The organism is Stenotrophomonas sp. 05L414_2, assembly GCF_056397905.1.
The window spans coordinates 56,210-112,136 of record NZ_JBFTOJ010000001.1 but is presented as its reverse complement, the minus strand read 5'-3'; the positions used below and the strand labels follow the sequence as shown (position 1 = coordinate 112,136).

The following is a 55,927-nucleotide window of genomic DNA, read 5'->3' as shown; positions in this document are numbered from 1 at the left end:
GATCGCGTAGTCGATCCCGGAGGCGGTGATCGCCTCCATCACTTCGCCCGAGCATGGCGCACAGCACGAGTGCAGCAACAGGCGCTGGCCGTTGTCGGGAAGGGTCAGGGTGGGGCGTTGGAGCTCGGTCATCGTCGGGTGCATCTGGGCGTGGRCAGCGGGTCTGGACGGAAACCGTGAACAGGACGCGCGCGGCCACATCGCCTGCACGCGCAGGACGACGACGGCCCCGGCAACCTCCCCGCGGAGATTCCAGGTCGAGTCAGGGGACTGTCGTGTCCCCCGGCCGGGGCCGGTATTCGGGCTGATGGACACGGGCCGGCTGGCCCACCTACTACCTGCCGCTTCCCAGGCGCGAGCCCAGTGCTGTTGGCAGGATTCGTTTCCATTCACCGCTGCGGGGCAGCTCCGGAATGGGCGCGTGAGGCGCCTTCACCGGATTCCCGTTTAAATCCCTGCCGCCATCGAAGCCACGGCAGGGATACCTTCGGCGTGCCCACGGTGGACGCGTTGGCGGCAATGGTCAAGGGCCGATGAAAACGCAGGGCTGTGGCGCGTTTCTCAGGCTGTGAGAGTGCCTCTTGCCATACTGGGCACCGACAGACGGGAGGTGGCTCGTGGCGGCGAAGTACTGCGATCTGGTCATGAAAGGCGGCATCACCAGCGGCATCGTGTATCCCAACGCGGTGCTCGCACTGGCCCGCGAATACCGTTTCAAGAGCATCGGCGGCACCTCGGCCGGTGCGATCGCCGCTGCCGTGGCCGCCGCTGCGGCATACGGCGACCGCCACCAGCAACGGGGCGAACAGCTGCCTGGCGACGCAGGCTATGGCGGCCTGTCGGCGGTGTCGGCGCAGCTGTCGCGGCGCGGATTCATCTACAGCCTGTTCCAGCCCGCCGCCGGCGCGCGCGCTGCGTATCGGCTGCTGGTGGTGCTGACCGGCAACGCCGGCTGGCCACGCAAGCTGCTGTGCCTGGCCATCGCGGTGTTCCAGATCGCGCCGCTGGAAGTGCTGGTGTCGCTGGCACTGCTGCTCGGCCTGGGCTGGTGGGGCGGTGGCTGGAGCGGCGTGGCGGCGACCCTGCTGCCGTCGCTGCTGTGTGCCTACGGCGCAGGCGTGGCCGCCGCTGCGCTAAGGGTGGCCCGGGTGGCGCGGCGCAACCTGCTGGGCCTATGCAGCGGGCTTAGCCGCAGTGCAGGCAAGCCGGCGCTGACTGAATGGCTGCATGAAAGCCTGCAGCAGCTGTCAGGCAAGCCGATGGATGCACCGCTGACCTTCGCCGATCTGCACGACGCGCCGCGCTATGCAGGCGAACCGGACAGCCCGCATGCGATCAGCCTGCAGATGATCACCACCTGCGTATCGCACAACGAACCGCGCACGCTGCCGTTGGGTGGGGCGCAGTTCTGGTTCCTGCGCGAGGAGTTCGAGCAGCTGTTCCCGGCCAGTGTGGTGCAGTGGATGGTCGACCGCGCCGGTCCACCGCGCGAGGTTGAAGGCCGCAACTACTACCATCTGCCGCAGGGCGCGTCGCTGCCGGTACTGGTGGCCACGCGCATGAGCCTCAGCTTCCCGCTGCTGATCAGCGCGGTGCCGCTGCATGAGCCCTCGCGTCGCGAACGTCGCTGCGAGCCGACGTCGACGGCTGCAGGAGAGGCCGGGCACAACGTGGCCGACAGCATGGAAGGGCTGACCAGCGCGGGCCAGGCCTGTGGTCCGGTGATCACCGCGTTCCGGGTGTGCTGGTTCTCCGATGGCGGCATCAGCAGCAACTTCCCGATCCACCTGTTCGATGCCGCACTGCCGCGCTGGCCGACCTTCGCCATCAACCTGGTCTATCCGCAACGCCCCGAGCCGGTGGTGCGCGAGAGCGACAACCGCGAGGCGCTGGAACGCGCGGTGTTCCTTCCCACCGAAAACCGGCATGGATGGCAGCGGCATTACCAGTCCATCGCCACGCCGCTGGCGGCCGGTGAGCTGGGCCGCTTCCTGTTCGCGGTGGTGGCCACCATGCAGAACTGGCGCGACCTGCTGCAGGCGCGTGCGCCGGGGTATCGCGACCGCATCGTGCATGTGAGCCTGCAGGGCGACGAGGGTGGCATGAACCTGGACATGCCACAGGAGGTGCTGACCCGCATCGCCGACAAGGGCAGCCTGGCCGGTGCGCGCTTCTGTTCGTTCTCGTTCGAGAACCATTACTGGATTCGTTGGCGCAACCTGGCCTCGGCTTACCAGCGCTACACGCTGGAGATATCGCGCACCGATGATCCGGCGCAGCAGGTGCTGGCCTATCGCGCGGCCTATGCGATGGTGGCCACCGGMACRCCGCCACCGCCSTCGTACAAGCTGGGTTCGGAAGACAAGCGGCTGGCGTCGCAGCAGCTGTGGGGGYTGATGGTGGAACAGGGCCGCAGCTGGGATGACCTTGGCCCGGACCTCACCGACGGCTCGCCGCGGCCGTTGCCACAGATGAAGGTGACGCCGATCTATTGATCGCGGTGTGCCGCTGCGCTCGCCGGGTATGGCGCGGCGCTACCGTTGGCTATCGCCACGCCTCGACCACCGCATCGCCGCGCAATGGCGCATACAACGGCAAGGCCAATTCCTGCTTCACCCATCCCGGGTTGAGCGCGCGCAATCCCGCCAGGTATTCGCGGGCCAATGCGGTTTCATCGTGCGATATCGCCAGCCGCGCCGCGCGTGCCCATGTCCGGTCCCAACCATGCGCCAGCGCCAGCGAGGTGGCCAGCGACGCATGTGCGCCGGCCACGTCGCCCTGTTCCCACTGCTGCTCGGCGCGGATGATCGCTTCATTTGAAAGCCGCATGTCGTACAGCTCGCGCAGGCGCGCCACGGCACGCGGATCGGCATCCACGCGCAGGTCGGTGTCCTGCCAGTCGCCGCCAGGCGTGCGCACCAGCAATGCCGCCGACCATTGCCCGCTGCGTTGTCCACCCGCCGCTTGTCCCGCTTCCAGCGCTGCCAGCAGGCGCGCGGCAAGCGCACCGTGGGTGGTCGTAAACGCGCGTTGCATCGCCGCCAGCACGTCCGGCCCGGCCAGTCCGTTGCCTTGCACGCTCACCTTGCCCTCGCCAACGGCACCTGCCCAATCGGCCCGCTGCGCGGTCGCGCCGGTGTACTGCGCGTTGCCGCCTCGCGCACTGACCAGCCCGACCTGGCGCTCGGCGATGGTGGTGCCATCGAAGTCGCCATCCTCGTCCAGCAACTGCTTGAGCACCTGCGCCGGCGTGCGACCTTCGGCCAGCAGCGCCAGCCCCTTCGAGCCGTAGGTCGGGTTGGTTTCGAACTGGCTGGCGACCGCGCCGACCTTCGCCTGCGCCCACGGCACGCCGACACCGCCGACGGCGAGATTGTGCGTGGCGACAGCCACCCCGCAGTCGCCGGCTTCGTTGCAGGCGGCAATGGAAAAGGTCGCCCATGCCGGCGCAGCGACAGCAGCGAGCAGCAAGGCCAGGCAGGGGCGCAGCATGAACATGGTCGTCTCCGGTGAAGGCGTTGAACTGGGATGCAACGGACGCGCGGAAGGTTTAGTAGATCCACGCCATGCGCGGATGAATCCCCATCGAAATCGAATATTTCGACAATTCGTCGAAGAGCCTCCACGCATGGCGTGGATCTACCGTTTCGACCAAGGTCGACACCCACCAACAGCAGGCCATGCCARGTATAGCCAGCTTTTGACGTTGACGTTGACGTTGCCTCCGCAGGTGCAGGGCGCAGCCCTGCCGGACCGCCCCCTACCGCCCCGGCAACTGGGTAAACGCGCGCTGCATGCAGTCCTCGCGCGGGCACACCCGGCAGCCCGGCCCGATCGACACCGAATTGCCTGGGCTCTGCACGTCCAGCCCCAGCGAATACACCAGCCGATCGGCATGCTGCAGGTCACACCCCAGTGCCACCGCGAAGGTCTTGCGTGGCTGGCCGTGTCCCACCGGGCCGCTGCTGACCTGCCGTGCCAGCCAGAAATGGCGGCGGCCATCGGGCATGCGCGCGGTCTGGGTGAGGATGCGTCCGGGCTGGTTGAACGCCTCATAGACGATCCACAAAGGGCAGGAACCGCCCACCTGCGAGAAGTGGAAGTCGGTGGCCGAGTGGCGCTTGGACACGTTGCCGGCGCGGTCCACGCGGATGAAGAAGAACGGCAGCCCCGGCGCACTGCGGCGTGCCAGCGTACTCAACCGATGGCAGACCGCCTCGAATCCCACACCGAACTGATGCGCCAGCAGCTCGATGYCATAACCGCTGGCCTCGGCCGCGCGCAGGAAACGCATGTATGGCATCACCAGCGCACCGGCGAAATAGTTGGACAGGCCGATGCGCGCCTGTGCGATGCGGGCCTCGTCGGTGAAGCCGGTGCGCGCGATCACCGCATCGATCTGCGGCAGGTAGCCGCGCAGCGCCAGCTCGACCGCCATCTGGAACGCCTGCTGGCCCGGCTCCAGGTAGTCGGGCAGCCACAGCGTACGGCTGCCGGCATCGTACTGGCGCTTCTCGCGCCCGGCCTGCAGCGCGGCCACTTCCACCAGCACCCCATGGCGGTCGGCCAGCAGCTGGCGCAGCCGTGGCGCCACGTGCCCCGGCGCCAGCCCCCATTCGGCGAACAGCTGCTCGGCCAGTTCGTCCAGCTCGGGGATGTGGTTGTGCATGCGGTTGAAGAACTCGCGCACCTGGTCGCCGGCCGGCAACGTGCTGCCCGCGCCCGGCTCGCCCAGTTGGAACTCCAGCGCGGCGGCATGCTCGCGCAATGCCAGGTGGCGGCGATGCAGGTCCAGCAGCGCGCGGCTGACCTGCGGCAGGTTGCCGGCCAGCGCGCGCAGTTCGGTGGCGCTGACGTCGGCCAGGCCCAGATCGCGCAGCGTCTCGCCCAGCGACTCCTGCAGCGCGGCGGGCTCATCGTCGTCGAACAGGGTGGAAACATCGCCCAACACCTCGCCCAGCTTCTTCTGCACCGCAGGCGTCAGCGGGCGCTTGTTGCGCTCGATCTGGTTCAGGTAGCTGGCCGACAGCCCCAGGGCGCGGGCAAGCTCGGCCTGGCTGTAGCCGCGCTGCTCGCGCAGGCGCAGCAGACGCAGGCCGAGCTGGCGCTGGGGGGCTGAATGATTCACAGGATTAACAGGAATCGTGGCGGGCATTGGCCAGATTAAGCGGATTCAGGCCGGAAATCGAGGCGTGGCCTGTGAATAATGCCAAGAATCTTTCGCACCCCGTGGATTGTCGTCATGACTGTTGCAGCGCCCCGTATCCGCATGCTGATCGATGGCCAGTTCGTTGAATCGGCCACCTCCCACTGGCAGGACGTGATCAACCCGGCCACCCAGGACGTGCTGGCCCAGGTGCCGTTCGCCACCACGGGTGAAGTCGATGCCGCCGTGGCTGCCGCCAAGGAAGCCTTCAAGACCTGGCGCAAGACCCCGATCGGTACCCGCGCGCGCATCTTCCTGAAGTACCAGCAGCTGATCCGCGAAAACATGAGCGAGCTGGCGCACATCCTCACCGCCGAACAGGGCAAGACCCTGCCGGACGCCGAAGGCGATGTGTTCCGCGGCCTGGAAGTGGTCGAGCACGCGGCCGCCATCGGCAACCTGCAGCTGGGCGAACTGGCCAACAACGTGGCCAACGGCGTGGACACCTACTCGATCATGCAGCCGCTGGGCGTGTGCGCAGGCATCACCCCGTTCAACTTCCCGGCGATGATTCCGCTGTGGATGTTCCCGATGGCCATTGCCACCGGCAACACCTTCATCCTCAAGCCGTCCGAGCAGGACCCGATGGTCACCATGCGCCTGGTCGAACTGGCGCTGGAAGCGGGCATTCCCAAGGGCGTGCTGAACGTGGTCCACGGTGGCGAAGAAGTGGTCAACGCCATCTGCGACCACCCGGACATCAAGGCGGTGTCGTTCGTCGGTTCCACCCGCGTCGGTACCCACGTGTACAACCGCGCCTCGCTGGCCGGCAAGCGCGTGCAGTGCATGATGGGCGCCAAGAACCACGCCGTGGTGCTGCCGGACGCCAACAAGGAGCAGACCCTCAATGCGATGGTCGGCGCGGCCTTCGGTGCGGCGGGACAGCGCTGCATGGCCGCCTCCACCCTGGTGCTGGTCGGTGAAGCACGCGGTTGGGTGCAGGACCTGGTCGAAAAGGCCAAGACCCTGAAGGTCAGCGGTGGCACGGTCGCCGGCACCGACGTGGGCCCGGTCATTTCCTGCAGCGCCCGTGATCGCGTTGAGGGCCTGATCGCGTCGGGCGTGGAGCAGGGCGCCAAGCTGGTGCTCGATGGCCGCAAGCCGCAGGTCGATGGTTTCGAGAAGGGCAATTTCGTTGGCCCGACCATCTTTGCCGGTGTCACCACCGACATGCGCATCTACCAGGAAGAAATCTTCGGGCCGGTGCTGGTCATCCTCGAAGCGGAAACGCTGGATGAGGCCATCGCCATGGTCAACAGCAACCCGAACGGCAACGGCACCGCGCTGTTCACCCAGTCCGGCGCCGCAGCACGCCGGTTCCAGGAAGACATCGACGTCGGCCAGGTCGGCATCAACGTGCCGATCCCGGTGCCGGTGCCGCTGTTCTCGTTCACCGGTTCGCGCGCTTCCAAGCTGGGCGACCTGGGTCCGTACGGCAAGCAGGTGGTGCTGTTCTACACGCAGACCAAGACCGTCACCGCGCGCTGGTTCGACGACGAGACGCTGAGCCACGGCGTCAACACCACGATCAGCCTGAAGTAACCGCAGGGAGCAGCCATGAGCCACTCGATGACGACGGAACAGGAAGAAGCGCAGCAGGCGTACCGCGAAGCGGCGCGTGACTTCGCACAGGCCGAACTGGCGCCGCACGCCGCGCGATGGGATGCGGAGGGCATCTTTCCGCGCGAGGCGATCGCCAAGGCCGGTGAACTGGGCTTCTGCGGTCTGTACATGGACCCGGAAGTGGGCGGCAGCGGCCTGAGCCGACTGGACGCCGCCGTCGTCATCGAGGAGCTCGCCAACGTCGACCCGTCGACCGCGGCCTATATCAGCATCCACAACATGGCCTCGTGGATGGTGTCCAAGTGGGGCCAGCCGGCGCTGCGCGACGCGTGGGGCAATGACCTGTCTTCTGGCAGCAAACTGGCCTCGTACTGCTTGACCGAGCCGGGCGCCGGTTCGGACGCGGCCTCGCTGAAGACCACCGCCGTGCGCGATGGCGATTTCTACGTGTTGAATGGCTCCAAGGCCTTCATCTCCGGCGCCGGTGCCACCGAGCTGCTGGTGGTGATGGCACGTACCGGCGGTGCCGGTGCAGGCGGGGTCAGCGCGATCGCGGTGCCGGCCGACCTGCCGGGCATCAGCTATGGCCGCAAGGAAGAGAAGATGGGCTGGAACAGCCAGCCCACCCGCGGCATCACCTTCGAAAACGTCCGCGTACCGGTCAGCCACCTTCTGGGAGAGGAAGGCGGCGGCTTCAAGCTGGCGATGAAGGGGCTCGATGGTGGCCGCATCAATATCGCCGCGTGCTCGCTGGGTGCTGCGCAGGGCGCGCTGGATGCCGCACGCCGCTACATGGGCGAGCGCCGCCAGTTCGGCAAGGCGTTGTCCGAATTCCAGGCGCTGCAGTTCAAGCTGGCCGACATGGCCATCGAGCTGGTTGCCGCGCGGCAGATGGTGCATACCGCTGCGCGCAAGCTCGATGCCGGTGCCAGCGATGCCAACGTGTGGTGCGCGATGGCCAAGCGTTTCGCCACCGATGCCGGCTTCACCATCTGCAACGAAGCCCTGCAGATCCACGGGGGCTACGGCTACATCCGCGAATATCCGATCGAACGCCTGCTGCGCGACAGCCGCGTGCACCAGATCCTGGAAGGCACCAACGAGATCATGCGGGTGATCGTTGCCCGTCACCTGCTCAACACCGAAGAGGAACTGCGATGAAGGATTGGCGTACCCAGGAGCACGTGGGCCTGAAGGTCGAGGCCGATGGCCACACCGCCGTGGTCACCCTGAACAACCCGCCGGCGCATACCTGGACCGTGCACAGCCTGTCGGCGCTGCGCGACCTGGTGGGCGCACTCAATGCAGACCGCGACATCTACGCGCTGGTGATCACCGGTGATGGCGAGAAGTTCTTTTCCGCGGGGGCCGACCTCAACCAGTTCGCTTCCGGCGACAAGGCTGCCGCACGCGAAGCGGCACGCCGTTTCGGCGAAGCCTTCGAGGCGCTGTCCGGGTTCCGTGGGGTGTCGATCGCTGCGATCAACGGCTACGCCATGGGCGGCGGCCTGGAGTGCGCGCTGGCCTGCGACCTGCGCATCATCGAAGACCATGCCCAGGTTGCGCTGCCGGAGGCCACCGTCGGCCTGCTGCCGTGCGCCGGTGGCACCCAGAACCTGCCGCGCCTTGTCGGCGAGGGTTGGGCCAAGCGCATGATCCTGCTCGGCGAGCGCATCAACGCGGAAACCGCCGTGCGGATTGGTCTTGCCGAAGAAAAGGTCGGCAAGGGCGAAGCCAAGGCGCTGGCACTGGAATGGGCGAAGAAGGCCGGCAAGCAGAGCCCGACCAGCATTGCCGCCTGCAAGACGTTGGTGCAGTCCACCCGCACCGGCACCCATGCGTCGGCGCTGGTGGCCGAGCGCGAGGCCTTCGTCGATCTGTTCGACACCGCTGACCAGGTCGAGGGCGTGAGTGCCTTCCTTGAAAAGCGCGCCGCGCAGTGGAAGAACGCATGACCACCGACACCGTTGCCGAGCAAGCACCGGTGCTGTTCGAAGAGCGCGTGGCCGGCAACGGCACGCGCATCGGCATCGCCACGCTGAACGCACCGCGCACGCTCAATGGTTTCTCGCTGCCGATGGCGCACCTGTTGTTGCAGCAGTTGAATGCCTGGGCCGACAACGATGCCATCGCCATGGTGGTGCTGCAGGGCGCCGGTGAGAAGGCGTTCTGCGCCGGCGGTGACCTGCACAGCCTGTACCAGAGCATGCGTGCCTACCGCGACGCCGGCCAGAACGATATCCGCGGGAACGACTACGCCGCCGAGTTCTTCGACGTCGAGTACCGCGTCGACTACCTGATCCATACCTACGCCAAGCCGATCCTGTGCTGGGGTCACGGCATCGTGATGGGCGGGGGCATCGGCCTGATGTCCGGCGCCAGCCATCGCGTTGTCAGCGAGCGTTCCAAGCTGGCCTTCCCGGAAATCACCGTGGGCCTGTTCCCTGACGTGGGTGGCAGCTGGCTGCTGCCGCGCGTGCCGGGCAACGGTGGCCTGTTCCTTGCCCTGACCGGTGCGCTGCTCAACCCGGGCGATGCGATCTATGCCGGCCTGGCCGACGTGCATGTGGCCGAGGAACGCCGCAGTGCGGTGTTCGACGCGCTGCTGCAGGTCGCGTGGTCGACCGATGCCGCACGCAACCACGAGCGCCTGTCACAGCTGCTGCTGTCGTTTGCCAGCGATGCGGCTACCGGCCCGCTGCTGGCCAACGCTACGCAGGTCGATGCGCTGTGCGCAGGCGATGACCTGGCCGCCGTCGTCGAACGCATCAGCACCCTGCAGACCGATGACGCGTGGCTGCAGGCCGCACAGAAGACCCTTGCCGCCGGTGCGCCGGGTTCGGCACGGTTGGCCTTCGAACTGCAGCGCCGCAGCGCCGGCCAGGATCTGGCCAGCGTGTACCGGCTGGAATACATCACCGCCCTGCATTGCGCCGCGCATGGTGATTTTGCTGAAGGCATCCGCGCGCTGCTGATCGACAAGGACCGCAATCCCTCGTGGAACCCGGCCACGCTGGCCGATGCCGACCGCGCATGGGCCGATACGTTCTTCGCTTCTCCCTGGGCCGATGCCGCGCATCCGCTGGCCGACCTGGGCACCCCTGTCGCTGAAAGGAGCCTTGCATGAGCCGCGTTGCATTCATTGGGTTGGGCAACATGGGTGGCCCGATGGCCGCCAATCTGGTCAAGAACGGCCACACCGTACGTGTGTTCGATCTGGTGCCTGCCGCGGTGCAGGCGGCGGTCGACGCGGGTGCCAGCGCAGCGGCATCGGCACGCGAGACCCTGGCCGAGGCCGAGGTGGTGATCTCGATGCTGCCGGCCAGCCGCCATGTTGAAGGCGTGTACCTGGGTGATGACGGCATCCTTGCCGCGATTCCCGCCGGTGCGCTGGTCATCGACTGCAGCACGATTGCCCCGGCCAGCGCGCGCAAGGTATCCGAAGCGGCCGCCGCACGTGGCCTGCAGATGATCGACGCGCCGGTGTCCGGTGGCACTGCCGGCGCACAGGCCGGCACGCTGACCTTCATCGTCGGTGGCGAAGAGGACGCGCTTGAACGCGCCCGCCCGGTGCTGCAGGCGATGGGCAGGAACATCTTCCATGTGGGCGCCAGTGGCGCCGGCCAGGTCGCCAAGCTGTGCAACAACATGGCGCTGGGCGTGATCATGGCCGTCACCGGCGAAGCCATCGCCCTGGGCGTGGCACACGGGCTGGACCCGAAGGTGCTGTCGCAGATGATGGCGGTCAGCACCGGCCGCAGCTGGGCGACCGAAGTGTGCAACCCGTGGCCGGGTGTGCTGGAAAACGCGCCGGCGTCGCGCGGTTACAGCGGCGGCTTCGGCAGCGATCTGATGCTGAAGGACATGGGCCTGGCGGTGGAGGCGGCGATGAGCGTCGGCGCCTCGATCCCGCTGGGCGAAGTGGCCCGCAACCTGTACTCGATGAACCACCAGGCCGGCCGCGGCAAGCTGGATTTCTCCAGCGTCGTGCAGCTCATTACGAGCGAGAAGTGACCTGGTAGTGCCGGCCGCTGGCCGGCAACCTCATGCCCCCTTGCGGGACAACGAAGCTGGGATGGGCGGATGCCCGGTTTCGACCGGTATCCGCCCATTTTTTTGCCCAGCCGCTTGGTACTGCCGGCCGCTGGCCGGCATCACCGCATCAGGCAACGATCAGCGCCACGTCGATGTTGCCGCGGGTCGCGTTGGAGTACGGGCAGACGATGTGTGCCTTCTGCACCAGCTCTTCCACCTGCTCGCGCGGCACGCCCGGCACATTGATGGTCAGCTCGGCTTCGATGCCGAAACCGGTCGGGATCTGGCCGATGCCGACCTTGCCGGTCACGGTGGTGTCGGCCGGCAGCGCGACCTTGGCCTGGCTGGCGACGAACTTCAGTGCGCCCAGGAAGCAGGCCGAATAGCCGGCAGCAAACAGCTGTTCCGGGTTGGTGCCCGGGCCGCCAGCGCCGCCCAGCTCGCGCGGGGTCGACAGCTGGATGTCCAGCACGTTGTCGGACGAGACGGAACGGCCTTCACGGCCGCCGGTGGAGGTGGCCTGGGCGGTGTACAGAACCTTTTCGATGGACATCGGGATGCTCCTGGTCAGTGGGTGGGTAGTGCGTTGGAGCTTACTTTGCCCGGATTCTGCACACCTTTGGTTGCAATAAATCCGAAAAATTTGATTGAACGTCCTGCCGGCCTAGATCGTCCATTCCCGGTCGGTGGTGAACATGATGGTCAGCCAGCGGTCCGGCGACGATTCGCCCAGCGCATCGCCGATCTCGTCACGCAGGTGATCCCACTCCAGCAGGGGCCGCGGCGGATCGTCCTCACGCACCACGAAGAACAGCTCGATCTGCTCGCCACGGCCCACCTGCGCCACGTAACTGCGGTGCTCGACGAAACCGTGCTTTGCAACAATCGCCCGCGCCACCGCATCCACATGCGCCTGCAGTTCGGGCGGGGTAACCAGCAGGATGCCGGCCAGCGCGCGCCGCACCGTGCCCAATGGCGCGATCATCACCAGCACGCAGACGAAGGCGAGGATGGCCGGATCGATGTACGGCCCGACCCACGCCAGCGACGTGCCACGCACCAGCACGCCACCGAGGAAGGCCAGCAGATAGCAGGCCGACATGCTCGCGGCGATCACCCAGTTCTTCGCATCCAGTGCGATGAACTCCGAACCGATGCGCTGGTTCGCACGCAGCACGAACCAGGCCAGCGCGCTTTCAGCCACGATCGACAGTGCCGCGAAGATGATTGCGGGGCCAAGCGCGATCTGTCGCCCACCCGACATCAGCGCATCGACCGCATTGACCAGTGCGTACAACGCCGCACCGATCATCAGCGTGCCACTGACTCCCAGCACGATCGGTTCCAGATGCCAGAAGCCCATGGTGAAGCGCTGGTTCAAACGCGACTGCACTGCGTCGGTCTGGGTGGACAGCGCGATCAGCCGCGCGACCAGCAGCGACAGCCACGTCATCACCACGTCGATCAGGCCGTAGATGCCATCGAAGATGATCAGCGACGAATTGGCCAGCAGGCCGAATACCACTGCGGCGGCGGCCAGCAGCAGCGAGGCGGCGATGGACAGCCGCAGCACACCCTGCTCGGAGCGTGGATCGAGGAAACGTTCGGAACGGGAAGACATGCAGAAATCCGGCTGGGAAAGCGCCGCGGAAGCGGTGCCGCACCATTCTATCCAGACCACCGCTCGCCTCTGTGACTGCACCGGCGCAGGGCCCGGAAAAGTCACCAGACTGGTGACGGTTTACGGATTGACGGGTGCACACCTCAGGCGTATCTTTTCAACCACGATGACATACAAGCCTCTGGCGACCGCCGGGGGCTTTTTGCGTTTATGCCGCCCGTCGGCACCTTGTCATCGTATTTGCGGCCCTGCCAGTCCTGGTGGGCCGTTTCTGTTTCCGCCCCGACCCTGCCCTTTTCGCACCGTCCTTGATGACAGCGTGCGGCGTAGCCGCGTGCGCAGGGTCGGGGCATCCAACATCCATCAACGAAGGAGGATTCGATGCCCCTGCTGACACTTGAGCAGTGCCGCATGCACTGCCGTATCGACGGCGACTACGACGACGCCATTCTGGACGACCTGCTGGCCGCGGCGACCGACGCGGCGTCGGCCTACCTGCGGCGGGCGCTGTTTGCCGACCAGGCGGCACTGGATCTGGCGCTGGACCAGTTGCCGCAGGACATGGCGGCGGCGGTGACCGGGCATGAAGCCGCGGTCGCCGCCGCCAATGCCGAGACCAACGCGGCCAAGGCCAAGGCCATGCGTGACGTCGCTGATCGTCGCCTGGCCGTGGCCACTGAACGCAGCGCGCAGCTGCTGCAGGGCCTGCCGGCCAACGACAGCATCCGCGCTGCGGTGCGCCTGCTATTGGGCCATCTGTATGCGCATCGGGAAGCGGTGGTGGTTTCCACGCACGCCTTGGATGTACCGGTCGGTGCTGCCGCCATCGCGATGGAGCTGCCGTTTGGCGTCGCCGCACTGCTCGATCCCTACCGACTGGCAGCGACCCCATGAACGCCGGTCACTTCAACCGTCGCATCCGCATCGAGCGCCAGGATGGGCGCGTCGATGCCTGGGGCCAACCTCTGGATGCGTGGGTGAGCGTTGCCGATCTGTGGGCGGCAATTCCTCTTGAACGTGCTGACACGGTGCAGCGGGTGAAGCTGGACAGCGGGCTGTCCGCAGCGATCCGCCGCCAGCGCTTCCAGGTGCGCCTGGCGCCGGCGCAGCGAGCCGGCATTGGCATCGGAATGCGCATCGTGCACGACGGCCACACGTTCGATATTACCGGTGTGGTGCCCGACCTTGGCACGCGACACACCGCCGTGCTGTTCACCGAACAGCTGGCTGCAACCGCCTGAGCGAGGACACTGCGATGAGTTACGAACCGAAGTTGCAGCAACTGCTTGGCGGATTGCTGCAGGGGCGCCTGTACCCGGATGTTCCACCGGACCGAGTCACCTATCCCTGCGCGGTCTACCAGCAGGTGGGTGGGCAGGCGCTGTGGTTCAACGAAGGGTCCATCCCCGACCAGAAGCACGCTCGCGTGCAGCTGACCGTCTGGGCAGACACTCGTGCCCAGGCCAACACCCTGATCCGTGACATCGAAGATCAGGTCTGCGCGGGTCTGCCGAAGTCTGAATCCTTTGGCGCCGCCATTGCCGTGCATGAACCGGCACTCAGGAAGTACGGCGCACGGCTCGATTTCGGGCTGTGGTACGCCAACCCGTAGTTCCACTGCTCCACGTACCACCTGAAGCCCGGCACACGCCGGGCTTCGTCTTTTTCAATCCACATGAGGAAATGCAACATGGCACTCAAGCTTCCCAAGGGCACCCAGTTCGGCTTCGCACCGGTCGTCTCCACCGCCATCGCCACCAGCGCGATCTCCAAGGCTGCGCCGGCACTGGCCAGCGTCGCCGCCAACAGCGTCGACACCGGCGATGTGGTGGTCATCGAGCTGCCGGGTTGGCCGGCCCTGAACAACCGCGCCACCCGCGCCGGTGCCGAAGCCACCGGCAGCGTTGAACTGCTGGGCATCGATACCACCGACAACGTGCTGTTCCCCGCCACCAGCGGTGCCGGCGTGCTGCGCAAGGCCGGTGCCTTCGTCGACCTGGACCAGCAGGGCGACCCGACCACCGCAGGTGGCGAGCAGCAGTACTGGAGCGGCACCCTGCTGGAGGACCCGACCGGTCGCCAGGTGCAGATGCCGACCTTCAAGAACGCCAAGACCATCACCCTGCCGCTGTTCTACGATCCGAAGAAGCCGTGGTACTCGGCCCTGAAGAACGTCGACGCCAAGGGCGAACCGGTGATCCTGCGCGCCAAGCTGGTCGGTGGCGACGTGCTGTACTGGTACGGTTACCTGAGCTACAACGGCGACCCGACGATGGCCGCCAACACCCCGATGGGCACCACCGCGACGTTCACCGCGCTGGCCGACTCCATCCTGGTCGAGGGCGCCTGATGTTCCAGGTAAAGGCGCCAGAGAGCTTCAAGAGCACCCTGACCATCGTCGGTCACGGTCGCGAGCAGAAGCTCAACCTGACCTACCGGCACCTGCCGGTGGCCGACTATGCGCAGCTGCTGGAGCGCCTGGGCGATGACACGTTGAGCGTGGCCCAGGCGATCCTGGACATCGTGGTGGATTGGGATGCCGACGTGCCGCTGGACACTGCCGGCGTCGAGCTGGCCCTGCAGCAGCAGGCCGGCCTGGATGGCGCCATCATCGGTGGCTACACCCAGGCCCTGCAGGTCGCACGCAAGGGAAACTGATCGAGGCGGTGGGGGCCCTGTACTGGCGGGCCCCCACCGAGTCCGAGCTGATGCAGCTTGGATTGAAGGCCAAGCATTTTCCGCCGCCACGGGTTGAGCTGTGGCCGGAGTGCGTGCTTCCCATCGAACTCTTTTCGCGGGTTGCCACCCAGTGGCGCGTCGGCGCAGGTGGCCCGATCGGGCTGGATTACAACGTGGTCTACCGGGAGCTGGAGCGCGAAGCGCTCGATGGCGACCAGTACGACGAGGTGATGGCGGCCATCCGCGTCATCGAACGCGCTGCCCTGGAGCAGATGCAGCAGGAATGAGCCGGCCATCGCGGCAACGCCGATGCCCGGTCCCGACTCCGCCGATGCGGAGCCGACTCTCCCGAGGAACACTCAATGAGCACTACATCGCCTGGCAGCACACGGGCCACCGTGGACGCCAGCAATGCACTGGAAACGGCCATGCAGGCAGCAAGGCGCAGCATGACCGAGATGACCGGCACCACACAGGAGTTCCAGCGGCAGCTGGAAAAGATCAATACGGTGCAGCAGGCATTCAACGCCGTGCTGACAACCAGCGCCTCGCTGGTCACCGCCCTGTCCACGCAACTGACTGCCCTGAACACGCAAATGCAGGCGGTGGCGAAGTCTGCTACGGCCGCAACGGGCGGTGACGCCGGCAAGGCCGCGAAGACGGAGGAGAAGGCGGAAAAGGACGACATGGGCCTGGCGGGCATCCGCAAGGGTCTGGGCGGTGCGCTCGGCGACTATATCGGCAAGACCGAGAACACCGCCACGGCCGCCAAGAAGGCCTTCGGCAAGGCATTCACTGGCGCCGACGAGGCGCTGCGGAGCTTTGTGACCACCGGCAAGTCCAAGTACAAGGAGCTGGCCCAGTCCATCCTGTCCGACCTGAAGATGATTGCCGCACAGCAGACTCTGGTCTGGGGAGCGAGGAAGATCGCCGGCCTGATGGGGGTCGACCTGACGCCCAAGGAAGCTGCGACGGACGCGGCGGCAGCTGCAGCAGGCCTGGCAGCTCCCAAGGATGCCAAGGCCGGCGATGCCAAGGCAGGTGATACCAAGGGCGGCAAGGATGACAAGGACGCCAAGGGGTTTTCGGGGTTCCGCAAGGGTTTCGGCAGCGCGCTCGGCGAGTACATGGAAAAAACCGAGAACTCCGCCAAGACCACCCAGGATGCATTTTCCAAGGCATTCACCGGAGCAGAGGCCGCATTGCAGAGCTTCGTGAAGACGGGCAAGTCCAATTACAAGGAACTGGCCAAGTCGATCATCGCCGACCTCAAGATGATCGCCATCCAGCAGGCAATCGTCTGGGGCGTCAAAAAGATCACGGGCATGCTCGGTTATGGCACGGGGGTGGAGGCCAACGCCAAGGGTGGTGTCTACCAATCGCCGAGTCTGTCGGCCTACTCCGGCGGTATCTACAACACCCCACAGCTGTTCGCATTCGCCAAGGGCGCCGGCGTGTTCGGTGAAGCGGGGCCTGAAGCGATCATGCCGCTGCAGCGCGGGCCCGATGGCCGCCTGGGAGTGGCGGCACACGGCGCCGGCGGCGGTGGCGGGGTGGGAGTCAATATCCGCATCGACAACAACGGTGGCAAGGAAGTCACCAGCAACGAAAGCATGCTGCAGCAGTTCGGCAACGAGATCGGCCAGTTCGTGGAGCGAAAATACCGTGACCTGCAGATGCGTGACATGAAGGCTGGCGGCGTCCTCAGCAGGAGTGCAGCACGATGACCGACACCTTTACCTGGGCAGCAACCAGCCAGAGCACTGGCACCACCACTGCCACCGTCAAGCGCGCGCGCTTCGGCGATGGATACGCACAAGCCGCACCGGATGGGCTCAATGCCCGCCTGCGCAGCTACCAGCTGCAGTTCGTCGGTAATCGCAGCACGATCAACGAGATCGTTGCGTTCCTGGATGGCCATGTGGGCCAGAGTTTCTTCTGGCGGGGCCCGCTGGGCACCGGTCTGTATGGCTGCGACACCTATACCGACAGCCATCTGGGTGGATCGGTGTTCAGCATCACTGCGACGTTCGAACAGACGTACCAGCCGTAGGAGCGGACATGGATCTTCAGCAGATCGACCTGGACACCATCCAGCCCAACGGCAAGCGGGGCGAAACGCAGCGCCCCGCTTTCACCAAGATCAACCAGAATTTCAAGGAAGTGGCCTTGGCGGTGGATGCAGTACCCGAGGCGGTCGCACGTGCGGTCTCGGGAAGAAATCGCCTGATCAATGGCAATTTCGACTGCTGGCAGCGGGGTACGAGTTTCAACACATCGGGAAGGTACACGGCCGATCGCTGGTTCCTTCAGATGCAGGGCATCGCCGATCCTGTGTTCAGGCGGAACCCCACGGCTATGGGGGACAACAATTTTCCCCGGAGCAAGTACACGCTGTCCGTCAGCTCGAGTGGAAACACCGACGCAGAGAAGCATTTCTTCGTGTTCGAGCAACGTGTGGAGGACGTGCGAACCTTCGCCGATACCCCAAGCACGGTGTCCTTCCTGGTATTCAATGCAGGTGCGGGGGGCCGCAGGATCGCACTGGAGTTCGCGCAGACCTTCGGCGCAACGGGCAGCGCCCCGGTACTGGCCGTTGCACCTGAGATTTTCGAGCTCGCTCCTGGCCTGAACAGAATCCGCAAGACAGTGACGCTGCCCTCCATCTCGGGAAAAACACTATCTGATGAAGGTGCCGCCGTGATGTGCGTGTGGGTATCTGCGGGCACGCAGTTTGCCAACCGCACCGCCGGCCTTGGTGCGCAGCATGGCCAGGTCTACTTCGGAGAATTCCAGTGGGAGCGCGGCGCTACGGCCACGGCTTTCGAGTGGCGTCCGCTGGACGAAGAAGTGCAGCGTTGTCGGCGCTACTACCAGGCCGATGCCACGGGTTCCTACTTTGACGGCGGAGTTCGCTTCAACGCCGGTGTCGGCCTCATCCGTGGTGACAACAAGGTGTACCTGATCTATCCATTCAGCCAGCGGATGCGGACCATCCCCACGGTCGGATTCTCAAACCTGCCGCAGTGGCGACTCCTTACGGGATCGGGGGCGACGAGCCTGACGGCGCTCAACGCGGTCGAAGTGTCTTCGACGAGGATGACCATCATCGGGTCCTTGAACGAAGCCGCTGCTGGTCAGGCCGGGATCCTGCAGAGCGCAGACTCCGCCGACGCGGGTACCGGAATCATCCTGGACGCGGAAATCTGAGATCCGCGAGCACCGCTGCGGAATGCGCTGCTTGGTGCAATCCCCGAAAAGACAAGGAAACAGCAGAAATGTCACGACGAATCATCGACCTCGATTCCATTCAACCGAATGGAAAGCGGGGTGAAACACAGCGCCCGGCCTTCACCAAGATCAACGAGAACTTCGCAGAGGTCTACGATGCCCTGGCCGCGGTGGAAAAGCTTCCAGAGACGGTGGACCACGCGATCAGTGGGCGGTTGCCCGGGCGCAATCTCTTCATCAATGGCGGCCTGCAGTTCTGGCAGCGTCGCACTTCTGGACGTGTCGGCAGCGGCTCGGGAACACTGGGTGCAGAAACGCTCTTTGCCGATCGCTTCTCCAACTCCGCGTTGAGCTGCAGTCATGACATCCAGCGTGTACCGTACGAGGGACAGTTGGGCTATCCCGAAGACACCCGCGCCATCCTCGTGTGCACGGTATCCGGTGCAGTCGCCAACAGCGGCGCCTGGATGGGCCAGAGAATCGAAGGTGTGCGAAGCGCCAGCGGCGCCGTCACGATCTCGGTCTGGGCGAACAGCGACGTAGCCGGGCGCAAGGTGGGTGTGCGTGTCATCCAGGACTTTGGAACCGGTGGGACGCCTTCGCCTCAGGTTTCCACCGAGGCGGGCGTCCTCACGTTGAGCACTGGAGCGTCGCGTCAGTCACTCACCGTGACGTTGCCGAGTACGAAAGGGAAGAAGCTGGGAACCAACGGCAACGACCACATTTACGTGGTCTTCGATCTATGCGCCGGTGGATATGGCGGGGCGTTGGCAGGCCAGAATGGATCCTTCGGCTTTACCCAGTTCCAGGTCGAACCTGGGCTCAATGCAACGAACTTCGACTGGCGGCCGCCCGGCGTGGAGCTGGCCCTGTGCCAGCGCTACTACGAGAAGAGCTACAACCTGGATGTCCCGCCCAATACGCCGCACAACGAAGGACGCGAGGCATTCTCGTTGAACAACCCGGGGGTTGCCCACTACCAGAGCGTGCGCTTCCTGGTGGCAAAACGTGCGCACCCCTACGTGATGATCATTTCGGCTGATACCACCCAGCAGGATGGACACATCGCCGAGGACAACATCTCCCGTGTTCCCTGCGTAGTGAACTACGCCTCGCCATCCAGCTATGAAGTGAGTTGGTCGAACAACCCGGGCCGATGGGGCGGCTGGTGGCATTGGTGGGCCGACGCTGAGTTCTGATCCGTAGCGGTCTCTCACCAGAACAATAGGATCCCGACATGGCAAGAAAGATTATCGACCTCGATTCCCTTCAACCGAATGGAAAGCGAGGCGAGACACAGCGGCCGGCGTTCACCAAGATCAACGACAATTTTGCCGAGGTGTATAGCGGCTTGAAGGACGCTCAAGAGGCCGTCACGGCAATTCCAGCAGCCCTGGATGCAGCGTTGGCCGGTAGATCACTGGCCAGGAACTACCTCGTCAATGGTGACTTCCGCTTCTGGCAGCGCGGGTGGGGCCTGGCACAGGGCACAGGTTCGAACTATCTGGCCGATCGCTGGAAGCGTGACAACGGCAACGGAACGCTTTCAATGGCGCGCTTCCCGCTGGAGCCGGGACAGACCGCAGTTCCTGGCAATCCGCGCTGGTACATGAATGTCAACGTAGGCGCCTCTTCGGCCAGGAACAGCTACCAGCGCGTTTCGCAATTGATCGAAGACGTAACACTGCTCAGTGGCAGGAAGCTGACGCTTTCCTTCTATGCGAAGGCAGCGCCCGGATCAAAGATTGCCGTGGAAATCGAGCAGGATTTCCGTGGTCAGGACTCCTCGACACAGATGTTTGCTGGCATCGCCACGCTGACAGGAACCTGGAGCAGGTACACGATGACGTTCGATGTACCCAGTGTTTCCGGAAAGAACACCAACGGTGCCGGACACTGCACATGGGTCTCGCTGTGGATGTCCACCGGTCCGGACTTCAGCAATCGGGTTCCAGGCCTGGGGCATCAGACAGGCAACTTCGACATCGCGATGGTGCAGTTGGAAGATGGCGCTGCAGCCACCGACTTCGAGCGTAGACCAGACGCATTGGAGCTGCTGCTGTGCCAGCGCTACTTCGAGAAGAGCTACAACATAGATGTACCGCCTGGCACCGCTGATGGGGCCGGTCGGGACAACCAGTTCTATGACCGCTCGGTCGGCGTGGGCAGTACCTCGCACATCCGCTGCCGCGTACTGAAGCGGGCGACGCCTGCTTACACCGTCTACAACGACACAACCGGTGCCGTCAGCCAGGTCTCTGGTGCATCTGGTGGTGCCGGCACGGTGACGTCGATCGTCAACCCAGGCCAGTCCGGAGCCCAGGTCAACTATGTGTCGGCACCCGGGAACTGGGGTTCCTCCTTCCACTGGACTGCAGATGCGGAGCTTTGACATGTATCAACTGACGCACGATCCGGACATCATCAAGTGCACAGACACCGGAGCGTTCATTCCGCGTGGCCACTGGATGTGGCGAGACTATGAGACGTGGATCCTGGCTGGCAACGCGCCCTCGCCAGCGCCGCCGCCCTACCCGGCGGGATCCACCGAGCACCTCCATCTGCTGCGCCGCCAGGCGGAGCAATGGATGTGCGAGTACGTCCAGACACTGGGGCATACATCCATAGAAAGCTGCTGTAGCTACATCAGCAGCGTGATCTCGGGACTCTCCTGCGAGGCCCGAGCGATGGTGGCGTGGCGCGATGCAGTCAATCTGGCATTGACAAATCTGACCATCGCATCGCCCGAAGATGCGCAGACCTGGGAACAGATCAGGCAGAAACTACCGCAGCCGGAGACATTCGACTGGGTGTGCGGGACTTCCGACGGCGGTCCGCCGGAGCGCGGGCCCGCAGGAATCTAGAGGAGCGTTCATGGCAAGAAAAATCATCGACCTAGATACCATTCAAGCGAATGGTAAACGGGGTGAAACACAGCGCCCGGCATTCACCAAGGTCAACGACAACTTCGCCGACGTCTACGCAGGCCTGGACGGCGTACAAGCCGCCGTGGACGGCCTGGAAAGCCGAATGGCAGGCCGCAACCGCCTTATCAACGGTGACTTCCGGGTCTGGCAAAGGGGTACGGCGTTTTCCGCATCTACCGGTGCCCGTCCTACCGCCGATCGCTGGCTGATGAACGCGCAGGCGACCACTCTCTCTGCATCGCGCGACGACATTGCGGCAGGCGGTGGTGCGGCGGGAAGGCTGATTGCAGGTTCCCGTCACCTGCTGAAGCTCGTCGTCGAAAGTGTTGCCGGCGCCGACAGCATGGCACTGGTGCAGCAGCGCATCGAAGACGTGCGTACGTTCGCGGGAAAGCGGGTCACCGTCAGCTTCAAGGCGAGGGCCACGGTCGACAACTTCAAGGTGGGCCTGGAATTCCAGCAGTCGTTCGGCACCGGCGGCTCAACGGCAAGGGACAGCATCGGCGGCGGCGTCACGCTCGATACGATGTGGCGCTGGCACCAGTTGACCGTGGATGTGCCTGGCATCGCAGGGCAGACCCTGGGCGCCGACAGCTATCTACAGCTCAGCCTGTGGATGGACGCGGGCGCGAACTTCGCCGGTCGCGCGTTCGGGGCGGGACAGAAGAGTGGCGTGGTCTATCTGGCTGAAATGCAGGTCGAGGAGGGTGACACCGCGACCGATTTCGATCGCCGGCCCGAAGCGCTTGAACTGTTGCTGTGCCAGCGCTACTACGAAACAGTTGATGTGAACCGGATCCTGGGAATCACCTACACCGCCAACGGCGATTCGCGCGCCTGCATCCCGTTCAAGGTACGCAAGCGCTCGGCGCCCAGGATCACCTCGCCCTCCACCGCGCTCAACCTGGTGGGCTTCGGCTCCGAAGGCAGTCTCATCAACTTCAACGGCGGCGATCCGGGCTGGCAGTCCACCGTGGACGCGGCCGTGTTGTCCTCGATGTCCAACAGCATGCAGCAGTACGGAGTAGTCGTGGTGTGGTCGACCACCTCCCAGGTCCTGGTGCACGCAGACGCGGAGCTCTGAGCCATGAGCACAATCACGACCGAAACCGGCCGCGTCAGCGGCTTCACCACCAATGCGTCACTGCGCCCCGGACACCGTGTCATCGTGCCCTGCGGTCAGCCGTCCCATCCCGTACCGCCTCATCCCGCCACCGCCCAGGAGCGCACCTCATGATCACCGCCGATGCCCAGCAACTCGAGCCGGGTAGCCGCATTACCGTCTTCGAACTGGACGCCAGCAGTTTCGGTGCCGACCAGCTGTTCTTCCACGCGCACCTGCAGAGCGGTGTGATCATCTGGCAGGGGCAGGAGTACGGCCCCTGGCCGATCGAAGCCAGCGGCTTTGAACGAACCAGCGACCAGCCGCCGAACCCCAAACTTCGGGTCAGCAACATCGATGGCCGCATCACCGCGATGTGCCTGCTGTTCGATGATCTGGTCGGCGCCCGTGTCATCCGTCGGCAGACGCTCGCCAAGTATCTGGATGCAGCCAACTTCGAAGAGGGAAATTCCAGCGCCGATCCGGCAGAGCACTTCCCCGACGAGGTCTGGTTCATCGAGCGCAAGGTCGGTGAGGACAAGCAGACGGTGGAGTTCGAACTGACCACGGCCATCGATCTCAACGGCGAACAGCTGCCTGGTCGGCAGATCATCGCCGGCATGTGTGGCTGGCTGGTGCGGGGTGGCTACCGCGGCCCCTACTGCGGCTACAACGGTCCGGCGGTTGCCGATGGCGACGACGTGGCCACCGATGATCCCGCCCGCGACCAGTGCGGGGGCCGTGTGCGCAGCTGCAAGATGCGTTTCGGCCAAGACAAGCCTTTGCCCTATGGCGGCTTCCCGGCCGCTGGCCTGCTTCGTTCCTGATCCCGCTCTCCGACTTTCCACTTCAAGGCCCGCTCGCGCGGGCTTTTTTCATGGGTGAAACATGCAACCAACAACCCTGCAGGCCATCCAGGCACATGCCGTGGCCGAGTACCCGCGCGAGTGCTGCGGGCTGATCGTGGCCATCGAAGGCCACGAGCACTATCTGCCGTGCCGCAACCTCGCGGGCACACCCAGTGAACACTTCCGCCTGCCGGCCGAGGACTATGCCGTGGCCGAGGACAAGGGCGAGGTGCTGGCCCTGGTGCACAGCCATCCCGACGCAGCCGCCACACCGTCCGACGCGGATCGGGTGATGTGCGAGCACAGTGGCCTGACCTGGCACATCGTCAGCGTCGGTCAGGTGGATGGCGAGGCACCCGAATGCGGTGACCTGCAGACCATCCAGCCGAACGGCTATGTTGCGCCGCTGGTCGGCCGCCAGTTCGCCCACGGCGTGCTGGACTGCTACAGCCTGGTGCGCGACTTCCATGCGCGGGAACTGGGCATTTCCTTGTCCGACTACACCCGCGACGACGACTGGTGGGACAAGGGCCAGGACCTGTACAGCCTTGAACGACTGCATGCGGAAGGCTTCGACCTGATCGAAGGCGAACCGCGGCGTGGCGACATGATCCTGATGCAGATCCGCTCGCCGGTGACCAATCACGCCGGCGTGTACCTGGGCAACGGGCAGATGCTGCATCACCTGCACGGTCGTCTTTCCGAGTCCGTGCCCTACGGCGGCATGTGGGCCGAGCGCACCCGTTGCATCGTCCGCCATCGCGAGGTGCGCCATGACTGACCGTCTTCGTACCATTCGCCTGTACGGCAAGCTGGGCGCGCGCTTCGGGCGCAAGTTCCGGCTGGCGGTGAACAGCCCGGCCGAGGCCGTGCATGCCCTATGCGTGATGCTGCCTGGGTTCCAGCAGTACCTGATGGCTGCAAAGGCCAAGGGCATGGAGTTTGCCGTGTTCAACGGTAAACAAAATCTCTCCCGGGAGCAGTTGCACGACCCGCCGGGGCAGGATGACATCCGYATTGCGCCGGTGATGGTCGGTAGCAAGCGGGGTGGCGCGTTGCAGACAATCGTGGGTGTCGTTCTGATCGTCGTCGGTGTGGTGGTAAATGCGTGGACGGGTGGAACCGCTGGCACACCCTTCATCAAGTTCGGCATAAGCATGGCGGTCGGCGGCGTTGTTCAGATGCTCTCCCCTCAGCCGAGAGGCCTGAGCGCCAAAGACTCCCCCGAAAAYGCGCCCAGCTACAGCATGAACGGCACCGTCAACACCCAGGCACAGGGCAATCCCGTACCGGTCGCTTACGGCGGCCATGACAAGAAAGGCATGTTCATCGGCTCGGCCGTGATCAGCGGCGGCATCCTGGCGGAGGACCAGTTTTGAACCAGATCATTCATTCCGCACAGCGTGAGCGCAGTGCACCCATACCCACATTGGTGGGTGCAAAGAAGGGCGCCAGCAATGCACGCACGCCGGTGGAAACGCCGGACAGCCTGCACTCGATGGCAGTGGCCCGCATCATCGACCTGGCCAGTGAAGGCGAGATCCGCGGGCTGGTAGCGGGCAAGCAGTCGATCTACCTGGACCAGGTGCCGATCGAGAACCCGGACGGCACGCTGAACTTCTCCGGCGTGGACGTGCAGACGCGCTCAGGCACCCAGGACCAGGAGCACATCAGCGGCTTCCCCTCGATCGAGAACGAAGTCGGCGTCAACGTCGAACTGCGCAGCGATGCGCCCGTGGTACGCACCGTGTCCGGCGCCGATCTGTCGGCGGTGCGCATCCGCTTTGCGGTGCCCGCGCTGCAGAAGACCAACACCGAAAACGGTGATACCGAGGGCTATCGCATCATGTATGCGGTGGACCTGTCCACCGACGGCGGCCCGTTCAGCACCGTGCTGAACGACGCTTTCAGTGGCAAGACCACCAGCCAGTACGAACGCAGCCGCCGCATCGATCTTCCGGCAGGCAGCCAGTGGCAGGTGCGCATCCGACGGCTGACCGCGAACGCCAACAGCAGCACCATCGCCGATACCGTCAACGTGCTGTCGATGACCGAGATCATCGATGCCAAGCTGCGCTATCCCAACTGCGCGCTGGCGGCGGTGCAGGTCGATGCCAGCCAGTTCCAGAACATTCCCACGCGCTCGTATCAGCTGTGGGGGCGCATCGTACGTATTCCGTCCAACTATGACCCGCTCACCCGCGTCTACAGCGGTGTGTGGGATGGCACCTTCAAGAGCGGCTGGACCAACAATCCGGCGTGGGTCTTCTTCGACATCGTCACCAACGATCGCTTCGGCCTGGGTCATCGCATCCCGCTGGACTGGGTGGACAAGTGGCGCCTCTACCAGATCGCCCGCTACTGCGACGAACTGGTCAGCGATGGCCAGGGCGGCAGGGAGCCACGATTCACCTGCAGCCTGTACCTGCAGACCCGCGCTGAGGCATACAGGGTGCTGCAGGACATCGCCACCATGTTCCGAGGCATCAGCTTCTATGCAGCTGGCCAGGTCATGGCTTCGGCCGACATGCCCAAGGACCCGCTGCTGACCTACAGCCAGGCCAATGTCATCGAGGGTCGCTTCCACTATGCAGGCAGCAGCCGCACGGCGCGGCACACCGTCGCTCTGGTGTCCTGGATCGATCCGGATGATTTCGGCCGGCAGAAGGTCGAAGTGGTACAGCACCTGCCTGGTGTCGCCCGCTATGGCATCAACCAGACCGAAGTGACGGCGGTGGGTTGCCATTCGCGTTCGCAGGCGCAGCGCGTGGGCAACCACATCCTGCACACCGAGATGCTGGAAACCGAGACGATCAGCTTCTCGGTGGGGCTGGATGCCCTGGGTTGCATGCCCGGCGACATCATCCAGGTGGCCGACCCGAACCGCGCCGGTCGCCGCAATGCAGGGCGCATCCGCAGCGCGGGTGCGCGCACCTTGGTGCTGGACCAGCCGCCGGAGAAGATTGAAGCCGGTGATACCCTGCGTGCGACGCTGCCCAATGGGCATTCCGAAGCACGTACCGTGCAGTCGGTTGATGGCGAGACGGTCACCGTCACCGCGCCGTGGTCGGCAGTACCGGTCGCGCAGTCGGTCTGGGCACTGGAGTCGCCGGAGCTGGCGCTGCAGCAGTACCGCGTGCTGTCGATCAGTGAAGGCGAAGAGCTGACCTACCAGATCACCGCGCTCAAGCATGTGCCGGGCAAGTACGCCGCCATCGACGATGGCACGCGCCTGGAGCAGCCGCCGATCAGCATCGTGCCACCCAGCGTGCAGCCGCCGCCAGCGAACGTGCGGATGGCCTCGCATGTGGTCGTCGACCAGGGTATCGCCACTTCCGTACTCACCATCGAGTGGGACGCGGCGGACAAGGCGATTGCCTATGACGTGGAATGGCGTCGTGGTGATCTCAACTGGGTCCGTGCCGGCCGCGTGGGTACGCAGAGCCTGGAAGTGCGCGGCATCTACGCCGGCCAGTACCTGGCCCGGGTTCGTGCAGTCAATGCGCTGGGAGCGGTGTCGCAGCCGATGGTCAGCGCGCTGACGACGATTGAGGGCAAGACCACGCCACCGCCAGCGCTGTCTTCGCTCACGGTCCGCAGTCGCGTTTTCGGCATCGAGCTGGACTGGCAGTTCCCTGTTGGTGCTACCGATACCGAGCGTACCGAGCTCTGGTACAGCACCAGTCCTGACCGTGCAGCGGCCATCAAACTCGGTGACTTTGCCTATCCGCAGGCACGGCACCAGATGAATGGCCTGGCGGCCGGCGCACGTTTCTGGTTCTGGGGTCGCCTGGTTGATCGCAGCGGCAACATAGGTCCATGGCACCCGGTGGGCGCTGGCGTACTGGGAGAGTCCAGCAGCAACCAGGCGGACTATGACGCCTACTTCGCCGGTCGCATCAACGAAAGTGCACTTGGCCAGCAACTGCAGCAGAAGATCGAGCGCGTCAGCGAGGTGCTGCCGCTGGTCTGGGATGCGGAGGCGACCTATACCGCGGGCCAGACCGTCATCCATGACGGCCGGATCTGGAGCTGGCAGGACACTGCAGCGGGCAACGAAACGCCGCCGGGCACGCATTGGAAGGATGTGGGCGATGCGATCGCCGATGCCGGTGCCATTGTCGGTCGGGTCGATCAGCTTGAGATGGATGTCACCGAGGTCGATGGCAAGGTGGCTGCGCAGGGGCAGAAAGTCGATGGCCTGTTCGCCCAGGTCAGCGACCACAGTGCGGGCGAGGAGGACTACAACGTCGGTGAGAACGACGTTACCGCCGGCGCCATCACCGTCTACAGCGTGATGGCCGAAAAGGACGCGGCGCTGGCCAAGCGCGTGGACACGGTTGAAGCCTCCATCGATGGCGTACCTGGCAAGATCGAAGGCGTCAGCGCGGCCGTGCAGCAGGTCTCGCAGGCCGTGGTGAATCTGGATGGCAAGGTCAGCGCGACCTATACGGTCAAGGCGCAGATCAGCAGTGCAGGTCAGATCTACATGGCCGGCATGGGTCTGGGCGTGGAGCAGCAGCCCGATGGCAGTTACCAGAGCCAGATCCTGATGCAGGCCGATCGCTTCGCATTGTTCAACACCAACAGTGGCCAGGTCAGTGCGCCGTTCGTGGTACAGGGCGGGCAGACCTTCATCAGCCAGGCACTGATCGGCACTGGCTGGATCCAGAACGCGATGATCGGCGATGTGATCCAGTCCAACGCCGTGGGGGCCGATGGTCAGCCCCGATGGAGACTCGACAAGAACGGCACGTTGACGATGAGCGGCCCCGAGAACGGTGGCCGCCTGACCATCAATGACAGTGTCATCCACGTTTACGACAGCAGCGGTCGCGTGCGCGTCCGCATGGGGATCTGGTGATGGCAACAGGTATGCAGATTTTCGGCCCGGATGGGCAGATGTGGTTCGACACCAATGATCGGGCCGGAAAGGTGATGGGTGGCATGACGATCACCGGCAATTCCCAGAGTCCGGTCGGCCTGGCGGGGCTGGGGCAGCCATTTGCCATTCTTCCCAGTCCGACGTCCGACAGCTGGCAGGACCAGAACGGAAATCAGTTCTCCGCCCCGAACATGGGCGTCATGTCGTTCATTGATGGGGGCAACACGCTGATGATGCGGTTCACGTTCTCACCGATCGCCAATCCCTCCACTTACATTTTCTATGGAACCTTCTGATGTCCGTCGGTCTTGAAGTCACCAACGATAGTGGCGTCCCCGTGCTGGTGAACGCGCACTCTTTCGTCTTTTTCGCTATCGCCAAGGGGACGCAGGCGGTTGCAAGCAACCCATCTGTTTATGGCGTGGGCGGATACGTCAGCCTTCCGCCTCAGAGCGTTCCGTATCTTGTGTTCATCCGCTGCAATGGCGGATCCGCGCAGGTGGCATCTTCCACGAATGGTTTTTCCTGGAACATGGCACAAGGCACCACCAGCTTTGACTGGTGGGCCTGGGGGCGTGCAACGGTCAGTGGGAGCACCGGTATGCAAGTGTTCAATCCAGATGGCTCCATTCAATGGGACATGTCCAATCGCCCTTTGCGCATAGCCGGCCTGGTCGACAAGTCCGGCGCCAGCGTGCCTAGCTTCACCGAGATGTCAACCGACAATTTGCGTCAGGGGCCCCTGTTCAACGGCCCTGGGGAAAACCTTGCCTACCTCATGTCCGACATTGGCCTTTGCCACGACATCTATGCCTTCCATGGCAGTGGTCCAACCCTGCGCGGCAACATGCGCTACCAGCCTTTCATCAATACCCCGAATAGCTCGCAGCTACGCTTGAACTACTGCCGCCGCCGGGAAAACCGACCACGATCGTTGAATGGAGCGTCCTATCAGAGCTTTGCCGGGCAGCTACCTAATTTCCTGATCGCGGCCCACACTTACTGACGCGGCCGCGCAGCCGGGCGGCCATTTGAGCCGCCCGGCCCCTTCCCGTAGACTGCGCCCCTTCCACGCTCCCCGACGACGCACTGCAGTGATCACGCCACCCTGACCCTTGCCGCCCCTCGGCAGCCGGCCCAACCGGCTCAGGAACCCGCGTCTTTCACTGCAGCGCCACGTGGCCCAGCCCACGTGTGCGCGGAGTTTTCCCATGCAAACCTCTTATCCCCTGCGCCAGCAATGGCTCGGCAACCTCCGTGGTGATCTGCTGTCCGGCACCGTCGTCGCCCTGGCACTGATTCCCGAAGCCATCGCGTTCTCGTTGATCGCCGGCGTCGACCCCAAGGTCGGCCTGTATGCTGCTTTCTCCATTGCCGTCATCACCGCGATTGCAGGCGGCCGCCCCGGCATGATCTCTGCCGCCACCGGCGCGATGGCCCTGGTGATGGTCGACCTGGTCAAGGACCACGGCCTGCAGTACCTGTTTGCCGCCAGCATCCTGGCGGGCCTGCTGCAGGTGCTGGCCGGCGTGTTCAAGCTGGGCTCGCTGATGCGCTTCGTCTCGCGCTCGGTCATCACCGGCTTCGTCAACGCGTTGGCCATCCTGATCTTCCTGGCCCAGATGCCCGAGCTGATCGGCCGCGGCCCCACCGTGTATGTGCTGTGCGCCGCCGCGTTGGCGATCATCTACCTGCTGCCGCGCATCAACCGCGCAGTGCCTTCGCCGCTGGTGGCGATCATCGTGCTCACCGCCGTGGTCATCGGCTTCGGCATCGATGTACGCAGCGTGGGCGACATGGGCCAGCTGCCCGACAGCCTGCCGTACTTCCTCATCCCCGATGTGCCCTTCACCTGGGAAACGCTGCGCATCCTGCTGCCGGTGTCAGCCACGCTGGCGGTGGTCGGCCTGCTCGAATCGATGATGACCCTGCAGATTGTCGAGGACATCACCGAGACGCCCAGTGAGCGCAACCGCGAGTGCGTCGGCCAGGGCCTGGCCAACACGGTCACCGGTTTCCTCGGTGGCATGGCCGGCTGCGCGATGATCGGTCAGTCGGTGATCAACGTGACCTCCGGCGGTCGAGGCCGCCTGTCCTGCCTGGTGGCCGGCGTGCTGCTGCTGGTGCTGGTGGTATACGGCAGCGATCTGGTGCGGCAGATCCCGATGGCCGCACTGGTGGCGGTGATGATCATGGTCAGCATCGGCACCTTCAGCTGGCGCTCGCTGCGCGACCTGCGCACGCATCCGCGCAGCTCGTCGGCAGTGATGCTGCTGACCGTGGTGGTCACCGTGGTCACCCACGACCTGGCCAAGGGTGTGCTCAGCGGCGTGCTGTTGTCTGCCCTGTTCTTCGCCCGCAAGGTGGGCCGCATGCTCGACGTGCARCGCGAAGACGTTGCGGACATGGACATGCAGGTCTACCGCGTGCGCGGCCAGGTRTTCTTCGCCTCCGCCGGRCAGCTGGGTGCGGCGTTCGACTACCAGCACGTGGCGCCGAAGGTACAGATCGACCTGCGGGAGGCTCACCTGTGGGATCTGACTGCCGTCGCCGCGCTGCAGCGCGCGCAGGAAAAGCTGACCGCGCATGGCGCCGAAGTCAGTGTTGTCGGCCTCAACGCGGCCAGCCAGACGCTGATCGAACAGGTGGGGGGCAGGGGCAGCGCACATTGACCGCGCGCTCGCGGCTCCATGCCTCGAACTGGCCAGGCAGTTTCTGCGACGCCGTCCGCGCAAGCTGAATCCAGTCAGCCATCTGAAACCGCCGCTGTCGTAGGATTGCCACCGTGATGGGGCCGATGGACGGCCCCTCCCGGCCGGCGACCGCTGGCGACACGCAAGGGAGATACAAGCAATGCAGGCAATGGATGCCCGTCGGGGCAATGAACAGATCGCCTTCGGCCGTCGGTACTGGAAGGTGCTGGCCCTGTGCCTGGCGCTCACCGCGTGCCAGGCACCTTCTTCCCCTGCGTCGGCCGAAGCGGCGCCCACCCCGGCACCGCTCGCCGCGGCATCGCCGGCAGCGACCCCCAACCCAGCGTCTGGTGATTCCTCCGGGTACCCCGATGCGTCCTACACGAACGGTCGTCTGCGCCCGGCTTATGGCTGGTGCGTGGATGGCGTGGAGGATGCGGGCAAGCTGCAGGCCTGCGGCAAGGATGAACTGGCCTATCAGGAAGGGCGCCTGCAGGAGGGTGCCAGCAAGGCTGTGACCGGGCTCGACGCTGCTGCGAAGCAGGCGTTCCTTGCCACCCAGGCAACCTGGCGCAGCGATACCGACCGTCATTGCGCCGCTCCGTCCAATGCCGGTGTGGATGACCTGCAGAAGGCACAGGAGTGCCGCCTGTTCCGCGTGGCGAACCGTGCCGACGCATTGATGGCGCAAAGTGGCCCGCCCGATACCTCCTATACCCAGGCAACGCTGCGGCCCGAATACACCCGGTGCGTGCAGGATGCCCGGGGTATGGACGATCAGCTGGAAGTCTGCGACACGACCGAGCTCGCCCACCACAAAGCGCTCCTGGAAGCACAGGTTGCGCGGCTGATGGACAGCCCCGACGGCCCGGCCAAGGACCGCTGGATGGACGAGCAGGCGAACTGGGCCGAAGACACCGACAAGCGCTGCGGTGTGGCCACGGAGAGCGTGGGCCAGGCGCTGGACGCGCAGTCGTGCCGTATCAACCGCTACGCCAACCGCGCAGTGGAGCTGCAGAAGCGCATGCTGGCCCCCTGACGGGGCATTCGTCCTGTGCAACGCATTGAAGCATTGACCGGTAGGAAGCAGACCATGGCGAGCAGGACCTCGGGCATTGTGTTAGCGGCGATGGCGGTGCTGTGCACCGGCCAGGTGCATGCAGCGCCCGCGCTGAGCGCGGCCTTCCAGGCGTGCTCAGGCCGCGCGCAGGGCTCCATCGAAGAGGCCGCCTGCCTGTCCAGCGAATCGGACCGGCAGGACCGCCGGTTGAACCAGGCATACCAGCAGTTGCAGGGACATCTCGACACCTCGGCCAAGGCCCGCCTGCTGGCCGCGCAACGGGCGTGGCTGCAATCGCGCCAGCGCGATGGCGAACTGGAAACCGTGCTGTACGACGATTCGCAGCCGGGCAACCTGCAGCAGAAATTGAATGACACCGAGCGCCTGCGCGCGCGCGCCGATCAGCTGGAAACCTATCTGCGCCTGATCGGTCCGTAATCCGCAACACGGTCATCCCTCCACGGACAAGGAAGTGAGCCATGCCGAACAACATCGATACCCGTAACCTTGACGCAACCGCTGGCGCGGTGTTTTTCGCTGTCGGACGCGGCACCGAAGGTGGCGGATCGTCGTACCACCTCAGCATCGCCGGCATCACCAAGGGACTGGATGAGCCGAAATGGGGCACGGTCAGCGCGGTGGCCGCCAACAGTGGCTATTCGCTGGGGACCATCCAGGTCGACTTCGGCCAGCGCGGCAAATGGCCGCTGGGCGCCACCGAAGAGCGTGCGCTGAAGCCCGGCGAGACGACCTACGTGGACGCAGTCATCCAGCAGGCCAGCAGCTACGCCAAAGCGCACCATCTGCCCTTCACCAGCGACCGCGCCGATCTGCGCGCGGACCTGCTCAGTCACGGCGACGGCCAGGGCAAACGCTCCTCGATCCGCTTCATCGATGTCCCGACCCGCGACAGCATCAACGCCTGGGCCGGTTCGCCCGAAGGCAAGCAGTGGATCCACACCCACGTGGACTACCCGCAGGTGCGCAACGCCACCCGCATCGCCATGACGATGCTGGACAAGCACGGTAGTGGTATCGCAGAAGACAAGCGTTTCGAAGCGATCGCGCTGATCGCCAAGTCCGCCAACCAGTTGCCGGGGACACTGCCGCAGCTGGAAGCCGTACTGAAGCGGGGTGGTGATTACCAGGACCTGCGCGACAAGGCGGCCGAGATCCGCCAGGACAAGAAATACTATGCCGGCTTGGCGGCCGCCGACGTCGCCGCTGCTTATGAAGATGCCTATCCCCGCCACTCGGCGGAGATGGATCGCGCACATCTGAAAGTGGGGCGCCGCGACTTCGCGCCGGCCACCGAAGGCAACGATCCCGACATCCGCATAGCGCTGGAACAGGCGCGCTCGCACAAGCACGGTGGCGGTGGCCCGCAGGTGCTGAAAGAGGGCTCTACCGGCCGCGCGGTGGAAAAGCTGGAACACAACCTGCACGCGCTGGGTTATGGCGGCGCGGGTGCCCAGGCGATCCATCCTGATCGCCAGTTCGATGCCAGCACCCGGCAGGCCGTCGAAGCTTTCCAGCGTGACCATGGCCTGACTCCGGTCGACGGCAAGGCCGGGCCGACCACGCTGGGTGCGATCGACCGCGAGGCGCGCGCGCTGCAGCGTGACATGGCCGCGCTGGGCCTGACCGATGCGCATGGCAAAGCGATCACCGCCGATGGCTACCTTGGGGCGGGCAGCCAGCACGCCATCAATGTGTTCCAGCAGCAGCACCATCTGCCGGCCACCGGCATGGCCGACGCACAGACGCGTCGCACGATCGATGCCGAGGCCGCACAGCATCGCCCTGCCGCGCCTTCGCCTGCTACCCCTGCCACGCCGGCTGTGCCGGCAGCCCCGACGAGGGCTGCGCCAGCCGCAGCGCAGCAACACACTGGCCCTGCAGGCGCCGCAGCGCCCGGTGGCGAGCGCATTTCCGTGGTGGAACCCTTCGGCAACGGCAGCAGCAACCGCGTCCTTCGCCACGGCATCAGCGGCGAGGACGCGTTCCGTGAGTTGAAGATCCACCATCCCAAAACGAATGCCGCCGCTGTGCGCGCTGGCGATGCCAGCAAGGTTGACCGCACCGCGGACATGGTCGACGGTGAACTGGAGGCCGTGCGCAAGCGTGGCGACACCAACGGCATTCCGCTGGTGCAGAAGGACCTGATCCTGACCGACCGTGCCGGCGGGCGCAGCCTGATGATTCCCAGTCCGGTGGCTGGCTACGTCCAGCTCAACAAGGACGGCACCAATTCCATCAGCATCTTCAGCCACCCGGCCGGCGATACCCGCCGCGAACTGGTGGGCCAGGTGTTGCACGGCGCCGTCGGCTCCATCCCGTACAAGACCGGCGATTTCGTCGAGTACGGTGCGCCGCTGGTGCGCCAGTCCGATGTGGGGTCACCCGGCGCGGTGCACGCGCATATCGAAGTAGAGCCAGCGCAGTTCCGCCGCTACCTCGGCGACATGCTCAACGACCGCATCACCCTCGGCGGCAAGGTACACGCGCAGGGGCCCGAAGCCGCGCAGGCCGCACGTGCCACGCAGCAGGCGCCGATGGCCGACGGCATGCTGGTGAAGGGCGAACGCGGCGATGAGGTCAAGGCGCTGCAGGGCAAGCTGGCGGCACTGGGCCACGTGGGCGCCGACGGCAAGCCGCTGGCGACCGATGGCATCTACGGAAAGGACACCTTTGCGGCGGTCAAGCAGTTCCAGGCCAACAACGGCCTGGAGCAGGATGGCAAGGCTGGCCGCCAAACCCTGGGCCGATTGGACGACCCGGCCGCAGTGAAGGCCGGCGCACAGACCGCCGCCGCCCCGGCACGCACCGAACCGACCGCACCGGCAGCGCCCAGCATGCGCGATCCTTCGCATGCCGAGAATCCGCGCTTCAACCAGGCCCTGGAGAAACTACAGGAGCTGCAGCAGCAGCGCGTGCAGGCTGGCCTGTGCCCGCTGTTCGCCAATGCGCAGGAAACCGAACGCGCCGCCGGCCAGCTGGCCTACGAGAGCAAGGTCGCCGGCATGCGCCAGATCGACCATGTGGTCGCACGCCCGGATGGCAGCGGCTTGTTCGCCGTGCAGGGCAATGTCGGCGACCCTGCTGCGCAGCGCACCTTCGTCGACAGCCGACAGGCCGTGTCGCAGTCGGTCGAGGCCAGCACCCGCCAGACCGAGGAACTGGATGTCCAGTTCAACCAGCGCGTGCAGGAACAGCAGCAGGAGCAGGTGCGCAACCGCGGCCTGTAAGCCTGCTGCACTGTGGCCGAAGTCTCCGGGCCCAACGACCCGGGGCCTTCTGTCGATTCATTCTGCAGGGTCGACCCGCCGGTACACCCCGAACTGGGTCCTGCGTTGGCCCATCGGGATGATCAGGGCCAGCAGGACCGCGCCTCCGTCCACCTGCTTCACCACCAGATCGTTTTCCACCGTGCAGGACAGTTCCACGCGTGACCAGACGCAGCCGGCGCCGGCCTCGCCCGGTTTGCACGATGACCACCGGTTGATGACCAGCTGTTCTCCTTCGGCGCTGTAGCTCTTGCTGGCAGCGCTGCCTGCAGCCTCGATGCCGGTGCCGTCGGCGGCATGGAAGCGGGCCACCAGCCGGCTCGCCTCCTGGCGGATCGTGACCTGGTGGATGTCCTTGTTGTAGACGCCAAAGAGCCTGGAAAGCGCGCCGACGGGCGCATTTTCCTGTCCTTCCGACAGGTAGGACGGCCGGTTGTCGAAGGTGGCGCCTTCGGTGAGGTCGCATCGTGGGCCCGGCCTGATTTCGGCGAGGCGTGCGTCGCGGACGCTGCTGCAACCACTGCCCAAAGCCAGCACCGTCAGCAGGGTGAGGCAGGCGAGGCCAGAGCCCGCCAGCGAGGATGCAGTCGGTTTCATTGTGGCTTCCCTTCCAACAGATGCGGTGCAACAGGAACTCGCGTACCGAGTATCCCCACGCAAGGGCGGCAGCGGCAACCCGGCCTGCATCCCCGGCTGCCCRCCGCCATTCATCCGCCCGGTGTAAACTATTGATCTCACTGGCAATGCCAGTCTCCACGATCAACCGCCCGATGACGTCCGCCACCGCCCGTTACGCTGATTCCCTGCGCCTGTCCGTCGCTCCCATGATGGACTGGACCGACCGCCATTGCCGGGTGTTCCACCGCCTGCTGGCGCCGGGTGCGCGGCTGTACACCGAAATGGTGCACGCCAATGCGGTCATCCATGGCGATCGCCAGCGCCTGCTCGGTTTCGATGCCAGCGAACAACCGCTGGCACTGYAGCTCGGTGGCAGCGATCCGGCGCTGCTGGCGCAGGCCGCGCGCATCGCCGCCGATTGGGGCTACGACGAGGTCAACCTCAACTGCGGCTGCCCGTCCGACCGCGTGCAGGCCGGGCGCTTTGGTGCCTGCCTGATGCGCGAGCCGGTGCTGGTGGCCGAATGCGTGTCGGCCATGGTCGAGGCAGTGGACATCCCGGTGACGGTGAAATGCCGCTTGGGCGTGGACGAAGACGACAACTACGAGGTATTCGCCAGTTTCGTCGACCGCCAGGTCGAGGCCGGCGCCGCGATGGTGGTGGTGCACGCCCGCAATGCCTGGCTGAAGGGCCTGTCGCCGAAGGAGAACCGCGAGGTTCCGCCGTTGAAGTACGACTGGGCCTACCGGCTGAAGCACGAGCGCCCGGCACTGCCGGTGGTGCTCAATGGTGGCCTGGCCAGCATCGAGGCGGTGCAGGCGCAGGCCGCGCACGTCGATGGCGTCATGCTCGGTCGCGCAGCCTACCACGACCCCTACCTGCTGCATCAGCTGGAAGCGCTGCAGACCGGCGCGCCACTGCGTCCGCGCGGCGAGCTGCTGCGCGCACTGCGCCCGTACATCGAAGCCCGCCTGGGCGAGGGCCTGGCCCTCAAGCACATCACCCGCCACATCCTCGGCCTGTTCCACGGCCAGCCCGGCGGCCGCGCATTCCGCCAGGTGCTGAGCGAGGGCGCCCATCGTCCCGGTGCCGACTGGACGTTGATCGAGCAGGCGCTGGCAGTCACCGAACGCGAAGCCGATCGCGCCGCTGCGTGACGTCAGTCACATTCCTGACTTGACAAGGGCGGCCGTTTCGTCCCGAATGTTCACTTAGCTGAACAACGGTCTGGAGCATCTGGAAAAGTTCAGACCGGATTCACTGCCCGAAACCAAGAATTTGCAAAAGATTTGTAAAACGCCGGGTTCCATTCCGGTGCCCGGATTTACGACTTTTGAACGAATCGCCGTSCTCGGCTAGGATCGCATCGATGTCTTCCGCTCCCTTCCACCGCTGTATTGCCTTGGCCACCTGCGTGGTCCTGGCGGCTGCCCCGCTGTCTTCGGCGCTGGCGCAGGACCCGCAGCGGGAACAGGGGCGCGCAGAAATGATGGAGCGTGGAGGCCGTGGCGCCAGCAACGAGCGCTCGCTGTCCGATGCCGTGCGCCGCGTGCAGCGCACCACCGGTGGCCACATCCTGGGCGCCGAGCGTGTGCCGTTCGATGGTCGTGACATCAACCGGGTCAAATACATGGACGACCGCGGTCGGGTCCGCTACATGGACGACCCCGCCCCGGCACGTTCACAGCCGCGCACGCCGCGGTCGGATATGTCATCACTACGCGGCGATAACCCCTGAACAGGGATAGTTGTCGCTATCAACCCGTACCCACAGGCCTCCGGGCCGCACCCAGCACACTAGGGAGAGTTCATGCGTATCCTTCTGGTCGAAGACGAAGCCCCGCTGCGTGAGACCCTGGCAGCCCGGCTCAAGCGCGAAGGTTTTGCCGTCGATGCAGCGCAGGACGGCGAAGAAGGCCTGTACATGGGCCGCGAAGTGCCGTTCGACGTCGGCATCATCGACCTTGGCCTGCCCAAGATGTCGGGCATGGAGCTGATCAAGGCGCTGCGCGACGAAGGCAAGAAGTTCCCGGTGCTGATCCTGACCGCGCGTTCGAGCTGGCAGGACAAGGTCGAGGGCCTGAAGCAGGGCGCCGACGATTACCTGGTCAAGCCGTTCCATGTGGAAGAGCTGCTGGCCCGCGTCAACGCGCTGCTGCGCCGCGCCGCCGGCTGGAGCAAGCCGACCCTGGAATGCGGTCCGGTTGCCTTGGATCTGGCAGCGCAGACCGTCAGCGTGGCCGGCAGCAATGTCGACCTCACCAGCTACGAGTACAAGGTGCTGGAGTACCTGATGATGCATGCCGGTGAACTGGTCTCCAAGGCCGACCTCACCGAGCACATCTACCAGCAGGACTTCGATCGTGACTCGAACGTGCTGGAAGTGTTCATCGGCCGCCTGCGCAAGAAGCTGGACCCGGATGGCGAACTGAAGCCGATCGAGACCGTACGCGGTCGTGGCTACCGCTTCGCGATTCCGCGTAACGAGGGCTGAGGCCTTCAACAGGCGATAAACGATGTCCGGCCGTCTGTGGTTCTTCCGACGCTGGCGGCCGCGCTCYCTGCAGGCGCGCCAGATGTTCGCCGCGTCRGTGGGTCTGGTCGCGTTCCTGGCCCTGGCCGGTTACGCGCTTGATGCCGCCTTCGCCGATACGGCGAAGGCGAACCTGCGCGAGCGCCTGAAGAACTATGCCACCGCCTATGCGGYCGGCATCGACTTCACCCGCGACCGCTCGCTGTACATCCGCGAGCAGCCGCCGGATCCGCGTTTCGACGTGCCCGGCAGCGGCCTGTACCTGCAGGTCGTCATGCCCGACGGCAAGGGCAATTCGATGTCCGCCGAAGGCCCGATGCTGCCCACCGTCGGCGGCGGCCTGCTGGCTCCGCGCCAGGAAGTATTCGAAGGCCCGCTGCCGATGATCCAGATCGACGGCAGCCAGGGCTCGGTGTATCGCTATGGCCTAGGCTTGGTGTGGGATGCCGACGCCGACCCGGCCACCGAATTCCCGTACACCATCTACGTGATGGAAGACTCGCGCGCGCTGGGCGCGCAGCTGCGCGTGTTCCGCAGCCGGGTCTGGTTCTACCTGGGCGGCATCGGCCTGATCCTGCTGCTGCTGCAGACAGTCATCCTGCAGTGGAGCCTGCGCCCGTTGCGGCGGGTGATCACCGAACTGACCAAGGTCCAGCGCGGCGAGACCGAGCGCATGAGCGAGCGCCACCCGCGCGAGCTTGAGCCGTTGACCGACAGCATCAATGCCTTCATCGAGGGCGAGCGTGAGAACCTGGAACGCCAGCGCAATACCCTGGCCGACCTGGCGCACAGCCTGAAGACGCCGATTGCGGTGCTGCGTACGCAGATGGACAGCGGCGCTGGCGATGGCGCCCTGCGCGAAGAGCTGGACGTGCAGCTGCAGCGCATGAACAACCTGGTGTCCTACCAGCTGGCACGCGCGGCCTCGTCGGGCCACAAGCTGTTCTCGGCACCGCTGCCGATCGAATCCAACGCCGAGGAAATCGTGCGCGGCCTGGAGAAGGTCTATGCGTCCAAGGGCGTACTGTGCGAATTCGACATCGACCCGGCCGCGCGCTTCCACGGCGAACCGGGCGACCTGCAGGAGCTGCTGGGCAACCTGCTGGAGAACGCGTTCAAGTGGGCCAAGCGCCGCGTGCTGCTGACCGCGCAGCCGTTGCCGGCGCCGAATGCGCGTCGCGCCGGTCTGCTGCTGGCGGTGGATGACGATGGCCCGGGTATTGCTCCGGAGGACATCGGCAAGGTGCTGCAGCGTGGCGTGCGCGGCGATGAGCGCGTACAGGGCCACGGCATCGGCCTGTCGATCGTGCAGGACCTGATCAAGGACTACCGCGGCGAGCTGCAGGTGTCCCGTTCCAGCGAACTGGGCGGCGCCCGTTTCGAAGTGCGGCTGCCGCCGGGGCCGTAACGATCCGTTGCAACCCGATCCGGTCGACGTAGACCCTCGGGTAGCGCCGGGCATGCCCGGCGGACGGATGAATCACCCGACCATTGCCGGCGGCTCACCATAGAACCGCCGCAGATGCGCAGCCACCTCCGGCAACGCTTCGGCCAGCAGGTCCGGCGCAGAGAAGTGGTACTCGCTGGCCACCGCGAAGAACTCTTCCGGCGCCTCGGCCGCATACGGATCGATCCGTGTTTCCACGCCGGCATCCACCTGCGCACAGAACGCGTCGTACGATCTCTGGAAGTCAGCTGCCCACTCGCGTTGCCACGCACGCGGCAACGGTGGCGTGCCGTCCATCGCACCGTCGAGCGCATCCAGCTTGTGCACCATCTCATGCACGGCCACGCAGTAACCCTCATGCGGTGCCGCCAGRTCGGCCTGCACATCGGCCCACGAAAGAATCAGCGGACCGCTGTCCCACGACTCGCCGATCAGCTCGTCATCCCACTCATGCAGTACGCCGGCGGCGTCCATATGGCTGCGATGCACGCGGAACGCATCGGGGTAGACGATCAGCTGCGACCAGCCTTCCAGCCCCACCTCGCCGAACTCCAGCAGCGGCAGGCAGCACAGTGCGGCCAGCAGCACGCCATCGGCCGGCTGCAGCTGCAGGTCGCCGATGGGGGAGATGGTCTTCTCATGCAGGAAGCGCGTGGTCAGCGCGCGCAGGCGTGCATGCCGTTCGTCGTCCAGGCCGCGCAACCACGCTGCGCGGTGGCAGGCATCGTTCCAGTGTGCGTCTTCGATCGGTCGCGGCGCGGGCCGCAACCACTGCAGCAACGACTTGATCAGCGGAACATACCCGGCAGGTAGCTGTGCCACTTCGGCGCACGGATGCGCTGCAGTACATCGTCGTCACCGCCACCGCCGCTGCTGGTCGCGGCGGCCGGACGTACCGGTGCCGGCTTGGCGGCCGTCGCTGTCGGCGCGGTGGTCGGCGTGCGCTGCGAGGCTGCATCGCTGGCCGAGTAGACGCAGGCGCCACGGCTGTCATCAAGCGCTGCTGTGGCAGATGCCGCGAAGGGCATCGTCAGCAGGATCAGGCAATGGGCATAACGGCGCATTGACGACATCCACGTTAAGGGAAGGTGAGTTCCCGATTCTAGCCCGAACCCGGAGCCAGATTGGAAGCCCGCCGGAACCGGGGCCGGCGGGCGCCGCTGGCGGGTTTCCCGCATAATTCCGTCCTGACCTTGTGGAGGCTGCCGTGGACGATCGCCAATTGCTGGCCAAACTCGCTGCCGGTCGCCTGTCCGGCGACGCCCTGGCCCGTGAGCTGGGCCAGACCCGGGCCGCCATTTGGAAGCGAATTCAAGGGCTTAGGGCCGCTGGCGTCGAGGTTGAAGGTCGCGCAGGCGAGGGCTACGGGCTGACCCGGCCGGTCGACCTGCTGGACGCCGGGGCCATCCGCGCCGGCCTGCCCAAGGAGGCCGCAGCACTGCTGCACGACCTGCAGGTGGCCTGGACGGTGGACTCCACCAACGCCGAATTGCTGCGCTGCAGCGCGCCCCAGCGCGGTGTCAGCGTCCTGTTGGCCGAGCGCCAGACTGGCGGCCGTGGCCGTCGCGGGCGCACCTGGGCGTCGCCGCTGGCCGCCCATGTGTATCTGTCGGTGCTGCGCCTGTTCGAGGGTGGCCTGGGCCGTTTGGCCGGGCTGAGTTTGGTCGCCGGCGTCGCCGTGGCCGAAGCCCTGCACGACCTGGGCTACACGCAGGCGCAGCTGAAGTGGCCGAACGACGTGCTGGTCGATGGCCGCAAGCTGGTGGGCCTGCTGGCCGAGGGTGGTGGCGAATACGCCGGCCCGGCGCGTGCAGTGATCGGCATCGGCATCAACGTGCACATGCCGCCGGCCTTCGCCGAACAGATCACCCAGCCGTGGGTGGACCTGGACACACTGGCCGGCGCGTCGGTGGATCGCAACACGGTGGTGGCCGCGGTGCTGGCACGGCTGCTACCGGCGCTGGAGGAATTCGACCGGGAAGGGCTGGCGCCGTTCCTGCTGCGTTACGCAGCGTTCGACATGCTGGCCGGGCGCGAAGTGCGCGTGCAGCTGGATGGCGAATGGCAGCACGGTACCGCGCTCGGCTTGGCTGACGATGGCGCGCTGCGCGTGCGCATCGATGGCCGCGAGCGCCTGCTGCATGCCGGCGAAGTCAGTGTGAGAAAAGCATGAGCGACTGGTTGTTCGATCTGGGCAATTCGCGCTTCAAGTTCGCGCCGTTGCAGGGTGACCGTGCCGGTGATGTGCAGGCCTGGGCACATGGCGCCGAAGGCATGGCCGGGCAACCGCCGCACAGCCTGCCCAGTGGCGGCACCGCGTTTGTGGCCAGCGTCGCCGCGCCATCGCTGACCAGCGCGATGCTGGATCAGCTGCAGCGTCGCTTCGAGCACGTGCATGTAGTGCGCACCAGCGCCCAGTGTGCGGGTGTACGCATTGCCTACGCCAAACCGGAAAAATTCGGTGTCGACCGCTTCCTGGCGCTGCTGGCTGCCGCCAAGGCACAGCGGCCGGTGCTGGTGGTCGGTGTCGGCACCGCGTTGACCATCGACCTGCTTGATGCCAACGGCCAGCATCACGGTGGACGCATTTCCGCCTCGCCGACCACCATGCGCGAGGCGCTGCACGCGCGCGCGGTGCAGCTGCCGGCCAGCGGCGGTGACTACAGCGAATTCGCCAACGACACCGCCGATGCGCTGGCCTCCGGTTGCGATGGTGCCGCCGTGGCGCTGGTTGAACGCAGCGCCCGCCAGGCACAGGCGCTGTTGGGCGTCATGCCGTCGCTGCTGGTGCACGGCGGTGGCGCACCCGCGCTGATGCCGCTGCTGGACGGCGCCGACTACCACCCCTCGCTGGTGCTGGATGGCCTCGCCCGCTGGGCGGTGCACCAGCCCGCAGGCTAGTATCGGCGCATGCTGACCCGTGCCCTGATCGTCGTGCTGGCGATCCTCAATCTTGGTGTTGCCACCTGGTGGCTGTTGCGCGATGAACCCGCGCGCGCGCCGTTGCCACCGCCCCCGACCGGCGTGGCCGAGCTGCGCTGGTTGCCCGGTGGCACCGATGCGGCCGTGGCCGCGCAGGCCTCGGCAGCGGCACCCACTGAAGCACTGGTGGAGCGTGAGGCGGCGCCGGCTACCGCAGTGGCCGCTGTACCCACACCCGCAGCGGCGACACCTGCAGCACCCAGCAAGCCAGCCGAACCAGTGAAGGCGCCTGAGCCGATGGCCGCCGTCGCCAAGCCAGCGCCCGAACCGGTGGCTGAGAAACCCGCAGCCCCGGCCGTACCGCCGCGCTGCCTGGCGCTGGGCCCGTTCGCCGACCGCGCCGCTGCCAGCGCTGCGCAGAGTCGTGCGGGCAACCTGCTGGGCCAGGTGCGCCTGCGCGAGCAGCCCGCCGCCAGCGGCAGCGCCCGTTACCGCGTGCTGCTGCCCGCCGCCGCCAGCCGCGATGACGCGCAGGCCACGGTCAAGCGCATCGTCGCTGCCGGGCTGAGCGACTACTACATCATCAGCCAGGGCGACGAGACCAACGCCATTGCGCTGGGCCAGTACCGCAACCGCGAGGGCGCCGAACGGCGCATGGCCGCGGTGCAGGCCGCCGGCTTCCAGCCGCGCCTGGTGGCCAGTGGCGATGCCGGCCAATGGTGGCTGGAAGGGCAGCTGGCCACCGGCAGCGAACCGGCCCAGGCGCAGCAGCGCAGTGGCGCCGCGCAGCAACGGTCGCTGGAATGCACGCGACTGCGCTAGAATTCCCAAACCACGGCGCTGCCGTCGGCGTTTCACCCCGTGCCGCTTTAGCTCAGTTGGTAGAGCAACTGTCTTGTAAACAGTAGGTCATCCGTTCGATTCGGATAAGCGGCACCATCTCCCGACAATCTCYCTTGCCCCTTTTGTTGCATGGGGCCGGCTAGTGTCTGTGTGCCTACGCCGCATGCAGCTGCAGCTCCACATACTCCGCCAATCCCCGGCACGCCAGCAGCAGCCCTTCGCGCGTTCCGTCGCCGATCTGCTGCTCGTCGCCTCCATCGACCCGCACGCGCTCGGCGGCGTGGAATATTTCCAGCAAGGTGGTCAGCCCGGCAGCGGCGCGGTCGGCGCGTGCCATGGCCATGCCCTGGCCGGGTGTCAGCGTTGGCCCGCGCCACGGCTGACCGTCGGCACCATCGCCATTGCGGATGCGCAGCAGGCAGCCTTGCAACGTGATGGGGTCCGGGACATCGACGGCGGCGGCGAACGCGGCTTCCAACGGCTGCGCAAGCTCGGGGGGCAGGCGTTCGGCGGCGTCGCCCAGCGTGGCGGTCAGATAGGGATAGTCAGGAACGGGCATGTGGGCATCCTCGGGTACAAGAGAGGCGCCACCGCAGGGGGTGGCGGACGATGCGTGGTTTCCAATACCGGTGAGTTGAGAAGCCGGTGGGCGCGAGGCCCCCACGCACCGCCCGCCGTAACGCAGCAGACGGATTGCCAGCCGACGCCACCCCCGAGGTGGTGGCGCCGGCTGACAAGCGTAAACAACTCAACTCATTCGGGATTGGAAGCCCCGGCCATCCGTTGTCGATGGCGATTCATCATGCGCACGCAGAATCACGGGGTGCCAGTCGATTGTTCCGATGGCATCGCGCTGTTTGAAAGGAAAAATGAATTATCGCAATTGGCTTGTCGTGGCCAATCCCAAGGCAAAAACGACATCCTGCGCGGCGTACTATTAGAGCCTGAAGCAGGCCGTAGCGCCGCGATCGTGCGGCGTAACGCCGCCGTGCCGTGTCAAGCCAACCTAACCGCGTCACCAAGCGGCCCACTCAACCATCATACGCACCCGCGCGGCGATCAACGCGTCCCCGGATCACCCGGCACCAGGTGGCGCCACGGAAACACATCCTTGGCGAAATGGCTGACATAGCCCCCCGTCGCGGCCTGGATGACCATGAACGACAACCGTGGGCGCATGGCCTGCAGCGTCTGCAGCTGCGCCACATCCAACGCGCTGTTTCGCAACCGGAAGGTATGCAGCGCATCGAAGGCATCGCTGGCGAACAAGCGCTCATAGGCCGCGAAAGGCGTGACCGCTTCAGCCACGCGCGCGTCGGCCCAGGAGAACTGCAGCTCCGTCGATTCGCAAAAATCCAGCAGGCCCAAGGCAGGCAGGCTGCGTGATGCGGCGAGGTTGTCGATGAAGCGCTGGGTGTCAGAGCCACCGCCGATGCGCAGGCTGTGCAGGTGTGGCAGCGGAACCTCGAAGAACGCGGCGTCCGGTGCATTCGGCACGACCAGTTCGCTCAGATACGGGGCCTTGGAAACGAAGCGGGCGATCTCGCCGTCTTCTTCCATGATGGTGCCCGCGCGCTGCACCAGCGACATGTTGTGGTCGGCCGGCTCTGTGGGGGAGATCGACAATGCGCGCAGGCGCGGGAAACGCACATCGCTGTCCAGCAGCGCGGTGAACGCCCACTCGCGTGCCATTGGCCCCTTCGTCCGGGCCGGTGAACGACAGCGACATGATCGCATCGGCCACGCGCTGGTCGGACAGGCAGGCCAGCGTCCATGCGAATGGCTCTTCCCATGGGTTGCCGAAGAACTCCACGTGCAGGCCGCCGTACAATGGCGCCACGGTCACCCGTTCCTGTAGGTCTTCCCAGAGCGGGCTGGCTGGGTCCTCGATGTCCAGCTCATGCTCAGCCGCGCTGTCCAGGGTGAAGGCGTGGATGCGTTGCTGCAGCGCCAGCAGCAGCTGCTGCGCGTGGTCGAAGGGAGGAGCTGTCATGTGTGCATACCGGACGTCCGTGTGATGCGCCCGATGATAGCGCTGGCCTGATGGCGGTGGTCTGCAGTCCGTGATCGGTTGCTTGATATTCCTCACGGTCGAGCAACTCCGGCAGCCCCCATACTGGCGCCCTCCGCTCACTCCTCACAAGGAAGCTGACCATGCGCCGCCACCGCTTGCCGTTGACCGTCGCGCTGCTCGCCAGCGCCTTCACAGCACCGGCGATGGCCGCCGTGCCGTTCTTCAATGCCAGCTGCCCCGGTGGGCTGGATGTCCATGCAGACGAAGGCGGGCCGGTCTACGTGCAGGGCCGCGAAACCACGCTCAAGCGCTTCAACGATCGCTACTTCGAAGCGCGCGATGCCAGCAGCGGCACCACGCTTTCAATCAGCACCGGTGACGACGGTACGCCGCAGGTCAGCTACACCGGACGCGGCGGTGCCAACGGCATCTGCCAGGTCAGCAACAACGGCACGCCGGCGGCTGCCGTGGAAGGCGGCAGGCACCACCGTGATCAGGATCGCGATGACGATGCAGCACTGCCACGCGAGGTGACCTGCGAATCCACCGACCAGCGCCAGGTGTCCTGTGACATGGACACGCGTGGCAATGTGGAGATCGTGCGCCAGCTCAGCCGTACCCGTTGCGAGCAGGGCAGCAACTGGGGCCTGTCGCGGCATTCGGTCTGGGTCAATGGCGGCTGCCGCGCGACGTTCCGCAACATGTCCAAGGCCGCAGTCCGCGCGCCAGCGGGCGATACCGCGCTCGGTTCGTGCAATGCAAGCAAAGGCGCACAGGGCACGCTGGTGACCCAGGTGCCGGTCGGCACCGATTACCAGGAACTGATCATCGATTATCCCGAGGGCCGCTTCCTGTGCATGATGCGCAACGACGGCCGGGTGCAGAGCGTGACGCCGATCAAGCGGCGCTGAGTCTGTGTCCCATGCTTTGCAGTCGGGTATGTGGCTGCTCGCGCGTGAATTGGCCTGCAGAAGCAGGCCAATGACGCTATCGCGTAGCTCCGTCAATCCTCGTGGGTGGGGCGGGACGGTTTGGCCGGCCCGACGGTGACTTTGCCGGACCCTCCGCCGCCCCCTCCGCCATGGCTGCCGCCACTGATGGGCCCGGTGTAACCGCCGCCGCCGCCGCCGCCTCCGCCGCCATTCCCATTCCCGCCGCCGCCGCGAGGGGGATGGCTCGTCGTGATGGGCTCACGCGAAGCCCCATTCCAGTCCTGGCTATCGGTCATTTGGTAGGTCACGCAGTGGGACGCGTTGCAGACGATGACCTTGGAGCCTGGTTGAATGGATTCCTTGAAGGTTCCAGAATTGTTCTTGTTCGTCACCTGCGTGTATCTGGTCAGAAAAACTCTGGTTGCTGTATCTGGAAGTGGGGTTTGTCCACGGCACTGCGCGCAGGACGCTGGGCCGAATACGGATGAAGCGTTTCCGAGGGGTCAGGTCGCATGCGCGAATGGAAGTGCGACGACTGCTGCCAGGACTGCGATTGCCGCAATAAGTATCTTCGTCTTCACATGATTGAGCCGTCTGTCTATTCTTGGTGCGTAGGATTATCAATCGAGAGTCGTTCGCAGCATGATCGGTAGATATCACTTGAGAGCTCTTGCGCATGAATGATCTGCTCTGTCTGCATGCTGCTGGACAGGCGGCTTATCGATTCCGCGGAGTACTGGCTTGGATGCACGCGCTGCAGGGCCATCCAGTAGCCGAGACTCTTGGTGTAGGAGCGCTCGGCGACTATTCCTCTGTCATAGATGTTTGCGAGAGCTTCGATCGAATCCACGTTCCCTGAGGAAACAGATTCGCTTAGATACTCCACAGCGTTCCGGCGATAGTCGATCAGCCTGCTGGGGTCTGACAGAACGTCAGTGAGATCGCCGATGGCCGCACGAGGGTTCTGGGCGTACATAAGTCGGGCTTCAATCGACCCTTGGGCGGCTGCCAGTGACAGCCAGTTTTCTCCCGTGATGTCGGTTCGTTCGGCAATCGCCTTGCAGTTCTCGATTTCTTCTTCGATACGCCTCGAGAACTGCTCGGCAAGACCCATGGATGAGTACACCTTGTACTCACCGTCGTCACCGGGATCGAGGGCGCGTTTGCAACTGGCAACCCTTGCGTGTATTTCGTAGCTTGCCTGGCTGTCGCCTGCTTTCGATCGCTGTACTCTCTCGTCGATGTAGCTTGTTGCATCTCCTATGTACTCGGGACTCTTGATGTCGATCAGAAACGCCTTGGGTCCTAATGCTATGCGCGTATTGAGCGTCCCGGTGGATGGCTGTTCATCGGTCCTTGCACTACGCGGATCGGCCATTTCATGGGTTGATGCGGCACGCTTCATCTCCAGAAGTGGCGCGTGCCCTGCCGAGGTGTCGCCGCCAGATACCGAGCAGGACGCCGTCAACACTGTCAGCGTGCCGATACATAATCGCTTGCTGAACAGCGTCGAGAAGCTGGGTAAGAGTTTTCTTCGATTCAACGCAGGAACATCCTTGCCTCTATTTTGGGGCGAGCACCTTCGCTGCGCTGACGGGAAAGCGATAGAGCCGTATCCGTCAGTGTGGTGAGCCCCATCACAGGCGGAAGAATTTCTGATTCACAAGGCCGGGTAAGTCCTACGCGTGGTTGCCCGTTGCCCACTTGCGCCATGGCGCCGCCATTTCCTGCTGCACCGCCGCGAGTGGTGTCACATGCGTCTGGCTAGACTGTGCTTCTTTTTCGTTCGCAGGAGGCACCCATGGCCCATCATCCCGCCGTTACCCTGATCGGCGTCCCCACCGACATCGGGGCGGGCCATCGCGGCGCCCGGCTGGGGCCGGAAGCCCTGCGCGTGGCGGGCCTGCCCGAAGCACTGGAAGCGCGTGGCGTGGACGTGCGCGACCTCGGCAACCTGGACGGCCCGCGCAACCCGTGGACTGCGCCGGTGCAGGGCTATCGCCACCTGGACGAGGTGGTGGCGTGGAACCACGCGCTGATGGAAGCCAGCTACGCCGAACTCCAGGCCGGCCGCATGCCGATCATGCTGGGCGGCGACCACTGCCTGGGCATCGGTTCGATCACTGCCGTCGCGCGCTGGTGCCGCGAGCAGGGCAAGGACCTGCGCGTGCTGTGGCTGGATGCGCATTCGGATTTCAACACCAGTGAGGTGACCCCGTCGGGCAACATCCACGGTATGCCGGTGGCCTGCCTGTGCGGCCTCGGCCCGGATGCGCTGACCAGGCTGGGCGGCACTTCGCCGGCGATCCAGCCTTCACAGGTGCACCAGATCGGCATCCGTTCGGTGGACCCGGAAGAAAAGCGCCTGATCAAGACCCACAAGGTCGATGTCTACGACATGCGTTACATCGACGAGAACGGCATGAAGCGTACCGTGGAAGCGGCGCTGGCCGGCATCGACGAGAACACCCACCTGCACGTCAGCTTCGACGTCGATTTCCTCGACCCGAGTATTGCCCCGGGCGTGGGCACCACCGTCCCGGGCGGGGTGAACTACCGCGAAGCGCAGCTGGTGATGGAGATGATCGCCGACAGTGGCCGCATGGGCTCGCTGGACATCGTCGAACTCAATCCGCTGCTGGACAACCACAACAGCACCGCCGAACTGGCTGTGGACCTGGTCGAAAGCCTGTTCGGGAAATCGACCCTGATGCGCGACTGAGAGGATCCAGCCTGAACGGTTGGACGAACCGTTCACACGCGCTCCACGCCCCTGCCGCCAGATTGCACCTCACGCGGCAGTGTTGGCTTCGAGCCAGCCTGCCGCCCCGATCAATACAACCGAACCCCGTGATTGAGCGGTGTAGCGGCAAACCCAAGGAGAAGCCCATGAAGCGCGTAGTTGCCCTGATGCTGTTGTCGATGTTCTCGGTGGCCCTGCTGGCCGGTTGCAACACCGTTGCCGGTGCCGGCAAGGACGTGCAGAAGGCTGGTGAGAAGGTTGAGGATGCCGCCAAGGGCAACTGAGCCTGAGGTGGTGCGCACTACGGAAAAGGCCGGGATCTTCCCGGCCTTTTTCATGCGCGCTTGCTGCGTGTGGACGCCGCGTGTCGACCGGTAGTGAACCATTCAAGCAGGTGAGCGGCGCTTTCATGGCCGGTTGACCGTGCTTCAACGTGCACTGCGCGATGCTGCAGCCACGGTAACAACGCCGTTGCATTCCAAGGAAGCCTCAGCAATGAACAAAGACATCATTTCCGGCAAGTGGTCCCAGCTCAAGGGCAAGGCCCAGGCGAAGTGGGGCGATCTGACCAATGACGATTTCGATGTGGCCGAGGGCAATGCCGAATATCTGGCGGGCCGCCTGCAGGAGCGCTATGGCTGGGCCAAGGACCGCGCAGAAACCGAAGTGCGTGATTTCGAGAAAGCGATGCACAAGGATTACCCGGACTACAAGTAACCGGGCGTCGAACGCCCGCGTTATGCCCCCACCGACAACGCCCGCGCCGGAAGGTGCGGGCGTTGTGCTGTGTGCAGATCAACGCGCCGGCGGGTCGGGCACGTAGCGGTTGGGGAAGGCCTGTGGCTGGCGGTCCAGGCGCGAGGGCGAATCGAGCAGGATGCCGCGTGCACGCAGGTTGCGGGCGCTGTCGTAGCGCAGCTGCAGCACCTGTGCCGGGCTGCGGGTGGCGCGTTCGAAATCGGTATCGCGCACCGAAGAACTTTCGCGCGCACCATGCCCGGTGCCCAGCGCGGGTGCCTGCGACTTGGCCGAATAGCCTTCAATGCGGCTGGCGCTGGCGTCGGCCGCCGCCGAGGCTTCGGCCGACGCCGGTGCCGGCCCGGCGCGACCGCGCAGGATCGGCTGCGGACGCGGGTACCAGCGACGCGCTTCCTCGAACACCGCCACGCCGACCACGCCGACGTTGTCCGGGCGGCCGGTGCGGCTGGCATAGCTGCCGCTGGGGCTGCTGAAGACGAACTGGGCCACTTCGTCCTGGGTCTTGCGCCAGCCGGTGATATCGGCGCGCTGGCCAGGGTTGAGCACGTAACCGGTCTGCGAGGGATCGGCGTCTTCGCCGGAGATGGCGTTGACCCCGTCCACCGACAGCACCACCAGCACCCGTCGCGGGCTGTCGTTGTACAGGCGCACCGCATAGCGGTGGCCGCGCTCACCGGCCACCCAGCGCTGGCCGTCGGCCGGGTAGCTGCGCAGCTCGGTGCCGCGGTCGCGGTCGACCAGGGCCACGCGCACCGGGCCGTCCTGCGGCATCGGCGGGGGCAGCGGAGCCGGGCGGAAGCCGGCCAGAGGCAGGATAAGCAGCAGGGGCAGCAGGCGTTTCATCGGGCGTCTCCAGCGGGGTTGGGTGAATGAACGCGCCGGAGGCCCTGACGGGGTTGACCGTGTGCACGGTAAACTGGCCGCGTTCATAGAAGGTTTCCGCACGCAGTCATGACGACCCGAGTCCTTACCGGTATCACCCCCTCCGGCACGCCCCACCTGGGCAACTACGTTGGCGCCATCCGCCCGGCCATTGCGGCCAGCCGCGCGCCGGACATCGAGAGCTTCTTCTTCCTGGCCGATCTGCACAGCCTGATCAAGTCGCAGGACCCGCAGCGCACCCAGCGCGCGACCCTGGAGATCGCTGCCAGCTGGCTGGCCTGTGGCCTGGACCCGGAACACGTGTGGTTCTATCGCCAGAGTGACATCCGCGAGACCACCGAGCTGATGTGGTTCCTGACCGCCATCGCCAGCAAGGGCATCCTCAACCGCGCCCATGCCTACAAGGCGGCGGTGGACAAGAACCGGGAGGAAGGCCAGGACGAGGACGCAGGTGTCAGCGCCGGCCTGTTCATGTACCCGGTGCTGATGGCGGCSGACATCCTGATSTTCAAGGCCAACCAGGTACCGGTGGGCCGTGACCAGATCCAGCACATCGAGATGGCGCGCGACTTCGCCCAGCGCTTCAACCATGTGTACGGCAAGGAATATTTCCCGCTGCCGGACGTGGTGATCGACGAGCAGGTGGCAACCCTGGCGGGCCTGGATGGCCGCAAGATGAGCAAGAGCTACSACAACACCATTCCGCTGTTCGTGCCGCGCGAGGAGCTGAAGAAGCTGGTGTTCTCGATCCTGACCGACTCGCGTGCCCCGGGCGAGCCGAAGGACACCGAAGGTTCGGCGCTGTTCCAGATGTACCAGGCGTTCGCCACCCCGGAGCAGACCGCTGCCTTCGCCAAGGCCTTCGCCGATGGCATCAGCTGGGGCGATGCCAAGCAGCAGCTGTTCGAGCGCATCGACAGCGAACTGTCGCCGCTGCGCGAGCGCTACAACGCGCTGATGGCCGAGCCGGAGAAGATCGAAGCACTGCTCAAGCGCCGTGGCCAGCAGTTGCGTGAGCAGCTGGCGGCACCGCTGCTGGAAGAACTGCGCCATGCGGTGGGCCTGCGTGATCTGTCCGATGCCGGCGACATCGCCAGCGAAGATGCCGGTGAAGCCCGCGCCGCTCCGCCGCTGTTCAAGCAGTACCGCGAGAAGGACGGCCGTTTCTACTTCAAGCTGACCGCCGGTGACGGCACGCTGCTGATCCAGAGCGAAGGCTTCGACTCGCCGCGCGATGCCGGCCAGCTGATCGCGGTGCTGAAGCAGGCCGAGCAGGGTGACCAGCTGCAGAGCGACCTGTTCAAGCTGGAAGCCGAGGTGGATGCGGTGCTGGCGGCGCTGGCTGTGCTGCGCGCCGACTGATAGCTAGATGCCGACCTTGGTCGGCGCTGTTGAGGGCGAAATGCCGGCCAGCGGCCGGCACTACCACGGCAGTGCACCCATGGCATGATGTCCGCGCGCCTTCGGCGCGATGACATGGAGTCTGCGATGGCCTGGTTGTCGCTGCTGCTGTTCCTGCCCTGGTTCATCCTGCTGGGCAGCCTGTACTGGCTGTTTCCGCGCCAGCCGCGTACCGCGCGGCGACGCCTGTTCGATGGCGCTACGCTGGCACTGGCGCTGGCCCTGAGCATCGTGGCGATGCTGTGGGGCCACCACATCGGTCTGGTAGGAAAGTGAATTAACCTGGATACCCGGGGGTTGCCGGCCAGCGGCCGGCACCATCCGACCAAAGCCGCATCGATCACGCCATGCCGGCGCGCCTACCATGGGTGTCTGTTCCCGATCCTGCCAGGTGCGCGTCGATGACCGCCGATCCCAGCATCCACACCATCGATACCGGTTTCCAACGGCCTGATTTCGATGCCGCCTACCTGATCATCGAAAACGGTCGCGCCGCGTTCGTCGACTGCGGTACCGGCCTGTCGGTGCCAGCGATGCTGCAGGCCCTGGCCGACAACGGGCTGGGCGTGGAGGCGGTGGACTGGCTGCTGCTGACCCACGTGCACCTGGATCATGCCGGTGGCGCTGGCCTGCTGATGCAGCAGTTGCCCAATGCGCGCGCGGTGCTGCATCCGCGCGGCGCGCCGCACATGATCGATCCGACCCGGTTGATCGCCGGTGCCACGGCCGTTTATGGCGCTGAGGAAATCGCCCGCAGCTATGGCCGCATCGAAGCGATTCCCGAGCAGCGCGTGGTGGTGGCTGACGACGGCCAGTGCATCGACCTGGCCGGCCGCGAGCTGGTGCTGCTGCATACCCCGGGCCACGCGCTGCACCACTACTGCGTGTGGGATGCGCGCAGCCGCAGCTGGTTCACCGGCGATACCTTCGGTATCTCCTACCGCGAGCTGGACAGCGCGCAGGGCGCTTTCATCTTCCCCACCTCATCGCCGGTGCAGTTCGACCCGGACGCGATGAAGGCGTCGATCCAGCGCATGCTCGGTTACGCACCGCGGGCGATGTACCTGACCCATTACGGTCGTGTCGAACAGGTCGAAAAGCTGGCCGAGGATCTGTTCGAACAGATTGATGCGATGGCGGCAATCGGCCGCCAGTGCGACGGTCGCCCCGATCGTCATCGCTGCCTGTTGGCCGCGTTGCAGGCGCTGTACCTGGAGCGTGCACAGCAGCATGGCTGCGCGCTGGACCAGGCTGCAGTGGGCGAAGTACTGGCGATGGATATCRAACTCAACGCGCAGGGCCTGGCCTGCTGGCTGGACCGTGTATCGCGCTGACCTGCGCACTCCCTGGCGGCGGAGATCCGCTGCGCCCCTGGTAGATCCACGCCATGCGTGGATGACACGGTCCCGGGCCGCGCCGCGATGTCACGACCACGTTACACTCTGGTGACTTTCAAGCTAGCCGTGGTGTTGCCGTGAACCCGATGCGCGTGTTGCTGCTGTCGTCCTGCCTGTTCGTCGGTGGCCTGGCCCATGCGGCCAATGACCTGCCCGGCGGCGGCATCGATCCGCAGGCGCTGTCGCGTCATGTGCGCGTGCTGGCATCGGACGAATTCGAAGGCCGTGCACCGGCCACCGAAGGCGAAGAACGCACCGTGCAGTACCTGATCGAGCAGTTCCGCAGCTACGGCCTGCAGCCGGGTGGCGTGGACGGCAGCTGGGTACAGCCGGTGCCGCTGGTGCGCGCGCAGCTGGACGGCCAGGCCAAGGCCAGTCTCGCCCTGAAGGGCGGCAAGCGCGCGCTGGCCAATGGCGTGGACGTGACCCTGCAGAGCCTGCAGCCGCGCAAGCGCGTGCAGATCAAGGAGGCGCCGTTGGTGTTCGTCGGCTACGGCATCGATGCGCCCGAGCGCCACTGGAACGACTACAAGGACGTGGACCTGCACGGCAAGATCGCCGTGGTATTGATCAACGATGCCGATTTTGAAGCCGACGCGCCAGGTGCGTTCGATGGCAAGGCGGTGACCTACTACGGCCGCTGGACCTACAAGTTCGAGGAAGCCGCGCGCCGGGGTGCCGAAGGCGTGCTGATCGTGCACGAGACCGCACCGGCCGCCTATGGCTGGGCCACGGTGAAGAGTTCGGGCACCTCGCCGCTGTTCGACATCGAGCGCGGCCAGGCCGAGGCGATGGCCCAGCATACGCCGCTGCGTGGCTGGATGCAGCGTGAGCTGGCCGAACAGATCTTCGCCGACGCCGGCCTGGATTTCGATGCAGAGAAGCGCAAGGCGATGAGTGCGGACTTCCGCCCGGTTGCGCTGGACAACGCGAAGCTGAGCGTCGATTTCGCGCTCAAGCGCGAGCAGGTGGTGACCCGCAACGTGGTGGCCAAGCTGCCCGGCGGCGAGCACGCCGATGAGGCGGTGATCTTCTCGGCGCACTGGGATGCCTTCGGCATCGGCCAGGCCGACGCCAGGGGTGATCGTATCCGCCGTGGTGCGATCGACAACGCCACCGGCGTGGCCACCGTGCTGGAACTGGGCCGGGTGTTCGCCGCCGGCCCGCAGCCGCAGCGCACCCTGTACTTCGTCGCCCTGACCGCCGAAGAGAAGGGCCTGCTGGGCGCCAGCTACTACGCCGCGCACCCGCTGGCGCCGCTGGACAAGACCGCTGCGGTGCTGAACATCGAGATGTTCAGCCCGGATGGTGCCACCCGTGACATCGCCTCGTGGGGCAAGGGCCGGGTGTCGCTGGAAGGCGACCTGGAACGCGTGGCCAAGGCCCGTGGCCGCAGCTACAGCCCGGATCCGAACCTGGAAGCCGGCTTCTTCTACCGTGCCGACCACTTCGCCTTCGCCCGCCTGGGCGTTCCGGCGATCACCATCGGCCCGGGCCTGGACAAGCTTGAGGGCGGCGTCGAGGCCGGTCGCGCGCTGCGCGAGAAGTACTTCGCCGACTGCTACCACCAGGCCTGCGATGCATGGACGCCGAGCTGGGATCCGGCGGGCCACGCGGCCGACACCCTGCTGGTCTATGACCTGGGCGCCGAACTGGCCAACAGCCGTCGCTGGCCGGATGTGCAATTGCCGGCCAGCGGCCGGCACTACCGCATCTTCAGCCACGTGGCCGCAGCAGCTTCCACGCGCCCCAACCGGCGGCGACGAGCGCGCCCAGGTAACACGCCACCATCGTACGCAGGCTGGCCACCGGTGCGGGGTTGATGCCCCGGCTCAGACGCAGATGCAGGGTGCTGGCACCGCTGCCCAGATCCACTGCCAGCTGCAACACCAGGGCAACGCAGAACGCCAGCAGGGCAATACCGAAGCCGATACGTGGCCAACTCGCCTGGGCGTCGGGCCGGCGGATCAGCCATGCCAGCAGGGTCGCCGCGCCCAGGCCCAGTGCGAGCCATACCAGCGGCGTGGCAGGAGACGCGGCGGCCACCGGCATTGCACCGGTGGCCGCGATCACTACGGCGCGTTTACTTGCGCGTGCCGTCGAGCCAGTTGGGGCCCTTGTTGGTGAGGAAGAACACATAGACCACCAACGATACCGCGATCGTCGCGGTGACGTAGATGGCGAACCAGTCCACGTGGCCGGTCTTCAATGCGCCCTGGTACAGCAGCGGTGCGGTGCCGCCGAACAGCGAGTTGGCCAATGCATAGCCGAAGCCCACGCCCAGCGCACGGATGTGGGT

The 55,927-nt window shown here is 65.5% G+C and carries 57 protein-coding genes, 1 tRNA gene, 2 pseudogenes and 1 riboswitch (2 of these 61 cut by a window edge); of the genes and pseudogenes, 46 read left to right on the top strand and 14 right to left on the bottom strand.

Annotated elements, in window-relative coordinates; genetic code table 11:
* On the bottom strand, positions 1-132 hold the beginning of the coding sequence (locus tag AC1DJN_RS00565; RefSeq protein WP_025875757.1) for an epoxyqueuosine reductase QueH. Its footprint begins 540 nt before the window's first position; the window shows 132 of its 672 coding nt (coding positions 1-132); the start codon lies at positions 130-132; its stop codon lies beyond the left edge, outside the window.
* 141 nt (positions 133-273) lie between these two features.
* A riboswitch (cobalamin riboswitch) is annotated at positions 274-490 on the bottom strand.
* A gap of 127 nt (positions 491-617) precedes the next feature.
* Between AC1DJN_RS00565 and AC1DJN_RS00560 the strand changes: the two genes are divergently transcribed.
* Positions 618-2,495 (top strand): patatin-like phospholipase family protein, encoded by a 1,878-nt coding sequence (locus tag AC1DJN_RS00560; protein WP_478017903.1) that lies wholly within the window; start codon positions 618-620, stop codon positions 2,493-2,495.
* A gap of 49 nt (positions 2,496-2,544) precedes the next feature.
* On the opposite strand, the gene AC1DJN_RS00555 is transcribed toward AC1DJN_RS00560, so the two are convergent.
* Positions 2,545-3,498, bottom strand: a complete 954-nt coding sequence (locus AC1DJN_RS00555) for a DUF1028 domain-containing protein (RefSeq protein ID WP_442251479.1) — start codon at positions 3,496-3,498, stop codon at positions 2,545-2,547.
* 262 nt (positions 3,499-3,760) lie between these two features.
* The gene (locus AC1DJN_RS00550; protein ID WP_478038551.1) at positions 3,761-5,155 is read right to left on the bottom strand and encodes a helix-turn-helix domain-containing protein; all 1,395 of its coding nucleotides are present in this window, start codon (positions 5,153-5,155) and stop codon (positions 3,761-3,763) included.
* An 87-nt stretch (positions 5,156-5,242) separates the two neighbouring features.
* Here AC1DJN_RS00550 and AC1DJN_RS00545 point away from each other — a divergent pair, with 87 nt between their 5' ends.
* Genes AC1DJN_RS00545 through mmsB form a run of 5 tightly spaced genes read left to right on the top strand, consistent with a single transcriptional unit; the run spans position 5,243 to position 10,783 of the window.
* Entirely contained in the window at positions 5,243-6,748 is a 1,506-nt protein-coding gene (locus tag AC1DJN_RS00545) for a CoA-acylating methylmalonate-semialdehyde dehydrogenase (RefSeq protein ID WP_025875748.1), read from the top strand.
* Between the two features lie 15 nt (positions 6,749-6,763).
* Complete coding sequence (locus tag AC1DJN_RS00540; protein ID WP_025875746.1) at positions 6,764-7,930, top strand: acyl-CoA dehydrogenase family protein; 1,167 nt, start codon at positions 6,764-6,766, stop codon at positions 7,928-7,930.
* The gene (locus AC1DJN_RS00535; RefSeq protein WP_032978174.1) at positions 7,927-8,724 is read left to right on the top strand and encodes an enoyl-CoA hydratase; all 798 of its coding nucleotides are present in this window, start codon (positions 7,927-7,929) and stop codon (positions 8,722-8,724) included. The genes AC1DJN_RS00540 and AC1DJN_RS00535 overlap by 4 nt, the downstream gene beginning before the upstream one ends.
* Positions 8,721-9,896, top strand: a complete 1,176-nt coding sequence (locus tag AC1DJN_RS00530) for an enoyl-CoA hydratase/isomerase family protein (protein ID WP_442251477.1) — start codon at positions 8,721-8,723, stop codon at positions 9,894-9,896. Before AC1DJN_RS00535 ends, AC1DJN_RS00530 begins: the two co-directional genes overlap by 4 nt.
* Complete coding sequence (mmsB, locus tag AC1DJN_RS00525; RefSeq protein WP_099844659.1) at positions 9,893-10,783, top strand: 3-hydroxyisobutyrate dehydrogenase; 891 nt, start codon at positions 9,893-9,895, stop codon at positions 10,781-10,783. The genes AC1DJN_RS00530 and mmsB overlap by 4 nt, the downstream gene beginning before the upstream one ends.
* Positions 10,784-10,931: 148 nt before the next feature.
* Here mmsB and AC1DJN_RS00520 read toward each other — a convergent pair whose 3' ends face one another.
* Positions 10,932-11,357 (bottom strand): organic hydroperoxide resistance protein, encoded by a 426-nt coding sequence (locus tag AC1DJN_RS00520; RefSeq protein ID WP_442251476.1) that lies wholly within the window; start codon positions 11,355-11,357, stop codon positions 10,932-10,934.
* Positions 11,358-11,468: 111 nt separating this feature from the next.
* Positions 11,469-12,425 carry a cation diffusion facilitator family transporter gene (locus AC1DJN_RS00515; RefSeq protein WP_059064021.1) on the bottom strand — a complete coding sequence of 319 codons (957 nt, stop codon included), beginning with the start codon at positions 12,423-12,425 and terminating at the stop codon, positions 11,469-11,471.
* A gap of 381 nt (positions 12,426-12,806) precedes the next feature.
* Between AC1DJN_RS00515 and AC1DJN_RS00510 the strand changes: the two genes are divergently transcribed.
* The 23 genes from AC1DJN_RS00510 to AC1DJN_RS00400 all read left to right on the top strand — a co-directional run bounded on the left by AC1DJN_RS00510 (position 12,807) and on the right by AC1DJN_RS00400 (position 35,098).
* Positions 12,807-13,319, top strand: a complete 513-nt coding sequence (locus AC1DJN_RS00510) for a head-tail connector protein (protein WP_032978182.1) — start codon at positions 12,807-12,809, stop codon at positions 13,317-13,319.
* The gene (locus tag AC1DJN_RS00505; protein WP_080150362.1) at positions 13,316-13,666 is read left to right on the top strand and encodes a head-tail adaptor protein; all 351 of its coding nucleotides are present in this window, start codon (positions 13,316-13,318) and stop codon (positions 13,664-13,666) included. The genes AC1DJN_RS00510 and AC1DJN_RS00505 overlap by 4 nt, the downstream gene beginning before the upstream one ends.
* Positions 13,667-13,680: 14 nt before the next feature.
* Positions 13,681-14,037: a tail completion protein gp17 gene (gp17, locus tag AC1DJN_RS00500; protein WP_025875730.1), complete on the top strand. Its 357-nt coding sequence runs from the start codon at positions 13,681-13,683 to the stop codon at positions 14,035-14,037.
* Positions 14,038-14,115: 78 nt separating this feature from the next.
* Complete coding sequence (locus tag AC1DJN_RS00495) at positions 14,116-14,775, top strand: phage tail protein (RefSeq protein WP_025875728.1); 660 nt, start codon at positions 14,116-14,118, stop codon at positions 14,773-14,775.
* On the top strand, positions 14,775-15,083 hold the full coding sequence (locus tag AC1DJN_RS00490; RefSeq protein WP_442251475.1) for a phage tail assembly chaperone: 309 nt from the start codon (positions 14,775-14,777) through the stop codon (positions 15,081-15,083). Before AC1DJN_RS00495 ends, AC1DJN_RS00490 begins: the two co-directional genes overlap by 1 nt.
* A gap of 50 nt (positions 15,084-15,133) precedes the next feature.
* Positions 15,134-15,391 carry a DUF1799 domain-containing protein gene (locus AC1DJN_RS00485; protein WP_032978329.1) on the top strand — a complete coding sequence of 86 codons (258 nt, stop codon included), beginning with the start codon at positions 15,134-15,136 and terminating at the stop codon, positions 15,389-15,391.
* A 162-nt stretch (positions 15,392-15,553) separates the two neighbouring features.
* Positions 15,554-16,831: a phage tail tape measure protein gene (locus AC1DJN_RS00480; protein WP_333622402.1), complete on the top strand. Its 1,278-nt coding sequence runs from the start codon at positions 15,554-15,556 to the stop codon at positions 16,829-16,831.
* Complete coding sequence (locus tag AC1DJN_RS00475) at positions 16,828-17,157, top strand: phage tail protein (protein ID WP_025875719.1); 330 nt, start codon at positions 16,828-16,830, stop codon at positions 17,155-17,157. The genes AC1DJN_RS00480 and AC1DJN_RS00475 overlap by 4 nt, the downstream gene beginning before the upstream one ends.
* 8 nt (positions 17,158-17,165) lie before the next feature.
* Entirely contained in the window at positions 17,166-18,314 is a 1,149-nt protein-coding gene (locus tag AC1DJN_RS00470; protein WP_478013595.1) for a hypothetical protein, read from the top strand.
* A 68-nt stretch (positions 18,315-18,382) separates the two neighbouring features.
* A complete protein-coding gene (locus tag AC1DJN_RS00465; protein ID WP_051585143.1) occupies positions 18,383-19,534 on the top strand; it encodes a hypothetical protein in 1,152 nt (383 codons plus the stop codon).
* Between the two features lie 38 nt (positions 19,535-19,572).
* A complete protein-coding gene (locus tag AC1DJN_RS00460) occupies positions 19,573-20,727 on the top strand; it encodes a carbohydrate binding domain-containing protein (RefSeq protein WP_134831859.1) in 1,155 nt (384 codons plus the stop codon).
* A gap of 1 nt (position 20,728) precedes the next feature.
* A complete protein-coding gene (locus AC1DJN_RS00455; protein ID WP_312962819.1) occupies positions 20,729-21,199 on the top strand; it encodes a hypothetical protein in 471 nt (156 codons plus the stop codon).
* Positions 21,200-21,209: 10 nt separating this feature from the next.
* Positions 21,210-22,346 carry a hypothetical protein gene (locus AC1DJN_RS00450; RefSeq protein ID WP_442251472.1) on the top strand — a complete coding sequence of 379 codons (1,137 nt, stop codon included), beginning with the start codon at positions 21,210-21,212 and terminating at the stop codon, positions 22,344-22,346.
* Between the two features lie 149 nt (positions 22,347-22,495).
* Positions 22,496-23,191 carry a phage minor tail protein L gene (locus tag AC1DJN_RS00445; protein ID WP_312962815.1) on the top strand — a complete coding sequence of 232 codons (696 nt, stop codon included), beginning with the start codon at positions 22,496-22,498 and terminating at the stop codon, positions 23,189-23,191.
* 61 nt (positions 23,192-23,252) lie between these two features.
* Positions 23,253-23,993, top strand: coding sequence for a C40 family peptidase (locus AC1DJN_RS00440; RefSeq protein ID WP_032978202.1), 741 nt, complete (start codon positions 23,253-23,255; stop codon positions 23,991-23,993).
* Positions 23,986-24,591 carry a tail assembly protein gene (locus AC1DJN_RS00435; RefSeq protein WP_282280315.1) on the top strand — a complete coding sequence of 202 codons (606 nt, stop codon included), beginning with the start codon at positions 23,986-23,988 and terminating at the stop codon, positions 24,589-24,591. The genes AC1DJN_RS00440 and AC1DJN_RS00435 overlap by 8 nt, the downstream gene beginning before the upstream one ends.
* Positions 24,588-28,076 carry a TipJ family phage tail tip protein gene (locus tag AC1DJN_RS00430; RefSeq protein ID WP_032978208.1) on the top strand — a complete coding sequence of 1,163 codons (3,489 nt, stop codon included), beginning with the start codon at positions 24,588-24,590 and terminating at the stop codon, positions 28,074-28,076. Before AC1DJN_RS00435 ends, AC1DJN_RS00430 begins: the two co-directional genes overlap by 4 nt.
* 38 nt (positions 28,077-28,114) lie before the next feature.
* Entirely contained in the window at positions 28,115-28,393 is a 279-nt protein-coding gene (locus AC1DJN_RS00425; RefSeq protein ID WP_235190001.1) for a hypothetical protein, read from the top strand.
* Positions 28,393-29,103 (top strand): hypothetical protein, encoded by a 711-nt coding sequence (locus AC1DJN_RS00420; protein ID WP_180164437.1) that lies wholly within the window; start codon positions 28,393-28,395, stop codon positions 29,101-29,103. Before AC1DJN_RS00425 ends, AC1DJN_RS00420 begins: the two co-directional genes overlap by 1 nt.
* Positions 29,104-29,308: 205 nt before the next feature.
* A complete protein-coding gene (locus AC1DJN_RS00415; protein ID WP_282280313.1) occupies positions 29,309-30,769 on the top strand; it encodes a SulP family inorganic anion transporter in 1,461 nt (486 codons plus the stop codon).
* 190 nt (positions 30,770-30,959) lie between these two features.
* Complete coding sequence (locus tag AC1DJN_RS00410) at positions 30,960-31,829, top strand: hypothetical protein (protein ID WP_282280312.1); 870 nt, start codon at positions 30,960-30,962, stop codon at positions 31,827-31,829.
* A gap of 54 nt (positions 31,830-31,883) precedes the next feature.
* On the top strand, positions 31,884-32,288 hold the full coding sequence (locus AC1DJN_RS00405; protein WP_033832800.1) for a lysozyme inhibitor LprI family protein: 405 nt from the start codon (positions 31,884-31,886) through the stop codon (positions 32,286-32,288).
* A gap of 41 nt (positions 32,289-32,329) precedes the next feature.
* Positions 32,330-35,098, top strand: a complete 2,769-nt coding sequence (locus AC1DJN_RS00400; protein ID WP_313114737.1) for a peptidoglycan-binding protein — start codon at positions 32,330-32,332, stop codon at positions 35,096-35,098.
* Between the two features lie 57 nt (positions 35,099-35,155).
* On the opposite strand, the gene AC1DJN_RS00395 is transcribed toward AC1DJN_RS00400, so the two are convergent.
* Positions 35,156-35,734 (bottom strand): hypothetical protein, encoded by a 579-nt coding sequence (locus AC1DJN_RS00395; protein WP_282280310.1) that lies wholly within the window; start codon positions 35,732-35,734, stop codon positions 35,156-35,158.
* Positions 35,735-35,880: 146 nt separating this feature from the next.
* Between AC1DJN_RS00395 and dusA the strand changes: the two genes are divergently transcribed.
* The 4 genes from dusA (at position 35,881) to AC1DJN_RS00375 (ending at position 39,696) form a co-directional block, all read left to right on the top strand.
* Positions 35,881-36,912 carry a tRNA dihydrouridine(20/20a) synthase DusA gene (gene dusA / locus AC1DJN_RS00390; protein WP_478038547.1) on the top strand — a complete coding sequence of 344 codons (1,032 nt, stop codon included), beginning with the start codon at positions 35,881-35,883 and terminating at the stop codon, positions 36,910-36,912.
* Between the two features lie 212 nt (positions 36,913-37,124).
* Positions 37,125-37,493, top strand: a complete 369-nt coding sequence (locus AC1DJN_RS00385) for a hypothetical protein (protein WP_025878314.1) — start codon at positions 37,125-37,127, stop codon at positions 37,491-37,493.
* Between the two features lie 72 nt (positions 37,494-37,565).
* Positions 37,566-38,249 (top strand): response regulator transcription factor, encoded by a 684-nt coding sequence (locus AC1DJN_RS00380; RefSeq protein WP_004136763.1) that lies wholly within the window; start codon positions 37,566-37,568, stop codon positions 38,247-38,249.
* Between the two features lie 22 nt (positions 38,250-38,271).
* Positions 38,272-39,696 carry an ATP-binding protein gene (locus AC1DJN_RS00375; RefSeq protein WP_478038545.1) on the top strand — a complete coding sequence of 475 codons (1,425 nt, stop codon included), beginning with the start codon at positions 38,272-38,274 and terminating at the stop codon, positions 39,694-39,696.
* Positions 39,697-39,768: 72 nt separating this feature from the next.
* Here the strand turns inward: AC1DJN_RS00375 and AC1DJN_RS00370 are convergent, their stop codons facing one another.
* Both AC1DJN_RS00370 and AC1DJN_RS00365 read right to left on the bottom strand, forming a co-directional pair.
* Entirely contained in the window at positions 39,769-40,557 is a 789-nt protein-coding gene (locus tag AC1DJN_RS00370; RefSeq protein ID WP_193600430.1) for a M90 family metallopeptidase, read from the bottom strand.
* Positions 40,524-40,799 carry a hypothetical protein gene (locus tag AC1DJN_RS00365; RefSeq protein WP_032978241.1) on the bottom strand — a complete coding sequence of 92 codons (276 nt, stop codon included), beginning with the start codon at positions 40,797-40,799 and terminating at the stop codon, positions 40,524-40,526. Before AC1DJN_RS00365 ends, AC1DJN_RS00370 begins: the two co-directional genes overlap by 34 nt.
* A 143-nt stretch (positions 40,800-40,942) precedes the next feature.
* On the opposite strand from AC1DJN_RS00365, the gene birA reads away from it, so the two are divergent.
* The 4 genes from birA to AC1DJN_RS00345 all read left to right on the top strand — a co-directional run bounded on the left by birA (position 40,943) and on the right by AC1DJN_RS00345 (position 43,596).
* The gene (birA, locus tag AC1DJN_RS00360) at positions 40,943-41,908 is read left to right on the top strand and encodes a bifunctional biotin--[acetyl-CoA-carboxylase] ligase/biotin operon repressor BirA (RefSeq protein ID WP_032978357.1); all 966 of its coding nucleotides are present in this window, start codon (positions 40,943-40,945) and stop codon (positions 41,906-41,908) included.
* Positions 41,905-42,636 carry a type III pantothenate kinase gene (locus AC1DJN_RS00355; RefSeq protein ID WP_025878323.1) on the top strand — a complete coding sequence of 244 codons (732 nt, stop codon included), beginning with the start codon at positions 41,905-41,907 and terminating at the stop codon, positions 42,634-42,636. Before birA ends, AC1DJN_RS00355 begins: the two co-directional genes overlap by 4 nt.
* A 9-nt stretch (positions 42,637-42,645) precedes the next feature.
* Entirely contained in the window at positions 42,646-43,479 is an 834-nt protein-coding gene (locus AC1DJN_RS00350) for an SPOR domain-containing protein (protein ID WP_140227891.1), read from the top strand.
* Positions 43,480-43,520: 41 nt separating this feature from the next.
* Positions 43,521-43,596, top strand: a tRNA-Thr gene (locus AC1DJN_RS00345).
* A 58-nt stretch (positions 43,597-43,654) separates the two neighbouring features.
* Here the strand turns inward: AC1DJN_RS00345 and AC1DJN_RS00340 are convergent.
* Together AC1DJN_RS00340 and AC1DJN_RS00335 are read right to left on the bottom strand one after the other, a co-directional pair.
* Positions 43,655-44,059: a hypothetical protein gene (locus tag AC1DJN_RS00340; RefSeq protein ID WP_032978243.1), complete on the bottom strand. Its 405-nt coding sequence runs from the start codon at positions 44,057-44,059 to the stop codon at positions 43,655-43,657.
* 500 nt (positions 44,060-44,559) lie between these two features.
* Positions 44,560-45,192, bottom strand: a complete 633-nt coding sequence (locus AC1DJN_RS00335; protein WP_442251467.1) for a hypothetical protein — start codon at positions 45,190-45,192, stop codon at positions 44,560-44,562.
* A gap of 208 nt (positions 45,193-45,400) precedes the next feature.
* Between AC1DJN_RS00335 and AC1DJN_RS00330 the strand changes: the two genes are divergently transcribed.
* Positions 45,401-45,544 (top strand): hypothetical protein, encoded by a 144-nt coding sequence (locus tag AC1DJN_RS00330; RefSeq protein ID WP_442251466.1) that lies wholly within the window; start codon positions 45,401-45,403, stop codon positions 45,542-45,544.
* A 110-nt stretch (positions 45,545-45,654) separates the two neighbouring features.
* Entirely contained in the window at positions 45,655-46,425 is a 771-nt protein-coding gene (locus AC1DJN_RS00325; protein WP_032978249.1) for a DUF3011 domain-containing protein, read from the top strand.
* 619 nt (positions 46,426-47,044) lie between these two features.
* Here the strand turns inward: AC1DJN_RS00325 and AC1DJN_RS00320 are convergent.
* Complete coding sequence (locus tag AC1DJN_RS00320) at positions 47,045-47,989, bottom strand: SEL1-like repeat protein (RefSeq protein ID WP_442251465.1); 945 nt, start codon at positions 47,987-47,989, stop codon at positions 47,045-47,047.
* Positions 47,990-48,247: 258 nt separating this feature from the next.
* On the opposite strand from AC1DJN_RS00320, the gene rocF reads away from it, so the two are divergent.
* From rocF to AC1DJN_RS00305, 3 genes are all read left to right on the top strand, one after another.
* Positions 48,248-49,168, top strand: a complete 921-nt coding sequence (gene rocF / locus AC1DJN_RS00315) for an arginase (RefSeq protein WP_032978254.1) — start codon at positions 48,248-48,250, stop codon at positions 49,166-49,168.
* 167 nt (positions 49,169-49,335) lie between these two features.
* Positions 49,336-49,473, top strand: a complete 138-nt coding sequence (locus AC1DJN_RS00310; RefSeq protein ID WP_019661832.1) for an entericidin A/B family lipoprotein — start codon at positions 49,336-49,338, stop codon at positions 49,471-49,473.
* 211 nt (positions 49,474-49,684) lie between these two features.
* Positions 49,685-49,906: a CsbD family protein gene (locus tag AC1DJN_RS00305; protein ID WP_025878332.1), complete on the top strand. Its 222-nt coding sequence runs from the start codon at positions 49,685-49,687 to the stop codon at positions 49,904-49,906.
* A 78-nt stretch (positions 49,907-49,984) separates the two neighbouring features.
* Here AC1DJN_RS00305 and AC1DJN_RS00300 read toward each other — a convergent pair whose 3' ends face one another.
* Complete coding sequence (locus AC1DJN_RS00300) at positions 49,985-50,791, bottom strand: hypothetical protein (RefSeq protein WP_025878333.1); 807 nt, start codon at positions 50,789-50,791, stop codon at positions 49,985-49,987.
* 108 nt (positions 50,792-50,899) lie between these two features.
* Between AC1DJN_RS00300 and AC1DJN_RS00295 the strand changes: the two genes are divergently transcribed.
* The 4 genes and pseudogenes from AC1DJN_RS00295 to AC1DJN_RS00280 form a co-directional block, all read left to right on the top strand.
* On the top strand, positions 50,900-52,192 hold the full coding sequence (locus AC1DJN_RS00295; RefSeq protein WP_478038543.1) for a tryptophan--tRNA ligase: 1,293 nt from the start codon (positions 50,900-50,902) through the stop codon (positions 52,190-52,192).
* A 126-nt stretch (positions 52,193-52,318) separates the two neighbouring features.
* A pseudogene (locus AC1DJN_RS00290) lies at positions 52,319-52,498 on the top strand (hypothetical protein); the annotation flags it as partial.
* Positions 52,499-52,632: 134 nt separating this feature from the next.
* A complete protein-coding gene (locus AC1DJN_RS00285) occupies positions 52,633-53,565 on the top strand; it encodes an MBL fold metallo-hydrolase (protein ID WP_478038541.1) in 933 nt (310 codons plus the stop codon).
* 149 nt (positions 53,566-53,714) lie between these two features.
* Positions 53,715-55,358 (top strand): annotated as a pseudogene (locus AC1DJN_RS00280) (M28 family metallopeptidase); the annotation flags it as partial.
* Here the strand turns inward: AC1DJN_RS00280 and AC1DJN_RS00275 are convergent.
* Positions 55,345-55,680, bottom strand: a complete 336-nt coding sequence (locus AC1DJN_RS00275; RefSeq protein WP_051501712.1) for a hypothetical protein — start codon at positions 55,678-55,680, stop codon at positions 55,345-55,347. The pseudogene AC1DJN_RS00280 and the gene AC1DJN_RS00275 sit on opposite strands and share 14 nt — an antisense overlap.
* A gap of 31 nt (positions 55,681-55,711) precedes the next feature.
* A protein-coding gene (locus tag AC1DJN_RS00270) for an MFS transporter (protein WP_478038539.1) crosses the window boundary here: on the bottom strand, positions 55,712-55,927 show its 3' portion. The gene runs 1,119 nt beyond the window's last position; the window shows 216 of its 1,335 coding nt (coding positions 1,120-1,335); its start codon lies off the right edge, out of view — the gene reads right to left on this strand; its stop codon occupies positions 55,712-55,714.

Coding starts and splice junctions, on each gene's coding strand:
- AC1DJN_RS00555 (WP_442251479.1), bottom strand. CDS start 3,498: ATGTTCATGCTGCGCCCCTGCCTGGCCTTGCTGCTCGCTGCTGTCGCT.
- AC1DJN_RS00545 (WP_025875748.1), top strand. CDS start 5,243: ATGACTGTTGCAGCGCCCCGTATCCGCATGCTGATCGATGGCCAGTTC.
- AC1DJN_RS00540 (WP_025875746.1), top strand. CDS start 6,764: ATGAGCCACTCGATGACGACGGAACAGGAAGAAGCGCAGCAGGCGTAC.
- AC1DJN_RS00535 (WP_032978174.1), top strand. CDS start 7,927: ATGAAGGATTGGCGTACCCAGGAGCACGTGGGCCTGAAGGTCGAGGCC.
- AC1DJN_RS00530 (WP_442251477.1), top strand. CDS start 8,721: ATGACCACCGACACCGTTGCCGAGCAAGCACCGGTGCTGTTCGAAGAG.
- mmsB (WP_099844659.1), top strand. CDS start 9,893: ATGAGCCGCGTTGCATTCATTGGGTTGGGCAACATGGGTGGCCCGATG.
- AC1DJN_RS00520 (WP_442251476.1), bottom strand. CDS start 11,357: ATGTCCATCGAAAAGGTTCTGTACACCGCCCAGGCCACCTCCACCGGC.
- AC1DJN_RS00515 (WP_059064021.1), bottom strand. CDS start 12,425: ATGTCTTCCCGTTCCGAACGTTTCCTCGATCCACGCTCCGAGCAGGGT.
- AC1DJN_RS00510 (WP_032978182.1), top strand. CDS start 12,807: ATGCCCCTGCTGACACTTGAGCAGTGCCGCATGCACTGCCGTATCGAC.
- AC1DJN_RS00505 (WP_080150362.1), top strand. CDS start 13,316: ATGAACGCCGGTCACTTCAACCGTCGCATCCGCATCGAGCGCCAGGAT.
- gp17 (WP_025875730.1), top strand. CDS start 13,681: ATGAGTTACGAACCGAAGTTGCAGCAACTGCTTGGCGGATTGCTGCAG.
- AC1DJN_RS00495 (WP_025875728.1), top strand. CDS start 14,116: ATGGCACTCAAGCTTCCCAAGGGCACCCAGTTCGGCTTCGCACCGGTC.
- AC1DJN_RS00490 (WP_442251475.1), top strand. CDS start 14,775: ATGTTCCAGGTAAAGGCGCCAGAGAGCTTCAAGAGCACCCTGACCATC.
- AC1DJN_RS00485 (WP_032978329.1), top strand. CDS start 15,134: ATGCAGCTTGGATTGAAGGCCAAGCATTTTCCGCCGCCACGGGTTGAG.
- AC1DJN_RS00480 (WP_333622402.1), top strand. CDS start 15,554: ATGACCGAGATGACCGGCACCACACAGGAGTTCCAGCGGCAGCTGGAA.
- AC1DJN_RS00475 (WP_025875719.1), top strand. CDS start 16,828: ATGACCGACACCTTTACCTGGGCAGCAACCAGCCAGAGCACTGGCACC.
- AC1DJN_RS00470 (WP_478013595.1), top strand. CDS start 17,166: ATGGATCTTCAGCAGATCGACCTGGACACCATCCAGCCCAACGGCAAG.
- AC1DJN_RS00465 (WP_051585143.1), top strand. CDS start 18,383: ATGTCACGACGAATCATCGACCTCGATTCCATTCAACCGAATGGAAAG.
- AC1DJN_RS00460 (WP_134831859.1), top strand. CDS start 19,573: ATGGCAAGAAAGATTATCGACCTCGATTCCCTTCAACCGAATGGAAAG.
- AC1DJN_RS00455 (WP_312962819.1), top strand. CDS start 20,729: ATGTATCAACTGACGCACGATCCGGACATCATCAAGTGCACAGACACC.
- AC1DJN_RS00450 (WP_442251472.1), top strand. CDS start 21,210: ATGGCAAGAAAAATCATCGACCTAGATACCATTCAAGCGAATGGTAAA.
- AC1DJN_RS00445 (WP_312962815.1), top strand. CDS start 22,496: ATGATCACCGCCGATGCCCAGCAACTCGAGCCGGGTAGCCGCATTACC.
- AC1DJN_RS00440 (WP_032978202.1), top strand. CDS start 23,253: ATGCAACCAACAACCCTGCAGGCCATCCAGGCACATGCCGTGGCCGAG.
- AC1DJN_RS00425 (WP_235190001.1), top strand. CDS start 28,115: ATGTGGTTCGACACCAATGATCGGGCCGGAAAGGTGATGGGTGGCATG.
- AC1DJN_RS00420 (WP_180164437.1), top strand. CDS start 28,393: ATGTCCGTCGGTCTTGAAGTCACCAACGATAGTGGCGTCCCCGTGCTG.
- AC1DJN_RS00410 (WP_282280312.1), top strand. CDS start 30,960: ATGGATGCCCGTCGGGGCAATGAACAGATCGCCTTCGGCCGTCGGTAC.
- AC1DJN_RS00405 (WP_033832800.1), top strand. CDS start 31,884: ATGGCGAGCAGGACCTCGGGCATTGTGTTAGCGGCGATGGCGGTGCTG.
- AC1DJN_RS00400 (WP_313114737.1), top strand. CDS start 32,330: ATGCCGAACAACATCGATACCCGTAACCTTGACGCAACCGCTGGCGCG.
- AC1DJN_RS00395 (WP_282280310.1), bottom strand. CDS start 35,734: ATGAAACCGACTGCATCCTCGCTGGCGGGCTCTGGCCTCGCCTGCCTC.
- AC1DJN_RS00385 (WP_025878314.1), top strand. CDS start 37,125: ATGTCTTCCGCTCCCTTCCACCGCTGTATTGCCTTGGCCACCTGCGTG.
- AC1DJN_RS00380 (WP_004136763.1), top strand. CDS start 37,566: ATGCGTATCCTTCTGGTCGAAGACGAAGCCCCGCTGCGTGAGACCCTG.
- AC1DJN_RS00365 (WP_032978241.1), bottom strand. CDS start 40,799: ATGCGCCGTTATGCCCATTGCCTGATCCTGCTGACGATGCCCTTCGCG.
- AC1DJN_RS00355 (WP_025878323.1), top strand. CDS start 41,905: ATGAGCGACTGGTTGTTCGATCTGGGCAATTCGCGCTTCAAGTTCGCG.
- AC1DJN_RS00350 (WP_140227891.1), top strand. CDS start 42,646: ATGCTGACCCGTGCCCTGATCGTCGTGCTGGCGATCCTCAATCTTGGT.
- AC1DJN_RS00340 (WP_032978243.1), bottom strand. CDS start 44,059: ATGCCCGTTCCTGACTATCCCTATCTGACCGCCACGCTGGGCGACGCC.
- AC1DJN_RS00335 (WP_442251467.1), bottom strand. CDS start 45,192: ATGGCACGCGAGTGGGCGTTCACCGCGCTGCTGGACAGCGATGTGCGT.
- AC1DJN_RS00330 (WP_442251466.1), top strand. CDS start 45,401: ATGCTCAGCCGCGCTGTCCAGGGTGAAGGCGTGGATGCGTTGCTGCAG.
- AC1DJN_RS00325 (WP_032978249.1), top strand. CDS start 45,655: ATGCGCCGCCACCGCTTGCCGTTGACCGTCGCGCTGCTCGCCAGCGCC.
- rocF (WP_032978254.1), top strand. CDS start 48,248: ATGGCCCATCATCCCGCCGTTACCCTGATCGGCGTCCCCACCGACATC.
- AC1DJN_RS00310 (WP_019661832.1), top strand. CDS start 49,336: ATGAAGCGCGTAGTTGCCCTGATGCTGTTGTCGATGTTCTCGGTGGCC.
- AC1DJN_RS00305 (WP_025878332.1), top strand. CDS start 49,685: ATGAACAAAGACATCATTTCCGGCAAGTGGTCCCAGCTCAAGGGCAAG.
- AC1DJN_RS00300 (WP_025878333.1), bottom strand. CDS start 50,791: ATGAAACGCCTGCTGCCCCTGCTGCTTATCCTGCCTCTGGCCGGCTTC.
- AC1DJN_RS00275 (WP_051501712.1), bottom strand. CDS start 55,680: ATGCCGGTGGCCGCCGCGTCTCCTGCCACGCCGCTGGTATGGCTCGCA.